This is a genomic window from Saccharothrix sp. NRRL B-16314 (assembly GCF_000716595.1).
Taxonomy (GTDB): Bacteria; Actinomycetota; Actinomycetes; order Mycobacteriales; family Pseudonocardiaceae; genus Actinosynnema.
Window position 1 is genome coordinate 57672 of sequence record NZ_JNXC01000028.1, and the last position, 42001, is coordinate 99672.

General features: G+C 72.5%; 24 protein-coding genes (1 of these 24 running past the window's edge). 7 read left to right on the forward strand and 17 right to left on the reverse strand.

Annotation, left to right across the window (positions count from 1 at the left end; all coding sequences use genetic code 11):
* The 5 genes from OQ02_RS44270 to OQ02_RS30680 form a co-directional block, all read right to left on the reverse strand.
* Positions 1-1616: the beginning of a type I polyketide synthase gene (locus tag OQ02_RS44270; RefSeq protein ID WP_051772989.1), read on the reverse strand. 6532 nt of this gene lie to the left of the window's left edge; only the first 1616 of its 8148 coding nucleotides appear in the window; its start codon is at positions 1614-1616; its stop codon lies beyond the left edge, outside the window.
* A gap of 49 nt (positions 1617-1665) precedes the next feature.
* Positions 1666-1812 carry a hypothetical protein gene (locus tag OQ02_RS44275; protein WP_156077404.1) on the reverse strand — a complete coding sequence of 49 codons (147 nt, stop codon included), beginning with the start codon at positions 1810-1812 and terminating at the stop codon, positions 1666-1668.
* A 54-nt stretch (positions 1813-1866) separates the two neighbouring features.
* Entirely contained in the window at positions 1867-12456 is a 10590-nt protein-coding gene (locus OQ02_RS30670) for a type I polyketide synthase (protein WP_033442118.1), read from the reverse strand.
* On the reverse strand, positions 12453-18902 hold the full coding sequence (locus OQ02_RS30675; RefSeq protein ID WP_051772990.1) for a type I polyketide synthase: 6450 nt from the start codon (positions 18900-18902) through the stop codon (positions 12453-12455). The genes OQ02_RS30670 and OQ02_RS30675 overlap by 4 nt, the downstream gene beginning before the upstream one ends.
* 683 nt (positions 18903-19585) lie before the next feature.
* Entirely contained in the window at positions 19586-21361 is a 1776-nt protein-coding gene (locus OQ02_RS30680) for an ankyrin repeat domain-containing protein (RefSeq protein ID WP_156077405.1), read from the reverse strand.
* Between the two features lie 68 nt (positions 21362-21429).
* Between OQ02_RS30680 and OQ02_RS30685 the strand changes: the two genes are divergently transcribed.
* Positions 21430-22749, forward strand: coding sequence for a hypothetical protein (locus OQ02_RS30685; RefSeq protein WP_156077406.1), 1320 nt, complete (start codon positions 21430-21432; stop codon positions 22747-22749).
* A gap of 15 nt (positions 22750-22764) precedes the next feature.
* Here the strand turns inward: OQ02_RS30685 and OQ02_RS41470 are convergent, their stop codons facing one another.
* From OQ02_RS41470 to OQ02_RS30715, 6 genes are all read right to left on the reverse strand, one after another.
* A complete protein-coding gene (locus OQ02_RS41470; protein WP_051772991.1) occupies positions 22765-24867 on the reverse strand; it encodes a hypothetical protein in 2103 nt (700 codons plus the stop codon).
* Positions 24830-25630 (reverse strand): protein phosphatase 2C domain-containing protein, encoded by an 801-nt coding sequence (locus OQ02_RS30695; protein WP_033442121.1) that lies wholly within the window; start codon positions 25628-25630, stop codon positions 24830-24832. The genes OQ02_RS41470 and OQ02_RS30695 overlap by 38 nt, the downstream gene beginning before the upstream one ends.
* Positions 25631-25638: 8 nt before the next feature.
* Positions 25639-26475, reverse strand: coding sequence for a vWA domain-containing protein (locus tag OQ02_RS30700; protein WP_033442149.1), 837 nt, complete (start codon positions 26473-26475; stop codon positions 25639-25641).
* Between the two features lie 73 nt (positions 26476-26548).
* Positions 26549-27418 (reverse strand): class I SAM-dependent methyltransferase, encoded by an 870-nt coding sequence (locus OQ02_RS30705; protein WP_033442122.1) that lies wholly within the window; start codon positions 27416-27418, stop codon positions 26549-26551.
* Between the two features lie 25 nt (positions 27419-27443).
* On the reverse strand, positions 27444-28700 hold the full coding sequence (locus OQ02_RS30710; RefSeq protein ID WP_033442123.1) for an aminotransferase class V-fold PLP-dependent enzyme: 1257 nt from the start codon (positions 28698-28700) through the stop codon (positions 27444-27446).
* Positions 28697-29419: a crotonobetainyl-CoA--carnitine CoA-transferase gene (locus tag OQ02_RS30715; RefSeq protein ID WP_197043571.1), complete on the reverse strand. Its 723-nt coding sequence runs from the start codon at positions 29417-29419 to the stop codon at positions 28697-28699. The genes OQ02_RS30710 and OQ02_RS30715 overlap by 4 nt, the downstream gene beginning before the upstream one ends.
* A 195-nt stretch (positions 29420-29614) precedes the next feature.
* On the opposite strand from OQ02_RS30715, the gene OQ02_RS30720 reads away from it, so the two are divergent.
* The 6 genes from OQ02_RS30720 to OQ02_RS30745 all read left to right on the forward strand — a co-directional run bounded on the left by OQ02_RS30720 (position 29615) and on the right by OQ02_RS30745 (position 36829).
* Complete coding sequence (locus OQ02_RS30720) at positions 29615-30835, forward strand: hypothetical protein (protein ID WP_033442124.1); 1221 nt, start codon at positions 29615-29617, stop codon at positions 30833-30835.
* Positions 30836-30839: 4 nt separating this feature from the next.
* Positions 30840-32231: a DUF4303 domain-containing protein gene (locus OQ02_RS30725; RefSeq protein WP_051772992.1), complete on the forward strand. Its 1392-nt coding sequence runs from the start codon at positions 30840-30842 to the stop codon at positions 32229-32231.
* 129 nt (positions 32232-32360) lie between these two features.
* Positions 32361-33083 (forward strand): DUF899 family protein, encoded by a 723-nt coding sequence (locus OQ02_RS30730; protein WP_033442125.1) that lies wholly within the window; start codon positions 32361-32363, stop codon positions 33081-33083.
* Positions 33084-33133: 50 nt separating this feature from the next.
* Complete coding sequence (locus OQ02_RS30735) at positions 33134-34417, forward strand: aminotransferase class V-fold PLP-dependent enzyme (protein ID WP_033442126.1); 1284 nt, start codon at positions 33134-33136, stop codon at positions 34415-34417.
* 28 nt (positions 34418-34445) lie between these two features.
* Positions 34446-36173 carry an ABC transporter substrate-binding protein gene (locus tag OQ02_RS30740; RefSeq protein ID WP_033442127.1) on the forward strand — a complete coding sequence of 576 codons (1728 nt, stop codon included), beginning with the start codon at positions 34446-34448 and terminating at the stop codon, positions 36171-36173.
* Positions 36170-36829: a hypothetical protein gene (locus OQ02_RS30745; RefSeq protein ID WP_033442128.1), complete on the forward strand. Its 660-nt coding sequence runs from the start codon at positions 36170-36172 to the stop codon at positions 36827-36829. Before OQ02_RS30740 ends, OQ02_RS30745 begins: the two co-directional genes overlap by 4 nt.
* 75 nt (positions 36830-36904) lie before the next feature.
* Here OQ02_RS30745 and OQ02_RS30750 read toward each other — a convergent pair whose 3' ends face one another.
* The 6 genes from OQ02_RS30750 to OQ02_RS30775 all read right to left on the reverse strand — a co-directional run.
* Positions 36905-37345, reverse strand: coding sequence for an NUDIX hydrolase (locus OQ02_RS30750; protein ID WP_033442129.1), 441 nt, complete (start codon positions 37343-37345; stop codon positions 36905-36907).
* A gap of 82 nt (positions 37346-37427) precedes the next feature.
* Complete coding sequence (locus tag OQ02_RS30755; protein ID WP_081916056.1) at positions 37428-38744, reverse strand: ABC1 kinase family protein; 1317 nt, start codon at positions 38742-38744, stop codon at positions 37428-37430.
* 12 nt (positions 38745-38756) lie between these two features.
* The gene (locus tag OQ02_RS30760) at positions 38757-39395 is read right to left on the reverse strand and encodes a YncE family protein (protein ID WP_033442153.1); all 639 of its coding nucleotides are present in this window, start codon (positions 39393-39395) and stop codon (positions 38757-38759) included.
* Positions 39395-40288 (reverse strand): methyltransferase domain-containing protein, encoded by an 894-nt coding sequence (locus OQ02_RS30765; RefSeq protein ID WP_033442130.1) that lies wholly within the window; start codon positions 40286-40288, stop codon positions 39395-39397. The genes OQ02_RS30760 and OQ02_RS30765 overlap by 1 nt, the downstream gene beginning before the upstream one ends.
* 127 nt (positions 40289-40415) lie before the next feature.
* Entirely contained in the window at positions 40416-41618 is a 1203-nt protein-coding gene (locus OQ02_RS30770) for a DUF6004 family protein (RefSeq protein WP_033442131.1), read from the reverse strand.
* A gap of 185 nt (positions 41619-41803) precedes the next feature.
* The coding region (locus tag OQ02_RS30775) for a hypothetical protein (protein WP_156077407.1) at positions 41804-42001 on the reverse strand (198 nt) is incomplete at its 5' end.

Genomic DNA, 42001 nt, shown 5'->3' on the forward strand with positions numbered 1-42001 from the left:
GTGGCGGAGCCGGTCACGACGTTCGCGGCCGGTTCGTCCGCCGCCAGCGCGGCCAGGCCCGCCACCAGCTCCAGGCGGTCCGCGGCCACGACGACACCGCGGTGCTTCAGCAGCGACCGCGTCGTCACGGCGGAGAAGCCGATGTCGGCGGGGCGGGCGTCGGCGTCGACCGTGACCCAGTCGCGCAGGCGTTCGGCCTGTGCCCGCAACGCGGCGGCGGAGTCGCCGGAGAGCACGACCGGGACCGGCCGGGCCACCGCGGCTTCGAGGGCCGGGGTTTCGGCGGCGGGCGCTTCGGCTGGTGCTGCGACGGCGGGCGGTGCGGCGACGACGACGTGGCAGTTCGTGCCGCCGACGCCGAAGGAGCTGACACCGGCCAGCTTCGGGCCGTCACCCGGCCACGGACCGGCGGCGGCGTTCACCGAGAGGTGCCACTCGTCGAGCGGGATCGACGGGTGCGGCTCGGTGAAGTTGAGGCTCGCCGGGAGCACGTCGTGCTTGATCGCCAACGCGACCTTGATCAGGCCCACGACGCCGGCGGCGGCGTCCAGGTGGCCGATGTTCGTCTTCACCGATCCGACGAGGAGCGGCCGGTCGGCGTCACGGGCGGAACCCAGCACCGAGCCCAGCGCACCCGCCTCGACCGGGTCGCCCGCACGCGTGCCGGTGCCGTGCAGCTCGACGTACTGGACGTCGCCGGGGTTCACGCCCGCGCGGGCGTACGCCTCGCGCAGCAGCGCCTGCTGCGAGTCGCCGTCCGGCACGGTCAGGGCCGAGCCGTCGCCGTCGTGGTTCACCGCGCCGCCGAGCAGCACGCAGTGGATCTGGTCGCCGTCGGCGATCGCGTCCTCGAGCCGCTTGAGGATGACCATGCCGGCGCCCTCGCCGCGGACGAAACCGTTCGCGCGGGCGTCGAACGTGTAGCTGCGGCCGTCCGGGGACAGCGCGCCCGCACGGGCGAGGGCGAGGGTGCTCTCCGGCACCAGGTTCAGGTGCACGCCGCCGGCCACCGCCAGCCGTGCGGCGCCGGACAGCAGGCTCTCACCGGCCAGGTGCACGGCGACCAGCGACGACGACTGGATCGTGTCGACGGTGATGCTCGGCCCGTGGAAGCCGAACCGGTGCGACACGCGGTTGGCGATCACACCGCGGCTCAGGCCCGCCAGGGAGTGGTGGGACACCGCGTCCGTGCCGTGCCGCTGCACAAGGGACGCGTAGTCGTCGCTCGCGGCACCGAGGAACACCGCCGTGTCGCTGCCGCGGAGGTCCTCCGCGGCGACGCCGGCGTCCTCCAACGCCTCCCAGGTCAGCTCCAGCGCCAGGCGCTGGCGGGGGTCCATCGCGGCGGCTTCGCGCGGCGAGATGCCGAAGAACCCGGCGTCGAAGTCGGCCACCGCGTCGATGAACCCACCCCGGCGGTACGGGGCCAGGTCGGGTAAGTCGTACCACCGGTCCGCGGGCGCCTCCGTGATGGCGTCCACGCCGTCGCGCAGCAGCCGCCAGAAGGCCTGGACGTCCTGTGCCCGCGGAACTCGGCACGACATGCCGACGACGGCGACGGCACGCCCGACCGTGTCGTCGGAGTCGCCGGATCGCTCGGCCTGATTCCCGTACATCACTTCACACCTTCCCCAGCAGTGCAACGGCAGTTCATCGATCCGGTGCTCAGCCGGAGGTGGTCGAGCCGACGCCGGACGACGACCCGTCCGGCGACGACACGCCCGCGCGCCCCGACGCGGCCCGCGTCCCGGTCGGCAGCCCGACCCGGACCGGCGCCCGCCCCACCAGCGGGGGTGGTGCGCCGGTCCGCACTCGTCTCTCTGTCCTTCGTCATCGCCCGGCCCGTCTTGCCTGGTCCGTCGTTCCTCAGTCGAACTGGGCGTCGATCAGCTTCAGGATCTCGTCCGCGGTGGTGGCGGACTCGATCCCGGAGGCCGTCGACTGGCCCTCGGAGAGGGATGCCAGCAGGGTGCGCAGCCGGCCGGCCACGCGCTGCTTCTCCTCGGCCGCGGCCTCGGCGAGCATCTCCTCCAGCTGCTTCAGCTCCGCCTCGAACGGCGGTTCCGGCGCAGCGGTGACGCCGACGACCTTCGTCAGCAGGAACCGCGTGATCGCGGTCGGCGTCGGGTGGTCGAAGACCAGGGTCGCGGGCAACCGCAGCCCGGTGGCCTGGGTCAACCGGTTCCGCAGCCCGACCGCCGCCAGCGAGTCGAACCCGAGGTCCTGGAACGGCCGGTCCGGTCCGACCGCGGCGGACGACGTGTGGCCGAGCACAGCCGCGACGTGCGTCCGCACCATGGCCAGCACGACCTTCTCCCGCTCCGACTCCGGCACCTCGGCGAGCCGCTGCTCCAGCGACCCGCTCGCGGTGGGCTCGGTCCGCTGCTGCTGCTGCTCCGGCATCCGGACCAGCCCGCGCAGGAGGTGCGGCAGCAAGCCCGCACGTCCCTGCACCCGCAACGCGGCCGGGTCGAGCTTCACCGGCGCCAGCAGCGCCGCGTCCACCCCTCGGCTCTGGTCGAACAGGTCGAGCCCGGTCTCGGCGGACAGCGCGATGACGCCCATCTTCTCCAGCCGCGCCAGGTCCGTCGCGTCGAGCTCACCGGTCATGTCGGTGGCCTCGGCCCACAGGCCCCACGCGAGCGACGTCGCGGGCAGGCCCTCGGCCCGCCGTTTCGCCGCGAGCGCGTCGAGCACCGCGTTCGCCGCCGCGTAGTTCGCCTGGCCGGGGCTGCCGATCAAGGCGGCGACCGACGAGAACAGCACGAACGCGGACAGCTCCAGCCCCGCGGTCAGCTCGTGCAGGTGCAGCGCGGCGTCGACCTTCGGCCGCATCACCCGCTCGACCCGCTCGGCCGTCAGCGACTCCAGCACACCGTCGTCCAGCACGCCCGCCGCGTGGACCACCGCGGTCAGCGGCTGGTCCAGCGAGTTCAGCAGGTCGACCAGCTGACCCCGGTCGGAGACGTCGCACGCCGCGACGCGGACGTCGCAGCCCATCGCCTCCAGCTCGGTGACCAGCTTGCCCGCGCCCGTCGCGGCCGGACCGCGACGGCTCACCAGCAGCAGGTGCTTCACGCCGTGCCGCTCGGCCAGGTGCCGGGCGAACAACGCGCCCAGCCCGCCGGTGCCGCCGGTGATCAGCACGATGCCGCCCGCGTCCAGCGGCCGTCCGGGAACGGGCTCGTCGGCCTTCGCGAGCCGTGGCGCCAGCGCCCGGCCCGACCGGACCGCGATCTGCGGCTCGCCGGTTTCGAGCAGCGCGCCCCAGTCGGGCTCGGTGCTCCCGTCGAGGTCCACGAGCAGGAACCGGCCCGGGTGCTCCGACTGCGCGCTGTGCACGAGACCCCAGACCGGGGCCTGCGTGAGGTCCGCGGTCTCGGCGCCCACGGCGATCGCGCCCCGGGTGAGCACGACCAGTCGCGCGTCACCCAGCCGGTCACTGGCCAGCCACTGGCGCAGCAGCTCCAACGCCTTCACCGCCGCGCCGCGTGCGGCGTCGGCCGCGTCACCCGAGGGCGCGTCGACCGTGGCGATGACGACGTCCGGCGCCGCGGCGCCCTCCGCCAGCTTCCGCTCCAGCGCGGCCAGGTCCGCGAACCGCTCGCCGGAGGTCAGCCCGACCTCGCCCAGGATCGCGACCCCGCCCGGGATCTTGGCCTGCGAGGGAGCCGCCGCGACGACCGGGACGGACACCCACTCCACCTGGTACAGCGACTTGGGGCCGTTGCGCCGTGCCGCTTCGAGGTGCGCCTGCTCGACCGGACGGACGTCCAGCCGGTCGACGTTCGCGACCGGCTCGCCGTCGTCGCCGACGATGGTGAGGCGCAGCGCGGCGTCGCCGGCCAGCCCGATGCGCACCCGCAGGCGGGTGTGCCCGGTCCGGTCCAGCCGCACGCCGGACCAGGAGAACGGCAGCCCGCCCGAGTCTTCGCCGCTGCCGCCCAGCATGCCGAGACCGCCGTGCAGGGCGGAGTCGAACAACGCCGGGTGCACGCCGAAGCCTTCGGCGGAACCGGCCACGTCGGGCAGCACCAGCTCGGTGTAGACGTCGTCGCCGACCCGCCAGGCCGACCGCACGGCGCGGAACGCCGGGCCGTAGTCGAAGCCCAGGTCGGTCAGCTTCGCGTGGTCGCTCACCCTGGCGTAGAGGTCTTCCACGGTCAGCGGCTCGGCGCCCGCCGGCGGCCACTGGAGCGGGAACGGCTCGACCGGAGCGGCGTGCGCGGTCAGCCAGCCACGACCGTGGCAGGTGGTCTCGCGCTGCTCCTCGTCACCGCCCTCGGGCCGGCTGTAGACCGCCACCTGGCGACGACCGCCTTCCACGGCCGGACCCACCGTGACCTGGACCTGGAGCGTGACGTCGTCCTCCAGCAGCAGCGGCGCCTCCAGCACCAGCTCGTCCAGGACCGGGCAGCCCACCTGGCGACCGGCCGTCAACGCCATCTCGACCAGCGCCGTCCCCGGCACCAGCACGATGCCGAACACCACGTGGTCCCGCGTCCACGGCTGCGACTCCTGCGACATCCGGCCCGTGAAGACCCACTCGTCGCGGTCCGCGACCTGCACGGCCGCCGACAGGATCGGGTGCTCGACGCCGACCTGCCCGGCCGACGCGACGTCACTGGAACCGGCGCCCGGCGTGAGCCAGAAGCGGTCGCGCTGGAACGCGTAGGTCGGCAGCGCGATCCGCCGCACGTCGCTGTCGGCGTAGTAGGCGGACCAGTCCACCGCCACACCCGCGACGTGGGCCTCGGCCAGCGACGTGGCGAACCGCTCCATGCCGCCTTCGTTGCGGCGCAGCGAGCCGACGACGCCGATCCGGTCCGCCGCACCGTGCGCGGCGATGGTCTCCTCCACCGCCATGGTCAACACCGGGTGCGGTGACATCTCCAGGAAGTTGCCCGCACCGTTGTCGATCATCGCCCGGACCGCGGGCTCGAACCCGACCCGGCCGCGCAGGCTGCGGTACCAGTACGAGGCGTCCAGGATCGCGGTGTCGATGAACCCGCCGGTCGCCGTCGAGTAGAACGGCACGTCGCCGGACTTCGGGGCGAGCGGGGCCAGCACGTCCAGCAGCTCGGCCTCGATCGCCTCGACCTGGATCGAGTGCGACGCGTAGTCCACGGCCACCTTGCGCACCCGGACGCCGTCCCGCTCGCACGTGGCGAGCAGTTCGTCCAGCGCGCCCGGCTCACCGGCCACCACCACGGAGGCGGGACCGTTCAGCGCGGCCACCGAGACGCGGCCGTCGTACGGGGCCACCAGCTCGTCCACCCGCTCCACCGGGAGCGAGATCGACATCATCCCGCCGTGACCGGCGAGCCGGTCGCGCACCAGACCGCTGCGCAGCGCGACGACCCTCGCACCGTCCTCAAGGGACAGTGCACCCGCGACGCACGCCGCGGCGATCTCACCCTGCGAGTGACCGATGACCGCCGCCGGCTCGACACCGTAGGACCGCCACAACGCCGCCAGCGACACCATCACGGCCCACAGAGCGGGCTGGACCACGTCCACGCGCTCCAAGGACGGCGCACCGTCGACACCCCGGAGCACGTCCTCCAGGCTCCAGTCCACAAAGGACGACAGCGCCGCGCCGCACTCGGCGACACGAGCGGCGAACACCGGCGAGGAGTCCATCAGCTCCACCGCCATGCCCACCCACTGCGCACCTTGGCCCGGGAACACGAACACGGCCTTGCCGCTCATCGGGCGGCCTTCGACCACGCCGTCCAGCGGTTCGCCGACGGACAGCGCGCCCAGACCCGCCAACAGGCTCTGGCGGTCGGTCGCCACCACGGCGCCGCGGTACTCCAGCTGCGCCCGTGCGGTCGCCGACGAGAACGCCATGTCCGCGAGGGACAGCTCCGGCCGGGTGGCCAGGTAGGCGCGCAGCCGGTCGGCCTGCGCCCGCAGGCCGGCCTCGGTCCGGGCGGACACCAGCACCGGCGCGACGGCCGGACCGTCGCCGGTCCGCTCCGCCGGCGTCTCGGCCGGTGCCTCTTCCAGGATGAGGTGCGCGTTCGTGCCGCTCACGCCGAACGACGACACAGCGGCACGGCGGGGACGCCCGCCGGTCTGCCACTCGCGCGCCTCGGTCAGCAGCTCGACCTCGCCCGACTCCCAGTCCACGTGCGGTGACGGCGAGTCGACGTGCAAAGTGCGCGGCAGCACGCCGTGGCGCAGGGCCTGCACCATCTTGATCACACCGGCGACACCGGCCGCGGCCGACGTGTGGCCGATGTTCGACTTGATCGAACCCAGCCACAGCGGACCGTCCGCCCGCTCGCGGCCGTACGTCGCCAGCAGCGCCTGCGCCTCGATCGGGTCACCGAGCTTGGTGCCCGTGCCGTGGCCCTCGACCACGTCCACGTCGGCCGGCGCGAGGTCGGCGTTCGCCAGCGCCTGCCGGATGACCCGCTCCTGCGAGGGGCCGTTCGGCGCGGTCAGGCCGTTGCTCGCGCCGTCCTGGTTCACCGCGCTGCCGCGCAGCACCGCGAGCACGGTGTGCCCGTTGCGCCGTGCGTCCGACAGCCGCTCCAGGACCACGAGGCCGACACCTTCGGCGAAGCCGGTGCCGTCGGCCGACGCCGAGTAGGCCCGGCACCGCCCGTCCGGGGACAGCGCCCGCTGCCGGCTGAACTCGGTGAGCAGGTACGGGCCGGCCATCAGCGTCACGCCACCGGCCAGCGCCATCGAGCACTCACCGGACCGCAGCGCCTGCGCCGCGAGGTGCAGCGCCACGGCGGACGAGGAGCAGGCGGTGTCCACCGAGAGCGACGGGCCTTCCAGCCCGAGGCTGTAGGAGATCCGGCCCGACAGCACGCTCGTCGTGGTGCCGGTCAGGCGGTAGCCCTCCAGCTCGGACGACGTCATGCCGGCGTAGTCGGTCGTGACCGCACCGCAGAACACGCCGGTGTCGCTGCCGCGCAACGACGTCGGGTCGATCCCGGCGCTCTCGAACGCCTCCCAGGAGGCCTCCAGGATCAACCGCTGCTGCGGGTCCATGGCCAGCGCCTCGCGCGGGCTGATGCCGAAGAACTCGGCGTCGAAGTCGCCCGGCCGGTCCAGGAACCCGCCGGCGCGCGTGTAGACGGTGCCGAGCTGGTCCGGGTCCGGGTCGTACAGCTTCTCGATGTCCCAACCGCGGTCGGTGGGCAGTCCGCTGATCGCGTCACGGCCGGACGCCACCAGCTCCCACAGCTCCTCCGGCGACGCGACGCCACCGGGGTACCGGCAGCTCATGCCGACGATCGCCAGCGGCTCGGTGTCCGTCGTCCGCCGCCGCTTCGCCACCGGGCGCCGCGTCTCGGCCACCCCGCCGACCTCGCCGAGGACGAACCGCGCGACGGCCGCCGGGCTCGGGTGGTCGAAGATCAGCGTCGCGGGCAGCCGCACGCCGGTACTCTGGGTGAGGTTGTTGCGCAGCTCGACCGCGCTGAGCGAGTCGAAGCCCAGGTCCTTGAACGCGCGATCCGGGTCGACGGCGCCGGCGGAGGCGTGGCCGAGCACGGCCGCGACCTGCGCCTGCACCAGCTCACGCACGACGCGTTCCCGGTCGGCCTCCGGCACCTCGGCGAGCCGCTGCGCGAGCGACCCGCCCGACGCGGCCTTGCGCGGCGCGGGCGCCAACCCGCGCAGCAGCGCCGGCAGCGTCCCGGTGCGCGCCTGCACCCGCAGGGCGGCCAGGTCGAGCTTCACCGGTGCCAGCAGCGCGTCGTCCAGCCCGACGCCCTGGTCGAACAGGTCGAGCCCCATCTCGGTGGACAGCGCGCCGACGCCCATGCGCTCCAGCCGGGCGAGATCGGCCTCGGCAAGCTCGCCCGCCATGCCGCCCGCGTCGCCCCAGAGACCCCAGGCGAGCGACGTCGCGGGCAGGCCCTCGGCCCGCCGCTTCGCCGCGAGCGCGTCCAGCACCGCGTTCGCCGCCGCGTAGTTCGCCTGACCCGGGCTGCCCATCAGCGCGGCGACCGAGGAGAACAGCACGAACGCGGAGAGGTCCATGCCCGCGGTCAGCTCGTGCAGGTGCAGGGCCGCGTCGACCTTCGGCCCCATCACGCGCTCGATCCGGGCCGCGGTCAGCGACTCCACCACGCCGTCGTCCAGCACGCCCGCCGCGTGGACCACCGCGGTCAGCGGTCGGTCCAACGAGCCGAGCAGCTTCGCCACCTGGTCGCGGTCGGAGACGTCGCACGCCTCGACCCGCACCGCGCAGCCCAACGCCCACAGCTCGACGACCAGCTCGTCCACGCCGTCGGCCGCCGCACCACGACGGCTCGCCAGCACCAGGTGCTTCACGCCGTGCCGCTCGGCCAGGTGCCGCGCGAAGATCGCGCCCAGGCCACCCGTGCCGCCGGTGATCAGCACGGAGTCGTCCGCGCTCCACCGGTGCGGCGTGCCGGACGACGCGCGGCCGAGGCGCGGCGCGAGCAGCCGACCGTCCCGGACCGCCAGCTGCGGCTCCTCGGAGCCGATCACCGCGGCCCAGTCGACGTCGTCGGTGTCCGCGTCGACCAGGACGAACCGGCCCGGGTGCTCCGACTGCGCACTGCGCACCAGGCCCCAGACCGAGGCCTGCGCGACGTCCGGCGCCTCGGTGCCGACGGCGACCGCGCCGCGGGTCACGAGGACCAGCCGCGAACCGGTCACCCGCTCGTCCGCGAGCCAGTTCCGGACCAGCTCCAACGCGTGCACGGCGACGCTCTGCGCCGAGCCGTCCGCGGGGGTGTCGACCTTCGCGACGACGACCTCGGGCACGCCGTCGGTCAACGCCTGGTCGAGGTCGGCCAGGTCCACCACCTTCACCGACGCGCCGGACGCCGTGACCGGAGCCCAGTCGACGGTGAACAGCGAACGCCGGCCGCCTTCGAGCCGCGCCTGCTCGACCGGGCGGACCGCGATGGAGCCGATCGACACGACCGGTGCGCCGGACTCGTCCACGGCGTCCAGCCGCAGCGCGGAATCACCCGTGGCGACCGAGCGGACGCGCAGCCGCGTGACACCGGGGCGGTCGAGCTGGACACCGGCCCAGCTGAACGGCATCCGGTGGCCGTCGCCGCCGGTCAGGAGGATGACACCGCTCTGCAGCGCGGCGTCGAACAGCGCCGGGTGGATGCCGTAGCCGTCGGTGCCGGCGGCATCCGGCAGCACGACCTCGGCGTACGTCGTGCGGTCGCCGTCACGCCACGCTGCCTGCACGCCGTGGAAGGCGGGGCCGTAGTTGTAGCCGATGTCGGCCAGCTGGCCGTACAGCTCGTCGACGGGCAGCGTTTCCGCGCCCTCCGGCGGCCACTCGGCGGGCCACTGCGCCGCCGCCGCGGTCTCCGCGCCGACCACGCCGCGGGCGTGGCAGACGGACTCGGCCTCGTCGTCGGACTCCAGCGACGAGTAGATCGCCACGTCGCGGCGGCCGTCGTCGCCCGCCGGGCCGACGGTGACCTGCACCTGCCGGGCGACGCCCTCCTCCAGCAGCAGCGGCGATTCCAGCACCAGCTCGTCCAGCACCGGGCACGCGGTCCGACCGCCGGCGGCGAGCGCCAGCTCGACCAGGCCGGTGCCGGGGACGACGATGGTGCCGAGCAGCTGGTGCTCCGCGACCCACGGCTGCGTGTCGGTGGACAGGCGGCCGGTGAAGATCCACTCGTCCCGGTCGCCGACCCGGACCGCGCCGGCGAGGACCGGGTGCTCGACCCGGCCGAGCCCGGCCGCGGCCACGTCGCCGGAACCGCGGGTCGGGGCCAACCAGAAGCGCTCGCGCTGGAACGCGTACGTCGGCAGCTCCACCCGGCTCGCGCCGGCGTAGTAGGCCGACCAGTCCACGGCCACCCCGGCCGCCCGCGCCCGGCCCAGGAACCCGGCGACGGTCTGCGCCTCCGGGTGCTTGGCGCGCAGGGACGGCAGGAACACCGTGTCGTTCTCGTCTTCCAGGCACTGCCTGGCCATCGCGGTCAGCACGCCGTCCGGGCCGAGTTCCAGGAACCGCCGGACACCCAGGCCGTGCAGCGTCTTCACACCGTCGTTGAACCGCACCGCCTGCCGCACGTGCCGCACCCAGTAGCCGGCGTCGAACGCCGTCACCAGCTCGCCGGACACGTTGGACACGACCGGGATCTGCGGCGCGGAGAACGTCAGCTCGCGCGCCACGGCCTCGAACTCGGCCAGCATCGGCTCCATCCGCGGCGAGTGGAACGCGTGCGACACCCGCAGCCGGGACGTCTTGCGCCCCTGCCAGCCCGGCAGCCACTCGTCCACCGCGTCCGCGTCACCGGAGACGACCACCGCGCGCGGCCCGTTCACCGCCGCGATCTCCAGGCGGCCCTCGTACCCGGCCAGCGACTCGACGACCTCGGCCTCTTCGGCCTGCACCGCCACCATCGCACCGCCGGCGGGCAGCGCGCCCATCAGCTTGCCGCGTGCGGCGACGAGCGCGCACGCGTCCGCCAGGGACAGCACGCCCGAGACGTGCGCGGCGGCGATCTCTCCGACGGAGTGGCCGATCAGGTAGTCCGGGCGCAGGCCCAGCGACTCGACCAGCCGGAACAGCGCCACCTCGACCGCGAACAGCGCGGCCTGGGTGTACTCGGTCCGGTCCAGCGAACCGTCCTCAGTGGACAGCAGCTCGCGCAGCGACCGGCCCAGCAGCGGGTCCAGCTCGGCGCAGACCTCGTCCAGGGCCTCGGCGAACCGGGGGAACTCCGCCGCCAGCTCCAGGCCCATCCCGGTCCGCTGCGAACCCTGACCGGTGAACAGGAACGCCGTCTTGCCGCCCACCGCGCGCGTGGCGGTGCCGCCGTCGGCCAGAGCGGTCAGCCCGGCCAGCAGCTCGTCCCGGTCCGACGCCACGACCACCGCGCGGTGGTCCAGCAGCGCGCGGGTGGTCGCCACGGAGAACCCGACGTCCACAGGGGACAGTTCCGGGCGGGCGACCAGGTGCGACCGCAGCCGGTCCGCCTGCGCCCGCAGCGCGGCCTCGCTCCGAGCCGACAGGACCACCGGGGCCGTGCCGACGGGCCGCGTCACCTCGACGGGCTCGGCGGGCTCGGTGCCGGCCTTCTCGGTACCGGCCTTCTCGGTGGGGGCCTCTTCCAAGATCACGTGCGCGTTGGTGCCGCTGATCCCGAAGCCCGACACACCGGCCCGGCGCGGACGCTCCGACGCCGACCACTCGCGCGCCTCGGTCAGCAGCTCCACCTGTCCGGACGTCCAGTCGACGTGCGGTGACGGCGCGTCGACGTGCAGCGTCGCGGGGAGCAGGTTGTGGCGCATCGCCTGCACCAGCTTGATCACACCCGCGACACCGGCCGCGGCCGACGTGTGACCGATGTTCGACTTGATGGAACCCAGCCACAGCGGGCCGTCCGCCCGCTTGCGGCCGTAGGTGGCCAGCAGCGCGCGCGCCTCGATCGGGTCACCCAGCTGGGTGCCCGTGCCGTGGCCCTCCACCGCGTCGACCTCGGCCGCGCTCAACCCGGCGTTCGCCAGCGCGGACTGGATCACCCGCTCCTGCGACGAACCGCTCGGCGCGGTGAGGCCGTTGCTGGCGCCGTCCTGGTTCACCGCGATGCCGCGCACCAGGCCCAGGATGCGGCGACCGTTGCGCCGCGCGTCGGACAGCTTCTCGACGACCAGCATGCCCATGCCGTCGGCGAAGCCGGTGCCGTCCGCCGCCGCCGAGTACGCCTTGCACTTGCCGTCCGGCGCGAGACCGCGCTGGCGGCTGAACTCCACGAACAGGAACGGACCGGCGAGCACGGTCACGCCGCCGACGAGCGCCAGCGAGCACTCCCCCGCCCGCAGCGCCTGCGCGGCCAGGTGGATCGCGACCAGCGACGACGAGCAGGCCGTGTCGATGGTGACCGCGGGGCCTTCCAGCCCCAGGCTGTACGCGATCCGGCCGGACACGATGCTGAGCTGGTTGCCGGTCAGCCGGAAACCTTCCAGCTCGGGCGGCATGTCGCCGCCGTAGTCCGAGGTGACCGCGCCGCAGAACACACCGGTGTCGCTCCCGCGCAACGAGGTCGGGTCGATGCCCGCGTCCTCGAACGCCTCCCACGCGCCTTCCAGCGCGAGCCGCTGCGTCGGGTCGGTCGCCAGCGCCTCACGCGGGCTGATGCCGAAGAAGTCCGCGTCGAAGTCGCCGACACCCTCGATGAAGCCGCCCGCCGTGGTGGTCACCGTGCCGAGCTCGTCCGGGTCGGCGCCGTACAGCCGCTCCAGGTCCCAGCCGCGGTCGGTGGGCAGCGGGGTCATCGCGTCCCGCCCGGACGCCACCAGCTCCCACAGCTGCTCGGGTGACGTGGCGCCGGGGTACCGGCAGCTCATGCCCACGATCGCCAACGGCTCGTCGGCGCGCTGCTCCAGCTCGCGCACCCGGCGGTTCGCCGTGCGGAGCTCGTTGGTGACCTTCTTCAGGTATGTGCGTAGCTTCTGCTCGTCCGTGTTCCCGCTGCTCATGCCGACCCGAGCTCCTCGTCGATCAGACTAAACATCTCGTCGTCGGACACGTCCAGATCGTCGTCCAGCACCGCGTCCACATCGGACGGTTCACCGCCCGCCCCGCTGAGCACCGCCCGGAGCCTGTTGCTCAGGTAGCGCAGTCGCGGCTCGATCTCCGCCAGCGCGCCCTCGTCGCCCGCCACGGTGATCAGCATCTCTTCGAGCTTCTGCAGTTCGTCCTCGAACGGCGCGGGACGCTCTTCTTCCGCCGCGCCGCCGACCTCCTTCAGGAGCAGCCGCGCCACTTCCGCGGGCGTCGGGTGCTCGAAGACGAGCGTCGCCGGCAGTCGCAGACCGGTCACCCGCGCGAGCCGGTTGCGCAGCTCGACGGCGGCCAGCGAGTCGAACCCGAGCGCCTTGAACGCGCGGTCCGGGTCGACCTCCGCGCCGGACGCGTTACCGCGGACGGCCGCGACCTGCGCCTGCACCAGCTCCAGCACCGCCTGCTCGCGGTCCGCCTCGGGCACTCCGGCGAGCCGCTGGGTCAGCGACCCGCCGACCTGCTCGGTGCGCCGTGCGGGCGCGCGGACCAGACCGCGCAGCAGGGCCGGGAGCATGCCGTCCCGGGCCTGGTTGCGCAGCACGGACAGGTCCAGCTTGAGCGGCACGAGCAGCGCCGCGTCCGACCCGAGGCTCTGGTCGAACAGCTCCAGGCCCAGTTCGGTGGACAGCGCGCCGATGCCGGTGCGCTCCATCCGGGCCAGGTCGGCCTCGTCCAGCTCACCCGTCATGCCGGTCGCGTCGCCCCACAGGCCCCAGGCGAGGGAGCTCGCCGGCAGGCCCGCCGCGCGCCGCTGGTGCGCGAGCGCGTCCAGGGCGGAGTTGGCCGCGGCGTAGTTCGCCTGGCCGGGGTTGCCCAGCTGGGCCGCGGCCGAGGAGAACAGCACGAACGCCGACAGCTCCTGGCCGAGGGTCTGCTCGTGCAGGTTCCACGCCGCGTCGATCTTCGGGCTCATCACCCGGTCGACCTGCTCCCTGGTCAGGGACTCGATCACACCGTCGTCCAGCACACCGGCGGCGTGGACGACCGCGGTCAGCGGCCGGTCCAGGGAGCCGATCAACCCGGCCAGCTGGTCCCGGTCGGAGACGTCGCACGCCTCGACCCTGGTCCGGGCGCCCAGCGCCTCCAGCTCGGCGGCCAGCTCGTCCACGCCGTCGACGGCCCGGCCACGCCTGCTGACCAGCAGCAGGTTCCGGACGCCGTGCCGCTCGGCGAGGTGCTTGGCGAACCGCGCGCCCAGACCGCCGGTGCCACCGGTGATCAGGACGGTGCCCTCGGGGTCCAGCGGAGCCGGGACGGTCAGCACGACCTTGCCGACGTTGCGGCCCTCGCGCAGGAACCGGAACGCCTCGCGGCCCCGGCGCACGTCCCACGCCCGGATCGGCGAGGGCGTGAGCACACCGCGCTCGAACAGCTCGGTGATCTCCAGCAGCATCTCCTGGATGCGCTCCGGCCCGGCCTCCAGGAGGTCGTAGGACCGGTACCGGACACCGGCGTGCTCGCGGGCGACGACCTCCGGGTCGCGGATGTCGACCTTGCCCATCTCGATGAACCGGCCGCCGCGCGGCAGCAGCTCCAGCGACGCGTCGACGAACTCGCCGGCCAGCGCGTCCAGGATGACGTCCACACCGGCGCCGTCGGTCGCGTCCAGGAACGCCTGGCGGAAACCGAGGTCGCGCGACGAGGCGATCCGGTCGTCCGGCACGCCAAGGGCGCGCACCGCGTCCCACTTCGGCGCGCTCGCGGTGGCGAACACCTCGGCGCCGAAGTGGCGGGCCAGCTGCACCGCGGCCATGCCGACACCACCGGCGGCGGCGTGCACCAGCAGCTTCTCACCGGCGCGGAGCGAAGCCAGGTCCACCAGGCCGTAGTAAGCGGTCAGGTACACGACCGGCACCGCCGCCGCCTCCACGAAGGAGAGCGAGGACGGCATCGGCACGACCGTGCGGCGGTCCGCCACGGCCACCGGGCCGAACGCGTCGGTGACCAGGCCGAACACCCGGTCACCCGGCTTCAGGTCGGTCACCGCGGAGCCGACTTCCAGCACGACACCCGCGGCCTCGCTGCCCAGCGGCGCGTCACCCGGGTACATGCCCAGCGCGATCAGCACGTCGCGGAAGTTCAGCCCGGCGGCGCGGATGCCGACCCGGACCTCGCCGACGCCCAGCGGACGGCCGCCCTCGGACGGCAGGATCGTCAGGTCTTCCAGCGAGCCCTTGCGCGCCGATCCCAGCCGCCACGCGCTGTCGCCCGCACCGGCCGTGACGCGGCCGAGCCTCGGCGCCAGCACGCTGCCTTCACGCACCGCCAGCTGCGGCTCGTCCAGGTCCCGCAACGAAGCCCAGTCCGGCTCGTCACCGCCGTCCACGTCCACCAGCAGGAACCGGCCCGGGTGCTCCGACTGCGCGCTGCGCACCAAGCCCCACACCGGGGACTGCGCCAGGTCCGGCGACTCGTCGCCCACCGCGACACCGCCGCGGGTCACCACGACCAGCCGGGCCTCGCCCAGCCACTCGCTCGCCAACCAGGTCTGCACCAGCGCCAGCGTGTCCGCCGCGACCGACCGCGCCACCGCGGCCGGTTCACCGGACGGCGCCTCGACCGTGACGACGACCAGGTCCGGCGCGCCCGCGCCGTCGGACCGCGTCTGCTCCAGCGCTTCGAGGTCCGCGTGGTCGACGCCGAGCCGCACCACCCGTGCCGACGATCCCGGCTTGGTGGTGATCTCGGCCCAGTCGACCTGGAACATCGAGTTCTTCGAGCCCTGCGCGCGTTCGAGCTGACCGGGCTCCATCGGCCGGAGACCGAGGTCGCCCACCGTCGCGACCAGCGCGCCGGCGTCGTCCGCGATGTCGATGCGCTGCCCGGAACCCGAGGTGGGCGTGATCCGCACCCTCGCCCGGGTGAGCCCGCTCATCCCGAGCCGCACACCGGACCAGGAGAACGGCAGGTCGACCGGCGACCCGGCTTCCTTGGACAGCATGATGCCGTGCAGCGCGGCATCGAACAGCGCCGGGTGCACGCCGAACTTGCCCGCCGGGGTGTCCTCCGGCAGCGCGACGTCGGCGTACACGACGTCACCGACGCGCCAGGCCGCCCGGACACCCTGGAACAGCGGCCCGTAGTCGAGGCCGATACCGCCCAGCCGCTCGTAGAACGAGCCGACGGCCACGGCCTGCGCGCCGGCGGGCGGCCACTGGAGCGGGAACTGCTGCACCGGCTCGGCCTCGGCGGCCAGCGACCCGCGCCCGTGGCACGTGGTCTCGCGCTGCTCCTCGTCGCCGCTCTCGGAACGGCTGTAGATCGCCACCTCACGACGGCCGTCGTCGCCGGCCACGCCCACGGTGATCTGGACCTGCCGCACCGCGTCGTCGTCCAGGACGAGCGGCGACTCCAGCACCAGGTCGTCGAGCACCGGGCAGCCCAGGTGGGTTCCGGCGGTCAACGCCATCTCGACCAGCGACACCCCCGGCACGAGGACGCTGCCGAACACGACGTGGTCGCGCGTCCACGGCTGCGACTCCTGCGAGATCCGGCCGGTGAAGACCCACTCGTCGCGATCCGCGACCTGCACGGCCGCCGCCAGCACCGGGTGCTCGACCCGCACCTGGCCGGCCGCCGCGACGTCACCGGAACCGGAGCCTGCCGTCACCCAGAAGCGCTCGCGCTGGAACGCGTACGTCGGCAGCGAGATGTGCTGCGCACCGCTGTCGGCGTAGAACGCCGACCAGTCGACGGTCACACCGGCCACGTGCGCCTCGGACAACGAGGTCACGAACCGGGCGAGACCGCCCTCGTTGCGGCGGAGCGAGCCGACCACCGCGACCTGACCGGACCCGCTGCCGACGGTCTCCTCGACCGCCATCGTCAGCACCGGGTGCGGCGACATCTCCAGGAAGCCGCCCGCGCCGTTGGCGATCATCGCCCGGACGGCGGGCTCGAACCCGACCCGGCCGCGCAGGTTCCGGTACCAGTACTCGGCGTCCAGGGTCTTCGTGTCGATGAACCCGCCCGTGACGGTCGAGTAGAACGGCACGTCACCGGTCTTCGGCGCGAGCGGGGCCAGCACGTCCAGCAGCTCGGCCTCGATCGCCTCGACCTGCGCGGAGTGCGACGCGTAGTCCACGGCCACCTTGCGCGCCCGGACACCGTCCCGCTCGCAGGCCGCGAGCAGCTCGTCCAGCGCGCCCGGCTCACCGGCGACCACCACCGTGGCGGGACCGTTCACCGCCGCGACGGACACCCGACCCTCGTAGGACACGAGGAGTTCTTCGACGCGTTCCACCGGCAGCGAGACCGACATCATGCCGCCGTGACCGGCGAGTCGGTCCCGCACCAGGCCACTGCGCAGCGCGGCGACCCTGGCACCGTCCTCAAGGGACAGACCGCCCGCGACGCACGCCGCGGCGATCTCACCCTGCGAGTGACCGATCACGGCCGACGGCTCGACGCCGTAGGACCGCCACAACGCCGCCAGCGACACCATCACGGCCCACAGAGCGGGCTGGACGACGTCGACGCGCTCGAACGACGGCGCACCGTCGACACCCCGGAGCACGTCCTCCAGGCTCCAGTCCACAAAGGACGACAGCGCCGCGCCGCACTCGGCCATGCGGGCCGCGAACACCGGCGCGGAGTCCATCAGCTCCACCGCCATGCCCACCCACTGCGCACCCTGACCGGGGAACACGAACACGGCCTTACCGCCGACCGGACGGCCCTCGACTACGCCGTCCGCCGGATCACCGACGGACAGCGCGCCCAGCCCGGTCAGCAGCGCACCGCGATCGGTCGCCACCACGGCCGCGCGGTGCTCCAGCTGCGCCCGCGCCGTCGCCGACGAGAACGCCATGTCCAGCACGGACAGCTCCGGGCGCGCGATCAGCAACGCGCGCAACCGGTCGGCCTGCTCGCGCAGCGACTCGACGCTGCGCGCCGACACCAGCACCGGCACCACGGCCGGCGGGGCGGGCTCGGTCTCGACCTCGGCGGGCTCCTGCGCGGGAGCCTCTTCCAGGATCACGTGCGCGTTGGTGCCGCTGATCCCGAACGACGACACACCCGCGCGGCGCGGCCGGCCGTCCGCGGTCCACTCGCGCTTCTCGGTCACCAGCCGGATGTCACCGGAGGCCCAGTTCACGTGCGGCGACGGCTCGTCCGCGTGCAGCGTGGGCGCCATCGTCCCGTGCCGCATGGCCATCACCATCTTGATCACACCGGCCACACCGGCGGCGGCCTGGGTGTGCCCGATGTTGGACTTCACCGACCCGAGCCAGAGCGGGCCGTTCTCGCGCTCACGGCCGTAGGTGGCCAGCAGCGCCTCGGCCTCGATCGGGTCGCCGAGCGGCGTGCCGGTGCCGTGGCCCTCCACGGCGTCCACATCGGACGGACGCAGGCCCGCGTTCGCCAGGGCCGCGCGGATCACCCGCTCCTGCGACGGGCCGTTCGGCGCGGTCAGGCCGTTGCTCGCGCCGTCCTGGTTGACCGCGGTGCCGCGCACCAGGCCGAGGATGCGGTGGCCGTTGCGGCGCGCGTCCGACAGGCGCTCCAGCATGAGCAGGCCGGAGCCCTCGCCCCAGCCGACACCGTCCGCGGCGGACCCGTACGCCTTGCAGCGGCCGTCGGCCGACAGCGCCCGCTGGCGGCTGAACTCGGTGAAGATGTTCGGCCGGGTCAACACCGTGACACCGCCGGCGATCGCCAGCGAGCACTCGCGCGAGCGCAGGGACTTGCAGGCCAGGGCGATCGCGACGAGCGACGCGGAGCACGCGGTGTCCACGGTGATCGCGGGGCCCTCGAAGCCGAAGGTGTAGCTGATGCGCCCGGACGCGACGCTGGCGGCCGAGGCGATCATGAGGTAGCCCTCGATCTCCTCGTGCCGGTCGCTCGTCCCGGCGACGTACTGGTAGTCCGAGTACATCGTGCCGAGGAAGACACCGGTGTCGCTGCCCCGCAACGACGTCGGGTCGATGCCCGAGTCCTCCATGGCCCGCCAGGTCTCCTGGAGCAGCATCCGCTGCTGCGGGTCCATGGCCAGCGCCTCGCGCGGGGTGATGCCGAAGAACTCGGCGTCGAAGTCACCGACCCCGTCCACGAACCCGCCCTCGCGGGTGTACGCCGTACCGTGGTTGTCGGGGTCCGGGTGGTAGAGCCGGTCCAGCTCCCAGCCGCGGTCGCCGGGGAACTCCGTCACGGCGTCCCGACCGGACGCCACGAGGTCCCACAGCTCTTCCGGCGAGTTGACCCCACCGGGGAACCGGCAGCTCATACCGACGATGGCCAGCGGCTCACTCGCCTGGTCGAGCAACTCCTGGTTCTGCCTCCGCAGGCGTTCGGTCTCCTTGACCGACCTCCGGAGCGCGCCGATGACGTCCTTCTGATCGATCTTCTTGTCAGTGGCCATGGTTACACCTCCCCGCCCGGACGCAACAAGGCGGCCAGGTTCTCGACTGCTCTCATGCCACGTCCTCTTTGCACAGCGCACATGGAAGAGACCGCCTACATGAGCGCATCTCAGATCCCCCGGTAACGCATCTCGCATGTCCCCAGACACGGACGCGCACGCAGTATTGCCGAGAACGGCGAGACCGACAAGAACACGTAGTGCCGCCATGAAATACCTCTATGGCAACAACAGGTTGTGATATCGGCAGCCCGCGCGGCCCGGTCGATCTTGTATGCCGACGGCGACGGCGGCGTTCACGGACCCGGTCCCGCGGTGCGATCCCGCAGGTCGGGTGGCAGGGTGGAACCGGATCGTCCCGAGGTGGCCGGCGGACCGGTTGCCCGGCTGGTTGCCTGACGCACCAAGGGAGTTAGCCGATGGCAGCTTCGCGCGGGTGCGTTCGACCGAATCGACGATGTGAGGTACGTAACCCACCATGCCTTCGGACCGCGCCGAGGGCAAGGGCCGAACTTCGGTCTGCCGCCGAAAGTTCTCCCCGATGTCCGCACATAGCCATCCGATGTGGAGCGCGATGGCGGTATCCGCGCGGCGCGTGAACGTTGTCCAGCCGATTTGGACAGTCGACGCGGCGACCGGTTCGACCGGCGCGGGTATCTGCGGATTTCGAATTCATTGATTGCTCAACTTGATCGAGGAAGTCGATCGGACGCGCTGATCCACCTCTTCAGCCGGCCGACGACTTTGCCCGCGGTCCCGCGTTCGACCGGTGTCGCGGCGGTGGGATCGAGGCGACGGAGCCCGTGTCGGGTGGCGGCGATTACACCGACGGTGTCGTGGACGGCCAAGGCGGCCACCGCGCCGGTCTCCTCCCTGCCGACGGGCTCGCCGGTTCCGGCGTCCAGCCACAGGACGCAGTTGTCCAGCCCGACCGCCAACAAGGAGCCGTCGGGCGTGAAGCACAGGGACGCCGAGGTGGCGTCCCCCGGTGTGCCCGCGATGTCGTCGTCGACGCGCTGCCGCCAGGCGAACTCGCCGGAGTGCGTCCACGCCAGGGCGACGAGGCCGCGGTAGCCGTTGGGCCCGCTGCGGCGGTGGTCCGGTCGGACCCAGGTCGCGAACCCGCGGCCGTCCGGGGTGAACGCGACGTCGCCGATGATCTCGGCGAAGTTGCCGGAGGGAGGCCCGTCCACCCGTTCACGGCGTCGCCGGAGGGTTCCCCCGTCCACGTCGAGGATGGTCAGCCACCACGAGCCCTGCATCGAGTTGGCGACGGCCAGCGTCCGCCCGTCGGGGGCGAAGCGCGGCACCACGCTCCAGTCACCGAGGTCGTCCACCTCGTCGGTGATCACGCCGCGGTCGAGGTCGACGAGGTGCACGGTCTCGGACGACGACACCGAGACCGCGAGGTGTCGGCCGTCGGGTGAGAGCACCGGTTCGTCGTACCCGTGCCTCTCGTCGGGCAGCACGGGGACGGGTCGGGACCGCGACAGGTCGTCCCACTCCCGCAGGCGCACCGCACCACCGTCGACGAAGGCGAGCAACCGGCCGCCGCCGGTGCCGTACGGCCCTCGGATCGGGCTCCTGCCACCCACGCGGATCAGCTCGACCGGGGTGATCGACGGCGTCAACCGCCACCGCACGAGCACCGTGCCGGAGAACGTGGCGGTCAGCGCCTCCGGGCGGTCCGGGTGGACCGCGACGTACTCCTGCGGACGCGCCGCCGCGTCTTCGAGGGTGAGGTCCACCGAGCCGTCGACCACCGAGGTCAACCGGTCCCGCAGGTCGCGTCGGTCTTCACCGACCAGGTCCGACGGCAGGGCGCCGAACTCGTCGCGCAGGCCCGGGTCGGCGCCGTGGTCGAGCAGCAGTTCCGCCACCTCGGCCCAGTCCGCTGCCCGGTCGTCTGCCCGGTCGTCTGCCCGGTCCGCTGCCCTCAGGCACGCTACGTGCAGGGGCGTGCTCGGACGACCGGTCGACGGCGGGGCGCCCGCTTCGATCAGCAGCCGTGCGATCCGCGGGTCGTCCGCCAGGTCGAGCGGCCGGACGCCGTGATGAGGGGAACCGTGATGGGGCGCGGTGATGTCCGCGCCTGCCGCGATGAGGACCCGCACCACGTCCACGTGGCCTTTGAGGATCGCGACGTGCAGCGGCGTCCGACCGAGGTACCGCGCTTCCAGGTCGGTCGACGCGTCGACCAACAACCCGGCCACATCACCACTGGCCGCCCAGTGCAGGGCGCTGTCCCCGCTCGTCCGCACGGCGTGCGGGTCGGCGCCGCGGTCCAGCAGGAACCGGACCACCGGCGCGGAATCGGCTTGCCACGTGGCCGCGATCAACGGGGTGATGCCCATCCAGCCCCTGGTGTTCACCGACCGGCGCTCGGCGTCCAGCAGTTCCGCCAGCCGCTCCAGGTCACCGGCTTCCGCTGCCTCGATCACCGGATGGTCGTCTTGCACCACGTCTCCCCCGTGCTGTCGGTCCGATCGTACTGCCGCTGGTCGTGCCCTGGTTGTGACCTGTGCTGATGGCACCGCCGCCACGCGTCGTGCGTCTACTGGCCGTGACCAGTGGCAACGACGTCGAGCAAGAGCCGCAGCCGCCGCGTTGGGCGGTGTGGGTGGCACGCGTGGTGGCCGTGCTGATCGTCGTGCCGGTGCGGCTGGCGTGGGAGTGGATCAAGGCGGTCGGGTGGACCGTACGGCGTCTGGTGCTCCGTCCGCTGGCGGGTGGGCTTCGGCGGGCCCGGAAGGCCGGCAGCGCGCTGGCCCGCTTGCTGTGGCGGCGGGTTTTCGTGCCTGTCGGTGCCCGGCTGCGGGCGCTCGGGCGGGGGCTGGTGCGGTACTTGATCAGGCCGCTCGGGGCGTTCCTGCGGTGGCTGGGTGGCGGGTCGCGGCGGGCGTTGCGGGCTCTCGGGGCCGGGCTGCGCGGGTTCGGTCGGGGCGTCGTGCGGTACGGGCTCAGGCCTGCCGGGAGGTCCCTGCGGGTGGCGGCCGACCTGGTGGTGCGTGGTGCCAGGGCGCTGGGCAAGGGTGTTGGGCGGGGGTTCGGTGCGGTGTCCCGGTTCGCGGTGCGACCGGCGGGGCGGGGTCTGCGCCGGCTGCTCGTGCCGATCGGGCGTGGGTTGCGCGTGGCGGCCACGTACCTGCGGCGTGCGTTGGTGTGGGCGGGCCGGGCGTTGAGGGCAGTGGTGCTCGATCCGCTGGCCTGGTGCCGGCGGACGCTCGTCGTGATGCCGGTCCGGTGGCTGTGGCGGGAGGTGGTCGTGCGCACCACCCGCGCCCTCGGCCACGGGCTGCGGTGGGTGTGGCGGAACGTCGTCGTGCAGGCCGCACAGGCGATCGGCACCGGCCTCAAGTGGCTGTGGGCGAACACAGTCGTCCCCACCACGCACGCACTCGGCACCGGCCTCCGCTGGGTGTGGGAGAACGTCGTCGTCCTGGCCGCGCAGGCGATCGGGGCGGGACTGTGGTGGCTGCTCCGACTGTTCGGCTCCGCCCTGATGTGGGCGTTCCGCAAGGTCGGGCGGGCGCTGGTGCAGCTCGGCCGGGCGTTGGCCGTCGTCGGCCGGGCGATCCGCGACGCCTTCCGGTGGGCCGGTCGCCGCGTGGCGCTGCCGCTGTGGCGGTTGCTGAAACGTGCTTCCCGCACGCTGGTCGTCACCCCGGCCAGGTGGCTCCACCACACCGTGCTGGCCCCCACGGCCCGGCTGGCCCGGCGCACGTGGCACGCAGCCGTCATCGCTCCCGCCCGCCACGTGCACACCTCGGTGATCAAACCGGTCCAGCTGGCCGGCCGCCGGGTCCGGAGCCAGCTCCGCGCCGCGTTCCGCAGCCGCCGGGACTAGCCACCCGACCACCGATCACCTCCGGCCGGTGAGGAGGAACCGGAGGTAGCGGCGGTAGGTGACGGGCTGGAACGTGGCGGCTTCCGCGATGGCGGCGCGAGTGGCCTGTCGGGTGCGTTCCAGGACGACGGCGGCCTCGGCCACCGCACGGTCGTGGCCGGCCCGCGCACGGGCGGTGGCGGTGTTGGCGGTCTTCATCTCCTCGGCCAACGCCGCCTCCTCGGCGCGCAGGGACGCCCGCAGCTCGCGGATCGTCGTCTCGGCCCCCGCCAGCACCTGCTGATAACGGGCGTCGAGCGCGGTCCGCTCGGCGGCGAACCGGTCCCTGATCACCTGCGACTCCGCCGGCGTGGACGACGTCGGCCGGGTGCTCGTGGCCTGCGCGGTCAGCTGTTCACGCCACTGGTCGACGAGCCCGGCCCTCACCTCGTCGATCCCGGCGACGCGCACGCTCCGCCCGTCGGCCAGGACGAAGACCGCCACGCGCTGGGGCCCGTAGGTGTCGTAACGGATGCCGACGAAGTCCGCGGCGGTCCGGATGCCGACCGCGGCGAGGTTGGCGGCCAGCGTCGGCTCCAGCCCTTCGACGGTCCGCACGGAGAAGGTCGACAGGGCGGCGCGCACGTGTTCCTTCTGCCGAGACACCAGCAGCCGCTGCTCCTCCAGGTGCAGCCGCGCCGCCAACGCCTGCCGCTCCCGGTCGATCCCGTCGAGGTCCTGCTTCACGGCCCGCTGGTGCGACCCGATGAGCAGGTTGTACCGCTGCTGGAAGGCCCGCCGCCGGTAGCCCTGCTCAACCTTGGACTCCTCGGCCGCCCGCATGATCAGCCCGGTCCCCTCGTCGAGCCGGGTGACGGCGGCCTCGGCGTCCTGCCGGGCACGCAGGAGCCGCTTGCGCTCGGCACGCGCCGCACGGGCTCGGACGCGCTCGGGCCGGCCCCGGTAGCCGGCCACCGTGAACGCCGTCCACGCCAGCACGTCGACCGCCAACACCGCCTCGTCCACGAAGATCGCCGCCGGCACGCCGAGCGGTAACAGCGCCGACAACACCCACGCCGTCACGGCCTGAGCCCGCGAACGCTCGGCGAACCGCACCAGGGGCGGCGGTGCGGGCATGTGCTGCTCGACGCGGTCCGCCATCCACGACGGCAGGGCGCTGGGCGCAGGTGCCGCGCCGCCGACCAGCCCGAGTGGTTCCAGCGGCGGTGGCGCGGCACGGTGGTGGAGCAGGATCTCCTGGAACCGCACGGCGAGCCCGCGCAGCCGCGCGTCCGGATGGCCGGTGAGGGTGGCCAGCCGGAACGACCCCGCCGGCTCGGTGAAGTCCGACTCGGCCAGCAGCAGGTGCTCGGCGTCCTCGTCGCGCAACTGCCGCCACAGCGACGGGTCGACGGCCAGCGCCACCAGCGACAGGTACACGACCCACGACGAGAACCGGTCGATCCCCGGCCCGAACTCGGCCACGGTCCGGTCCGGCGACTGGTAGTTGCGGTGCCCGGTCTCGGCCGCGGGCAGCCCGGCGAGCGCGGGCACGTACATGCCGTCGTAGTCGACCAGCTTCACCGCACCGTCGTCGGTGATCAGCAGGTTCCCGTGCTGGAGGTCGCCGTGCCCGATCCCCGCCGCGGCCAGTTCGGCGACCAGCCGGGCGAACCGCGCGGCGACGTCGGCGACGGCCTCGGAGTCGTCGACGTTCCGGTCGACCCAGCGGATCAGGCTGACGGCCTCGACCCACTCCATCCGCAGCACCGGGTACCACGCGCCGTCCACCATGATGCCGCGGCCGACGTAGTCGAAGCCGACCGTCCAGTCGTCGTCCAGGCGCGCCAGGTGCTCGCCCACGGCGCGGTACCGGGTGGCCTGCTCCGGCGCTTCACGGGTGAAGCACTTGATCGCGTACCGGTCGCCGCCGACCGTCAGCGAGAAGACGCTCGCGAAGTTCCCTGAGATCGCACGGGGCCGCCCCAGCGCGTCGACCCGGACGTCGGCTCCGGCGAGGTCGGTGCCGCGGAAGCACAGCTCGGTGTTCTGCAGCGCCTCGACGTAGGTCGCGCCGGACGGGAACGGGCGCGCGGGCTCGTCATCCGAGGTCCACGTGAACGACGGTGACGTCGTCATTCCGCATCACCCCCTCCGCTCGCGGCCCTTCCAACCACCCCGAGAACCCGTCAAGATCACCTGACCGCGTGAACTCGCCCAGCTCACGCCACGGCCGGTCACCCCGGTCGGCCGCACCCAGGAACCACGCGGCCAGCGCGTCGGTGCAGAGGAAGAACCGGTCGCCCGGCTCCGCGCGACCGGACGCCGTGCGCACGTGCCGCGCCAGCAGCTCCCGGTCCCGGTTGAACGCGTTGACCAGACCGGGCGAGTTGGAGAACGCGTCGGCGGACTCCAGCGGGAACGCCCGCACCAGCCGGTCGTCGCGGACGTGGAACAGGCAGCTGTCCCCCAGCGCCGCAGCGTCCCAGGACGTCCCGGAACTTCCGGACGCCTCGGACGCCTCGGTGGCGAACCGCGCGGCGAGCACCGTGGCGTGCGGACCGCGGTCCAGCTTGGGCTCCTCGTACCACGCGATCGGGCGACCGTCCGCCTCACGCCGCGCCACGTAGGAGGCGAGCCACCCGTCCCACGCCTCCCCCGCCAGCACCAACGCCGACGCGAACCGGTCCGCGTCCCGCACCGCGCACTCGTCGTCGAGCACGGAGTCGTTGACGGATCGCGCGAGCAGGTCGGCCCACTCACCCGCGAGCAGGCTCTCCGACGCGCCGTCCGCCACGGCCGCGAGCACCAGCCCCGGGTCGACCGGCAGGACGTGCGCCGCGTCCTCGCACTCCGGCAGGGTGTTGCCGTGCTTGGGCACGCGGAGGGAAGAGACGACCATGGCGCTGCTCAGCGCAGGTCCGTCGCACGCGTTCCGATGTCCAGGAACTGGACCAGCGAGGTGATGTCCGCGTTGTAGACGAAGCCGCGGGCCGTGTCACCGACGGCCATGCCCTGCTGCAACGCGTAGAACCGCATGTGCGGCGGCAGGGGGCTGGACATGCCGAACAGGGTGCGCGCGTAGGCGTCCGGGAGGGCCGCGTCGGTGTCGGGGAACGTCACCGGCACGGCGTTGGCGGCGGAAACGTGCAGGTTGAACAGGAGCGCCGCGCCGTCCGCGCTCACGTGCGTCTGCACGGCCCACGCGGGGCCGACCGGGTCGCCGTCGGTGGACTCGCCGTCGGTCAGGTTGAGCACGATCGGCGGGAAGCAGTCGGGGTGCCGGGCCACCCACTCCGACACCAGCGACTCGGCCCGCGCCAGCGCCTGGCACATCGGCGTCGCGCCGTTCGCGACCGGGTCGACCCACACCGGGAACCGGGTGGTCGTCTCCACCAGCCCGCCCGCGCCGTCGGGCACCTTCTTGCTCCGCTTCTCCACCCGCGCGGGCTTCTCCGCGACCTGGCTGAGCGGCACGAGGTCGCGCCCCGCGAGCGGACCCGTGAACGCGGAGCCGACCGTGTACCCGTACCCGATGACCGCGACGTGGAAGTAGTCGCGGACGCCCTCTTCCTTCGCGCACTTCACGCTCAGCTCGGCCAGCAGCCGGTTGATCGCGTCGGCGACCACGTCCGCCTTGCGCTGTCCACCGCCGCCACCGATCGGGTCGGTCATCGACGCCGACTGGTCGACCAGGAACACGAAGCAGGACGGGTTGGCGCGACTGATCTCGGCCGCATAGCTCACGTAGGGGTCACCTTCCCGCGCGATCACCCCGTTCGGCGCAGGACGTGCGCGGGGGTGTGGATCACCCGGAAGGTTACGCGATCGGAGCGGTCGCCCGCAGGCACAGCGCCCTGCTGGGCAGCTCGACCCGACCGTCCGGCCCCTGCCGCCCGGCCACCGCCGCGCCGACCTCCGCCCAGAGCGAGGGATCGTCCTCGGCGCCCAGCCGCTCGCGCACCAGCTGCCGCAGCCCCGGTGGCAGGACGGCCTTGCTGAACACCGCGTAAGCCTCGGAGGAGTTGAGCACGAAGGGGACGTCGACCGCCGTGACCGACACGTCGGTGAACCCGGCCGCGGCGACCTCCGCCACCAGCGCGTCCGCGTCGGACATGCTGAACGGACCGGGCGTCCCGGGCGGTGGCGGGGCGAGTTCCAGCCGCCGGGCCAGCACGCCGAAGCCGAGCGACATCATCGGCGCGGTCTCCGGCGGACCCCACGTGGACGCGGCGAGGACACCGCCCGGCCGGAGCGCGGCGGCCAGCGACCGGAAGGCCGCCCGGCGGTCCGGCGCGAACATCAGCCCCCACCGGCTGAGCACGACGTCGAAGCCACCGCCGACCAGGTCGAGCGATTCGACGTCGCCCACCAGGAACTCCGCGTTGTCGAACCCGGTGGCCCGGTGGCGGGCGAGCTCGACCATCCGCGGCGACAGGTCGACGCCGACCACCCGACCGGTCGGACCGACGACGGCCGCGGCGGACAGCGCGGGCTCGCCCACCCCGGTGCCGACGTCGAGCACGGACATGCCCGGCGCCACCCCGGCGAGGTCGAGCAGCCGCTCCGTCACCACCGACGCGCCGCGCTCGAACGTCTCGACCACGGTCAGCCACCCGGAACTGATGGCGTCCCAGTTGACCCGCTGCTGCTCCTTGAACCGGACGGGGTCGAACTCCGTGGCAGTCATGGGACCTCCGTGGTCGTGGCGCGGGTCAGAGGAAGCGCTCGGTGGGGTGCTCGGCGGTCCAGGGCCCGGGTTCGACCGTCTTCAACGCCGCGCGGACGAGTTCGATCTCCTCGACCGTGTTGTAGACGGCGAACGACAGGCGGACCGTGCCGACGAGGCCGAGGGTGTCGAGGAACGTGCTGGCGCAGTGCACGCCGCAGCGCACCGCGATGCCGTGTGCGTCCAGGTGCCCGCCCACGTCGTAGGGGTGGATGTCGCGCACGGACAGGGAGACGATGCCGCACGGCGTCGCGCCCGGATCGCCCACCACGTCCACGTGGTCGAGGTCGGCGACCGCGTCCAGCGTGGCCGCGACCAGGCTCTCGTCGTGCGCGCGGAGCGCGGGCCAGCCGAGGCCGAGCAGGTAGTCGAGGGCCGCCGCGAGCCCGACCGCACCGGCCACGTCGGGCGTGCCCGCCTCGAACCGCGCCGGTCCGGGGACGTACCGCACCGGCTGGGTGTGGCTGACGCCCTTGACCGTGCCGCCACCCACCCGGAACGGCGTCATCTCGTCCAGCAGCTCCCGCTTGCCGTACAGCACGCCCACGCCCATCGGCCCGTACACCTTGTGACCGGAGAAGCAGTAGAAGTCGACGTCCAGGTCGCGCACGTCGACCGGCAGGTGCGCGACCGCCTGCGCGCCGTCGACCAGGACGAACGCGCCGTGGCGGTGCGCCTCGGCGGTCAGCTCCCGCACGGGGTTGACGGTGCCGAGCACGTTGGACACGTGGGACAGGGCGACGATCCGCACCCTCGGCCCCATCGCGGCGGCGAACTCGGACGGCGCGACCCGCCCGTCCGGGCCGACCGGCACGACCACCAGCTCCGCGCCGACCGAGTCGCACAACCGCCGCCACGGCAGGAGGTTGCTGTTGTGCTCCATCCCGCTGACCACGACCTGGTCGCGGCGGCCGACGATCCGCCGGCCGACGACGTCCGCGACGAGGTTGGTCGCGTCGGTGGTGTTGGCGGTGAACACGACCTCTTCGGGCTCACGTGCGCCGATCGCGCGTCGGACCGCCGCCCTGGCGCTCTCGTACCGGTCGGTCGCGGCCAGCGCGAGCCGGTGGTGGCCGCGACCGACGTTGCTGTTCGCGGTGCGGTAGTAGTCCATGATCGCGTCGAGGACGACCTGCGGTTTCTGCGTCGTGGCGGCGTTGTCGAGGTACACCGGCGCGTCGTCGCCGCTCAGCAGCGGGAAGTCGTCGCGCAGGGACAACGTCGCCGCTCGCGCCTGGCTCATCGTTCCTCCTCCATGGTGAACAGGGCGGTGAACCGCTCCAGGTAGTGCCGGTCGAACGCGAACACCTTCTGCTCCGGGTAGGGCCGCCGGTCGGCGGGCACGTAGGCCGGGTCGTCCGGCGCGCGCAGCGCACCGGTGGCGTCACGCAGGTGCGGGCCGAAGAAGAACCAGCAGATCTGGCCGACCTGCTCGGTGAACAGCACGGGGTGCGCCGCCTCCGGGTACATCCGCATGTGCAGGTACGCCGCCTTGAACTCGCCGCGAGGCCCGAACCCGTTGTCGAACGCCACGTGCCCGAGCACGTCGTGCACCACGCGGAACACGTCGTTGTGGCACAGCCGCACGCCGTCGACCTCGATCCCCGAGAACGCGCGCAGCGGGTGGTCGTCCGACGCGCCGCCGGCCGGCCCGTGGCCGTCCTCGGTCAGGTGCAGCTTGAGCACCCGCGTCTCCCGGACCTCCTCGCGCAGCGCGGTGGAGTCCCGGTACGGCAGGCCGCCGCCGCGCCACGGCTCGACCCGCAGCCCACCGCCCACCAGCAGGTCGAACTGCGCTCGGCTCTCCCGTTTCAGCACTTCGTAGCCCAGGGCCAGCTCCTCGTCCAACGCCAGGGTCGGCGCCCGGTCGTGGACGTCCGCGACGTCGCGGCAGAAGTCCCCGTCGAGCCGGACGCGCAGCGCACCGGGGTGCCGCACCCGGTCCACCATCGCCTCGAACACCGACTAACGCCCCCAGCTGATCGTGACGTCACCCTGCTCGATCCCAGCCTCGCCAGATCCAGACTCGACCGTAGCAGTTGTTATATGTTCCTAAAGCATGTAATCGGGTGATCTCGACACTTGCCGCCCACCGTCACTTGCCGCCCACCGTCGCGAAGATTACGTTCAGCAACGTATATCAAACTGGAGGCGTCGATGGACGAGCCGGAAGTACTCGCCTACCTGCGGCTCGGCCTGCGCCTCGGCCGGCTGGCGGACGGTTACGTCGACTGCTGGTTCGGCGACCCGGCGCTGCGCGGGCAGGTGGACGACGAACCGCTCGCGACACCGGCGGAACTCGTCCGCGAGGCCACCGGACTCCTCGACCGCGTCGCGGACGGCGACCTGGCACCGGACCGCAAGCGGTTCCTGCGCGCGCACATCGTGGCCATGCGGTGTGCCGCGCTGCGGATGGCCGGCGAGCTGGTGCCGTTCCACACCGAGGTGCGCGCGTACTTCCAGGTCGAGGCCGAACTCGGCGACCCGGACCGCTACGCCGAGGCGCACGACGGCATCCGCGCGCTGCTCCCCGGCACGGGCGACCTGCGCGCCCGGCTCGAACGGTTCCACGAGGCCAACACCGTCGGCCCCGAGCACCTGCAACGGGCGGTACAGGCGGTGTCCGACGAGCTGCGCCCGCTGGTCCGCGCCAGGCACGGGCTGCCGGACGGCGAGCAAGTCCGCTACGAGGTCGTGCACGACAAGCCGTGGCACGCTTTCAACCGCTACCTGGGCGGCTACCGGTCGCTGGTGATGCTCGACTGCCAGGCCGGGCGCAACCTCGCCGCCCTCCCCCTCCTCGCCACGCACGAGTCCTACCCCGGCCACCACACCGAGCACTGCCTCAAAGAAGCCGGGCTGGTCGCCGAACGGGGTGCCGGCGAGCACGCGCTCGTGCTGGTCAACACGCCGCAGTGCCTGGTCGCAGAGGGCATGGCCGAACTGGCGCTGGAGGCCTCGATCGGTGACGGCTGGGGCGCGTGGACGTCGGAGGTCCTGGCCGAGCAGGGCGTCCAGGTCGACGGCGAGCGGGTCGAGGCGGTGATGCGGTGGTGGTGGCAGCTGATGGGCGCGCGGCAGGACGCGGCGATCATGCTGCACGACCGGGGCGCGCCGGTCGAGCAGGTGACCGACTACCTGGGCCGCTGGCTGCTGGTCCCGGAGCAGCGGGCCGAGCACATGGTCCGGTTCCTGACCGACCCGCTCTGGCGCGCGTACTCGGTCAGCTACGTCGAAGGCAGGCGACTCGTCGGCGAGTGGCTGTCGGCGCGGCCCGCGGACGAGACCGTCGCCGACCGGTTCGACCGGCTGCTGCGCACCCCGACCCTGCCCGAGGACCTGTCGCGCGACCTGGTCGGCGGCGGCCTGCCACGATGAACGCGTGACGGTGAGCTTCGACTGGGCCGAATTCGAGCAAACCCTCTTCGAAGGCGTGGTGGGGTCCGTCGTCTCGGCGGCGGAGGACCACCCCGGCGAGCGGTGGTACGCGGCGGTGCTCGATCACCTCTACCGGGAGGAAGACGGCCCGATCAGGCTGCCGTTCCTGGGGGTGAACAGCGTCGAGGCGTTGGACCGGGAACCCGCCGAGGGCCGGGCGAGGGTGCGCTGGAGCGCCCCGGACTGGGACGTCTACCTCGACGACTGGCTGCCGGGCGACTCGACCGGGCGCTGGGTGGAGGCGCTGACCGCGGAGGCGTGCTCCGGCACGATCGCCCACTGGGAGACGACCTTCGACCGGTACCTGACGACGCTGGTCCGCGTCTGCCGGCGGGCACGGGCGGCACTTCGCGCGAACAGCTCCACCCACGAGGACTTCGTGGTGCTGCTCCTCGACGACGAACACCACGAGGCGCTGGTCAAGCGCGTCCTGACCGCCGACGAGGTGCGGCGCCACTTCCCGGAGCTGGAGGAGCGATCGGTCGCGCTGGCCGGCCTCGCCGCGCTCCCACCCGCCGAGCGCGCGGCAAGCCTGGTCCCCCTGTTGGGGGCGTTCGACGGTCCGATCGACTCCGACACCGCCGAAGCGGCCCTGCGCGATCTCGGCCCGACCGCCTTCCCCGCCCTGATCCCGCTGCTCGACGCCCCGAACCGCGCGTGGCAGGCCGCGAAGCTGCTGGCGGACATCGGCCGCCCGGACGACCGCGTCGTCCGGGCGTTGGGCGAGGCGCTGAGCCGGACCGGCGGGCCGAACCGGGAGTGGGTCGGAGTGGCGCTGTCCCGCCTCGGCCGGCTCGACCTCGTCCTCGACCAGGTCGAAAGCCTGCCGGCGGACGTGGTGGTGGGTGCCGTCGCCGCGCCGTACAGCAGCTTCCGCGACGACGCGGTCATCGCGCCACCGCTGGACTACCGGCCCTTGGCGGACTTCATCGAGCGGTGGCCGGCGCTCGTGCCGGCGCTGGACGAGCGGCTCCGACCCGGACACGGGGACTGCGAGATCACGGCGGACGAGGTGGACGCGGCGGTCGTCGGGGTGGGCTCGCCGCACGTCATCGTCCGCCGGCACGCCGTGTCCGTCCTCGGTCGACGCCGGCTCGGTCCGCACGTCGGCCGGAAGGTGTTGCCGCTGCTCGGTCAGGTGATCCGGCAGGACCCGGACGCGTCGGTGCGGCGCCTCGCGATCCTGTCGTCGCTGTGGTGGCAGAAGGATTCCCGCCATCTTGCCGACGTGGTCCGCGAGGCGTCGGCGGACGACGCGGAGGAGGTCCGTGAAGCAGCCGCGTACTGGCTGCGTGAACAGGGCGCGGACGAACCGGGCGCGGACGAACCGGCCTGACGCGACACCCGGCGCCTTCGAGTTGTGGGCCACTGAGCGTTGTGCAACCCTTCGGCTGCTCTTCCACTCCATGACGGCGGTCGGTGCCGGGTCGGCCGCCTTTTCGACGCCGCAGGAGGGTTCGACGCGATGAGCGGTATCGAGGACAAGGCCCTGCCACCGTTCTGGCCGGCGGGCGCCAGTTCGGAGCACCAGGCCGCCAGGGTCGAACTGGCCAAGGCCGAGCGCGCGCTGCGGGACCAGGTCGAGGCGGTCGCCGAGGCCCGTCGGGCGATGCCGCCCGGACCGGTGCTCGCCGAGTACGAACTGGCCGAGGACGGTCCGGACGGCCCGGTCCGGACACCGCTGCGCGACCTGTTCGGCGAGCACGACACCTTGTTCACCTACCACCTGATGTTCGCGCCGGACGCCGACGAGGCCTGTCCGATGTGCTCGCTGTGGGTGGACGGGTTCCGCGGCGTCACCGCACACCTGGCGCAGCACACGGCGTTCGTCGTGATCGGCAAGGCACCCCTCGACAAGCTCCGCGCCTGGGCACGCGTGCGGAACTGGGACGGCCTGCGCATCCTGTCCAGCCACGGCACGACGTTCAACGCGGACATGAACGCCGAGCACCCCGACGGCGCCCAACGCCCGATGGTGAGCGTGCTGCGCAAGGAGGGCGACACCGTGCGGCACTTCTACTCGTTGCCCGCCAACCACTTCGACGGCTCCGAACGCGCCATCGACCTGCTGAGTCCGGTGTGGAACGTGCTCGACCTGCTGCCCGGCGGTCGCGGCGACTGGTACGCGGGCAACGACTACGCCCGCGCCGACCGGGGCACCCGTACGGCCCCTTCCAAATCCAGTTGAAGTTCATATAGCTTCATGGGGGTCCGCGCTGTCGCACGGAGGGATCGACCGTGGCCTCCAGCACCGAGTCCAGCCTCGCCACCGCGTCCTGGGAGCAGATCCGGGAACTCTTCCCCCTCGACCCCGCGACCACCCACCTGAACACCGGCACGGTCGGCGCGACGCCGCACGAGGTCATCGACACCTACGAGCGGGTGACCCGGGAGTGGACCGGCAGCCTGGCCAACATCTACCCGCCGACGCTCTACCCGGAGTACCGGGCGAGGATCGCCGCGGACTTCGGGGTGGACCAGGACGAACTGGCCATCTGCCACAACTCCACCGAGGCGATCGCCCGCATCGTCGCGGGGCTGGACTTCGGGCCGGACGACGAGGTGCTCACCACCTCGCACGAGTGCTTCAGCCTGCTGTCGAACCTCAACCTCGCGCACAACCGCTTCGGCGTCCGGATCACCATCATCACGCTGCCGTCCGGGCCGGACATCACCGCCGAGGAGATCGTCGCCCTGTTCGAGGCGGCCATCACGCCGCGCACGAAGGTGATGGCGTTCGCCGCGATCACCCTCTACACCGGCACCAGGATGCCCGTCCGCGCGCTGTGCGACCTGGCCCAGCGGCACGGCATCACCACCGTGGTCGACGGCGCGCTGCTGCCCGGCATGCTGGAGGCGGACCTGCGGGCGCTCGGCGTCGACTTCATGACGGGGTCCGGCTCGAAGTTCCAGTGCGGCCCGCTCGGCACCGGTCTGCTGTACGCGCGCAACAAGGTGTTCCCCGAGCACAACCCGCTGCCGCTGCCCACGTTCTGGCCCGTCATCTCCACCTGGTACCCGCTGCTGGGCGAGATGCCCAAGCGCACCAGGACATCCGTCGAGACGTGCAACATGGGCGACTACCTCCAGAGCGCCGGCAGCGCGAACATCGGCCGTGCCGCCGCGCTCGCCGACGCCTGCGACCTCTGGAACCGGATCGGCCGCCGCCGCATCGAGGAGCGCGTGCTGGAGCTGGGCTGGTACACCAAGCAGCGGGTGGTCGAGCACTTCGGCGAGTCGGCGCTGTACTCGCCGCTGTCCGACGCGAACCTGCACGCGCCGCTGGTGGCGTTCAAGCCGTTCCGCGCGCCCGAGGACGCGTGGAACATCAACAAGATCATGGCGTTCGTGGACCGCCTGGAGAGCGCGCACGGCATCTGGATCAGGTGGGTCGAGTTCGAGGTGCCCGGCTCGCCGCACATCCACTACGCGGCCCGGATCTGCACCCACCTGTTCAACCACCACGACGAGGTCGACCGCACGTTGAAGATCATGGTCCAACTCGCGGACGAGATGTCCTGACCGACCCTACCCCGGAGGTCACGAGCAGATGAGCAGCAGCGAGCCGCGACAGGACGGCCCTTCGCGGGGTGGCACCCTTCGGCTCTACGGGCCCGGCAGCATGGACCACGTCGACCCGGCGTCGGCCTACTACGCCCTCGGCCACCAGATCATCCGGCTGTTCGCCCGGCAGCTGTTCACCTACCCGGCGGTCAAGGACCTGAAGGACTGGCGCGCGATCACGCCGGTGCCGGACGTGGCGGTGGAGGTGCCGACCACGTACAACACCGGGCTGACGGTGAACCACCTGACCTACACGATCCGGCTGCGCCCCGGCGTGCTGTGGGACACGACGCCGCCGCGAGAGGTGACCGCGCACGACTTCATCCGCGGCTTCAAGCGGATGTGCAACCCCGTCTGCGGCGCGGGCGCGATCCGGTACTTCACCAGCACCATCCGGGGCATGGCGGAGTTCGCCGCCGCCTACGCGGAGGCCGTGCCGCACCCCGACGCGACACCGGCCGAGCTGGCGGCGTTCCAGAACGCGCACGAGATCGAGGGCATCCGCGCGCTCGACGACCGGACGCTGGTGTTCGAGCTGGTCAAGCCCGCCTCGGACTTCCTGAACATCCTGTCGATGCCGTTCGCGTCGGCGGCGCCGGTGGAGTACGACTCGTTGGTGCCCGACGGGCCCGACTTCCGCCGCCAGGTGCGCTCCAACGGCCCGTACCGGCTGGTGGACTACGACCACGGCAAGTTCCTGCGGATGGAGCGCAACCCGTTCTGGGACAAGGCGACGGACGGCGTGCGGAACCAGCACGTCGACGCGGTCGAGGTCACCATGGAGCACGCCGACCCGGTCGCGGTCGGCCGGAAGATCATCGCGGACGAGGCCGACCTGTCGTGGGCGTCACCGGTCACCGAGCCGTACGACGCCAACCCCACCGATCCCGGCAACGACCTCGGCTACGCGCTCAACCCGTACGTCGTGTTCAACACCGCGAGCCCGAACAACGGCGGCGCACTGGCCCGGCCGGAGGTGCGGCGGGCGCTGGCGCACGCGATGGACAAGATGGCGATCCTCGACATCTACGACAAGCTCGCGGCGGGCACGGTCATGAGGCCCGCGCGGTCGGCGATCCCACCGGGCAACGACGGGTACGTCCCGTTCGACCTGTACCCGACGCCGGGCGACCGCGGCGACCCGGACGAGTGCCGCCGGCTGCTGGCCGAAGCGGGTTACCCCGACGGCCTGACGCTGACCATCCTGCACCGCGACGTGGACGCCAACCCCGACGTGGCCAAGTCCCTCGCCCGCGACCTGGAGCGGGCCGGGATCACCGTCGACTTCCTGCCGCTGGGGCACTCCCACTACTACGCGTACCTCCAGGACCCGGCGCACGCCGAGGCGGGCAGCTGGGACCTGAGCGCGCCGTCGTGGACGCCCGACTGGTTCGGCGACAACGGGCGTTCGTTCCTCCAGCCGATGTTCCAGACCAACCGGAACCGGGGCACCAGCAACTACGGGTGCTACAGCAACCCCGAGGTGGACCGGCTGATCGAGGAAGCGCTGGCGACCACCGACCACGAGCGGGCGTACCGGGCGTGGCACGAGATCGACGTGCAGGTGATGCGGGACGCGGCGATCGTGCCGATCCTGGAGCACGCGCCCACCATCCCGCACCTGAAGGGCAAGCGGGTCCGCAACGCCATCCCGATGCCCACCATCGACCGGTGGTTCGACCTGTCGAACCTGTGGCTGGAGGAGGCGCCGTGACCACCGCACCCGCAACCATCCCGGTGGTGCGCTCGCTGCCGTCGCCGGGGGCGTACATGTGCGGCCTGACCTGGTCGGGTGGGCTGCTGTGGCACTCGGACCAGGACGCCGGGCGGATCTGGGCGGTAGACCCCCGGTACGGCGACGTGGAGCGGGAGCTGGAGTGCTCCCGGGTCCGCGCGGACCTGACGTACCACGACGGGCTGCTGTGCCAGGTGGGCGGCAGGCCCAAGCGGATCGTGCTGGTCGACCCGGAGTCGGGTGAGGTCGTCGGCACCAAGCCCGTGGAGCCGTCGAGCGGCAGGCTGTGCGGCATCGAGATGACCGCGGCCGGGATGTGGATGTGCCTGCGCGAGCCGGCGGTGCTGCAACTGCGGGACTTCGAGACGATGACCGTGCAGCGGGAGATGCCGATCGTGGGCACGCCGTCCGGTCTGACGTGCGTCAACCGTACGGTCGTGTACGCCGAGTTCGAGACCGGTCTGGTGCGCGCCGTGGACACCACGACGGGGCTGATCGTCGGCACGGCGCGGGTCGAGGGCCGGCCCACGGGCATGGCGTGGGACGGCTACAGCCTCTGGTACTGCGACTTCGCCGCCCGCCGCTTCAAGGCGATCCGACTGGACGACGTGCTGCACGGCGATCGCTGGACATGACCGGGCTCTGCGCGTTCAGCCGACCAGGGCGCAGGGGTCGACGGGTCTGGTGGGTCGGGTTCAGGGCGTGGCTGGTCAGCGGGTCCAGCCTCGGGTGCCGAAGGGGGTGCCGGTGCGGTAGGCGCGGATTCCTGCGGCCGGGTAGTCGATGAGCCGGTCGGGGAGGGCGTCGAGGGGGAACCAGCGCACGGCCGAGCACTTGTCGGGTTCGCGGTTGGCGGGGGTGCCGGTCCAGTCGCGGGTTTCGAAGAAGAGGCCGAGGCGTGGTTCGAGGCCGGAGCCGCTGACGTGCAGGGTGTGGACCAGGCGCAGGGCGGCGGGGTCGATGCGGACGCCGACCTCTTCCTCGGCCTCGCGGGCGGCGGCGTGGAGGACGGACTCGCCCGCGTCGAGCTTGCCGGAGGGCAGGTGCCACAGGCCGTCGAAGGCCGGGTTGGTGTCACGGCGGAGGGTGAGCAGCAAGCGGTCGTCGTGCACGAGGAGGACGTGGACGTCGATCAGGTGACGGTCGGCCATGGGTCCTCGCGGTGTGTACATGTTCGGGACCCGCAGCACCTTACGCGGTGTCCAAGCCGTCTTGACCGGTCTCAGGGCCGCTTCAGCGGGAGCCGAAGCGGCCCTTCATCAGGACCGGGCGGGCGAGGGCCTGGAAGTCGACGTCCGGGTCCAGGTCGCGGATGGTGCCCTCGATCACCAGCAGGGACAGCAGCGGGAAGATCAGCTCGGGCGCCGCGTGGATGCCGTGCCGCCGCTGGAGGTCGAACATCTCGGTGGCGAACGCGATCAGGCTGAACTCCCGCGCCGGCAACCCGTGGCTGCGTCGCACCAGGTCCGCCATCCGGGCCAGGAACCCGGCCACGTCCGCGTCCGGCCGCACCTCGGCGGAGCTCTCCACCACGATCGCGGCGCACTTGTCGCCGTCACCGATGGCCATGTTCATGAAGAAGTCGGCGAACAGCAGCCGCAGCCGCTCGCTCAGCTGCACGCTGAACCCCGCGTCGAGCACCACCACCTGGGCGGACTCGGTGAAGTACAGGTTGCCGGGGTGCATGTCGCAGTGCACGAACCCGTTCACGAACAGCATCTCGTAGATCGCGGTGAGCCCGGACGAGGCGAACTTCCGCCGGGAGGCTTCCGAGCACCGGGACGGCGCGTCGATGTCCAGGTCGTGGATGAACTCCATGACGATGCACCGCGGCCGGCACGCCGCCGGCATCACCTTCGGCACCCACACCCGCGGCACGACGGAGAGGTCCGCGCGCAGTCGGTCCAGGCTCGCCGCCTCCCGCTCGAAGTCCAGCTGCCCGAACACCGCGTCGCACATGCTGACGACCACCGGCATCACCGGGATCCCGCGGAACAGCGGCAACCTGGCCGCCAGCGCCGCGCCACGCCGCATCAGGTCGAGGTCCTGCCGCATCACCCGCTCGATCCCGGGTCGCCGCAGCTTCAGCGCCACCTCGCGACCAGACGTCAACCGCGCCTTGTAGACGCACGCGACGCTGCCGCTCGCCACCGGCTCGTAGTCCACCTCCGCGAACACTGCGTCCAGCTCCGCGCCGTACACGTCGGCCAACGCCTCCCGCGTCTGCGCCGCCGTCAACGGCGTCACGGAGTCCTGCAACGTCGCCAGCTCGTCGCACAGCGCCGGCGGCAGCAGGTCGCGCCGGGTGCCGAGCACCTGCCCCGCCTTGACGAAGGTCGGCCCCAGCCGCATCAGCAACGCCACCAGCCGCGGCCACGCCAGTCGTTGGGCCGCCGCACGCCCCCGCGACACCGCCACCAGGAGCCCGACCAGTCCGACCGGCACCAGCACCGCGGCGGTGAGCAGCAGGACGCGGGCCGCCCGCAGCACCAGCGCGACCGTCCCGGGTGGATCGTCCTCGCGGCTCGTGCGCACGAGCGTCACGGGCATTCCCCTCCCTGGTCAGGTCTTGTCGACTCCGGGCACCTCGATGGCCCGCAGCTGCAACGTCGCGTAGTCGCAGTACCAGATCCGCGTGCCGTCCCAGGTGATGCCGGTCGGGTTGCCCGCGACCGAGAAGGACGCCATCTCACGGCGTTCCTCGATGTCCACCACGTTGATGGTCGACGTGGCGTGGTCGGCGTACACCAAGTAGCTGTCCGACACCGTCACGCCCGCCGGCCGCCCGGACACCGCGATGCTGTCCAGCAGCTCGAAGTCCCCGTACCCGCGCAGGTCGATCCGCCGCAGGTCCTCGTACCCCATCCAGACGCCCTGCCGGGTGGCCTCCAGCCCGCTCAGCAGGTTCCCCGGCCGCGGGTTCGGGATCTCCCTGATCGGCAGGGCCGTGTCGGGGTCGATCACCAGCAGCGCCCGCCGGTCGCCGACGACCTGCACCAGGTGCCCGCCCATGGTGGTCAGGTCGGTGCGCACCTCGGGGCACGGGATGCGGTGCTCGACCTGGCCGCTGTACGGGTCCAGCGCCATGATCTGGTTGGACACCGCCTCGGAGAACAGCAGGAACTCCCCCGTCCACGTCAGGCCGCACAGCTTCAGCGCGCGGACGGGGATGTCGCGCACGGTGCCGGCCGAGAAGGGCATCACCGCCCCCTGACCATGCCGCAGTCCAGCCGCCAGGCGGTGGCGTCGCGCACCTGCCCGCGCCCGCGCGGCACGTCCACCGTCACCCGGAGCTCGTCACCCGCCGCCACCGCCGTGTACCGCAGCGGCCACACCCAGACCGCCCAGTTGCAGCCGGGGTACGACGGGTAGTTCGACAGCGGCTCGCCCTCGGCGAGTTCGGCGGTGAAGTAGCCCATGACGGCCTGGAGGCAGCCGTCCCGGCGCACCGGCAGCCGCAGCTCGCGGCGCGGTCTGCTGGTCGACGCGGGCGCGATCGGGTCGTCGGACAGCTGCACGGGGTCGGTGAGGAACTTGGGCTCCCGCTGGAAGAAGTGCAGCTGCGGCTGCGGCTCGACGAACTCCTGCACCGAGTCGAAGCGGTAGCCGGGCACGACGTCGCCCCACATACCCCAGCCCTCCTCGTCGAACTCGATGGCGGCGAGGTGGGTGGTGAGCCGGCGCGGCACGATCGCGCCGCCGGGCCGCAGGTTGCGCCGGGCCACGGAACCGAGCACCTCCACCATCTGCTCCTCCGGCCCGAGGTTGCCCATCATCTCGGACACGATCACGTCGACCGGCTGCGGCAGCCGGACCGTGCGCGCGTCGCCCTGCACGAGGGTGACGCGGTGGCGCAGGCCGTTGTCCGCGACGATCCGCTCCGCGACCGCGGCCATCGCCGGGTCCGCCTCGATGGCGTAGACGTGGTCGGCGCCGTGCTTCAGGGCCAGCATGGACAACACCAGGGTGCCGGCGCCGACGTCGGCCACCACGTCGCCCGCCGTGACCACCGACGCCAGCGCCCGGTCGTAGGCGTCCAGCCGGGGGCGGTCCGCGAGCATCACCTGGTGCATCAACAGAAGCCGTTGGTCCATGGGCGCCTTCCCCGAAAAGGCGTTCCTCCCGAACGAGGTCGTTCGGGAGGAACGGTGGGCCTGTCCCGCAACGGACGCTATGTCAAACTCAACTAAAGCGAGTTCCGGGTCGTACTGTCAAGCGGTCTCAGATGTTGACGGCCGCCGTCTCGCCGACGAACGCGTCGCGCATGACCAGCTGGACACCCGTCAGGCGGGCCTTCACCTCGTCGGACGTGTTCACCATCGGGGCGTCGGCGCCGCTCATGGACAGCTCGGTGCCGGTGGCCTCCATGTCCTTCAGCTTGCCGCTGACGTGCACCGGGTTGGCCGCGTAGAGCGTGGCGCTCGGCGTCACCAGCTCGAACTCGGCGTCGAGGTGCAGGTCACCCGGGAACTTCACCCGGCTGAGGCTGTCCTCGGTGCCCTGGCCCAGCGTGCCGCCGGACACCCGCGGCCAGCTCGCCCGCAGCATGACCCGACCGCCGAGCTCGGGGCTGTGCCCGACGACGGCGAGCCGCGCCATCTGGGCCAGCACGCCGTTGCCCTCGGTGTGCTTCTCGGGGCCGAACAGCAGCATCTCCGTGCCGGCGGCCTTCTTGTGGTCACCGGCCAGGTCGATGCTGACGGTCTTGCCGTTGACCTCGACCTCGATCCGGCCCTCCAGCGACACCTGCATGATCATGGAGGGGTCGACCAGCATGGACATGCACGGGCCGGCGCTGGCGGCGAAGAACACCGTCGGCGTGAGACCGACCGGCTGGTTCTCGTCGTCGGCCGGGTACCACGCCTCGGGCAGGGTCGTGCCGCGGACCACGTTCGGCGCCTGGACGACGTCGAACGGGCCGTCGCCGCGCGGCTTGCCCAGGTACGGACCGGTGAGCGGCTTCTTGAACGGCGGCACGCTGTCCACCACACCGTGGATGTCGATCACGTTGCGGTGCGCGAGGCGCAGCGTGCTGGTCTCCAGGATGCCGAACCGGCGGATGTAGAACTCGGCCGGGAAGTTCTTGCCCGGCACGATCTGGCGCACGTGGCCGGTGTTCGGCAGGAACGGGTTGGACAGCACCTGGATGCGGTCGTCCAGCTCGTAGCTGAAGCCCTTGATGCCGACCTCGGGTGCGCTGATGAGCTCGGTGTCGAACTCGGCGTACCCCTTCGAGTCCACCCGGTGCTCGAAGCCCGGCATGGGCCACTTGTTCAGCTGCACGAAGCCCGACAGGTTGATCGTCTCCCGCCGGCCCGAGTAGTAGTCGTCGCCGAAGACCACGGTCGCCGCCGCGAGGATGTGCGGCCGGATCGGCTTGGGTTCGAGGTTCAGCGACTCGTATGTCTCCCGGGGGTTGCTCACTGCACTACCTCCAGAGTCCGTCCCGCTTCGAAGGATGTGGGGGGACCAGCCACAGGACCAGAACACTATAAGTTTCTATAGCCGTTGTCCAGGATCATTCGGCGGCGATCCAAGCGGCGCGCACCTTCGTCCGGGCAGGGCGAAGCGCCCGTCATCCGATCGGATGGCGGGCGCCGGTGGGTATCTCACTCGACCGCGGGCACGAGCTCCACGGTGGACGCCGCGCGACCGGTGAAGGTGAACGTCTCCTCGTCCACAACGGACTCGTCGACGTCGACCACGGCGATCTGGCCGGCGGTGATCTCGCCGAACAGGATCTTCTCCGACAGCTGGTCCTCGATCTCGCGCTGGATCGTGCGACGCAGCGGCCGGGCACCCAGCAC

Excerpts from the sequence above, each read along its gene's own strand:
- OQ02_RS30670 (WP_033442118.1), bottom strand. The coding sequence starts at position 12,456 with ATGAGCAGCGGGAACACGGACGAGCAGAAGCTACGCACATACCTGAAG.
- OQ02_RS30710 (WP_033442123.1), bottom strand. The coding sequence starts at position 28,700 with ATGAGCCAGGCGCGAGCGGCGACGTTGTCCCTGCGCGACGACTTCCCG.
- OQ02_RS30740 (WP_033442127.1), top strand. The coding sequence starts at position 34,446 with ATGAGCAGCAGCGAGCCGCGACAGGACGGCCCTTCGCGGGGTGGCACC.
- OQ02_RS30685 (WP_156077406.1), top strand. The coding sequence starts at position 21,430 with ATGGCACCGCCGCCACGCGTCGTGCGTCTACTGGCCGTGACCAGTGGC.
- OQ02_RS30675 (WP_051772990.1), bottom strand. The coding sequence starts at position 18,902 with ATGGCCACTGACAAGAAGATCGATCAGAAGGACGTCATCGGCGCGCTC.
- OQ02_RS30720 (WP_033442124.1), top strand. The coding sequence starts at position 29,615 with ATGGACGAGCCGGAAGTACTCGCCTACCTGCGGCTCGGCCTGCGCCTC.
- OQ02_RS30755 (WP_081916056.1), bottom strand. The coding sequence starts at position 38,744 with ATGCCCGTGACGCTCGTGCGCACGAGCCGCGAGGACGATCCACCCGGG.
- OQ02_RS30760 (WP_033442153.1), bottom strand. The coding sequence starts at position 39,395 with ATGCCCTTCTCGGCCGGCACCGTGCGCGACATCCCCGTCCGCGCGCTG.
- OQ02_RS30695 (WP_033442121.1), bottom strand. The coding sequence starts at position 25,630 with ATGGTCGTCTCTTCCCTCCGCGTGCCCAAGCACGGCAACACCCTGCCG.
- OQ02_RS30750 (WP_033442129.1), bottom strand. The coding sequence starts at position 37,345 with ATGGCCGACCGTCACCTGATCGACGTCCACGTCCTCCTCGTGCACGAC.
- OQ02_RS30705 (WP_033442122.1), bottom strand. The coding sequence starts at position 27,418 with ATGACTGCCACGGAGTTCGACCCCGTCCGGTTCAAGGAGCAGCAGCGG.
- OQ02_RS30730 (WP_033442125.1), top strand. The coding sequence starts at position 32,361 with ATGAGCGGTATCGAGGACAAGGCCCTGCCACCGTTCTGGCCGGCGGGC.
- OQ02_RS30765 (WP_033442130.1), bottom strand. The coding sequence starts at position 40,288 with ATGGACCAACGGCTTCTGTTGATGCACCAGGTGATGCTCGCGGACCGC.
- OQ02_RS41470 (WP_051772991.1), bottom strand. The coding sequence starts at position 24,867 with ATGACGACGTCACCGTCGTTCACGTGGACCTCGGATGACGAGCCCGCG.